Genomic DNA, 53,734 nt, shown 5'->3' with positions numbered 1-53,734 from the left:
GAGCCGGTGTCCTTGGACCAGCCGGCGACCTCGCCGGGGGCGAGCGGGAGCCGGGGGCCGGGGGCCGGCTCCTGACCGGGCTTCTCGGGCTTCTCGGGCTTCTCGGGCTCCGCGGGCACTTCGGGGACGAGCGCGGTCAGCGCCCAGCCCGCGGCACCGGCCACGGCCGCGACAGCCAGGGCAACGGCAAGGTCCATGCCGGGGGAGAAGACCACCGCCTCGACGTCGTCGACGCGGTTGGCGCGGAGGAGCCGGCCGAACAGTCCGCCGGTGAAGCCCGCGGTGGCCCAGGCCGCCCACAGGTGGCGGCGCCGGACGAAGGCGGTCCAGCCGGCGGCGAGGGCGAGGAGCAGGCCCGTACTGACGAGGACGTAGGCCGTCGCGCCGGTCCACCCGTCGGGGTCTCCCCCGACGGAGAAGTGGGTGGCGAGTTCGGCGGGCATTTCGTCCCGCCAGCGGGCGAAGAGCAGCAGGTGGACGGCGAGCGCGAGGGCGAAGGGGAGCGCGGCGAGCGCGCGGAGACGAGGTGTGGCACGGTTCATGAAGACCTCCTTGTTCGCACTCTACTAGAACAATGCGGTTTACGGTCGAAGGATCTTCGAGATGCGAGCGCCCCGGACGGGTTGTTGACTAGGCCAAACGGCCAAACGCTGACAAATGGGGAGAACTTCATGCGCCGCCGGCCCGCCACCGCCACCCTCGCCGCCCTCACCGCCCTGGCCGCGTTCACCGCCGCAGTCGCCACCGGCTGCGGCAGCGACGACGACGACAAGCCCGACCCGCTGCGGAACCAGCAGTGGGGGCTGGACGCGCTGAGGATGCCGGACGCCTGGCCCGTGTCGAGGGGCGACGACACGGTCATCGCCGTCGTCGACACCGGCGTCGACCTCGACCACCCGGACCTCAAGGGGCGGCTCGTCGACGGCTACGACTTCGTCGACGACGACACGGAGCCCAAGGACCTCAACGGCCACGGCACCCATGTCTCCGGAATCGCCGCCGCCCACACCGACGACGGCATCGGGGTCTCGGGCGGCGCGCCCGGCGCCAAGATCATGCCGGTGCGGGTGCTCGGCGTCGACGGCAGCGGCACCGACGCCGACATCACCAAGGGGATCGTCTGGGCGGCCGACCACGGCGCCGACGTCATCAACCTCTCCCTGGGCGAGTCCGGGCTGGCGGCCCGCCTCCTCAAGGGCGGCGTCCTCAACCAGGCCATCACCCACGCGAACGGCAAGGGCGCGGTCGTCGTCGCCGCCGCGGGCAACGACTCCACCGCGCTCCAGCCGTACAAGCTCGACACCCCGGTCCTCGTCGTCAACGCCGCCGACCGGACCGGACTCCCCGCCTCCTTCACCAACTTCGGCGCGCAGAACGCCGTGACGGCCCCCGGCGTCGACATCCTCTCCACGCTCCCGACGTACTCGACGAAGGAGACCCTGAAGAACCTCACGGGGTACGGGAAGCTCTCCGGTACGTCGATGGCCTCGCCGTACGTCTCCGCCGTGGCCGCGCTCCTGCACCAGCAGGGCCTGGCCCCGGACGCGATCATGCAGACCATCCGCGACACGGCGGCCAATCCGCAGAAAATCGCGAAGCTGGGCCTCGGGAACGTCGACGCGGCGGCGGCGGTGAAGGCCGCCGAGAGCGACTAGGCACCCGGACGCGGGGGCCGGGGTTCGTGACGGCGGCCCGTCCCTGTGGGACGGTAGGAGACATGCCCGTACCCGTGATCCTCGACTGCGATCCCGGTCACGACGACGCCTTCAACATCCTGCTGGCCGCCGCCCACCCCTCCGTGGACCTGCTCGCGATCACCACCGTCGCGGGCAACCAGTCGCTGGAGAAGACCACCCTCAACGCGCGCCGGGTGTGCGAGGCCGCCGCGATCCGGGACGTGCCGATCGCGGCGGGCGCGGCGGGCCCGCTGCACGCCCGGCCACAGGGCGGGCCGCTCGTCGCCGAGAACATCCACGGCGGCTCGGGGCTCGACGGCCCGAACTGGGAACCCACCTTCGGCCACGGCGAACCGACCGTGCCGCAGGACCCGCGCGACGCGCTGACGCTCCTCCGGGACACCCTCACCGCGCACCCGGCCCCCGTCACGCTCGTCCCGACGGGCCCCCTGACGAACATCGCGACGCTGCTCCTCGCGTACCCGCGACTGACGGCCTGCATCGAGCGGATCGTCCTCATGGGCGGCTCGGTGGAGCGCGGAAACAGCACGCCCGCCGCCGAGTTCAACATCCTGTGCGACCCGGAGGCGGCGGACATCGTGTTCGGCTGCGGAGTGCCGGTGACGATGTTCGGCCTCAACGCCACCCACCAGGTGCGGGCCACCCCCGAGGTCGTCGCACGGCTCGCGGCGCTCGGCACCCCGCTGAGCCGGCTCTGCGTCGAACTGCTCACCTACTTCACGCAGACCTACCGCGAGGTGTACGGCTTCGACGCGCCCCCGCTGCACGACCCGCTGACGGTGGCCCACCTCATCGACCCGTCACTGGTCAGCCTGGTCCGGGCGGCGGTACGGGTGGAGCTGGCGGGGACGTGGACGCGCGGCGCGACGGTCGTCGACCTGGACGGGGTGACGGGCCTGCCGCCCAACGCGGACGTGGGCATGGAAGTCGACGCGGCCGGCTTCTGGGACCTGATCGTCGAAGCGGTACGCGTCCTGGGCAGCACCCGGCCCACTCCCTAGCTAACCGCTAGCCGCTAGCCGCAGTCATGGTCGGCCGGGTCGACGACGACCCGGTCCAACAATCCCCGCAACACGGCCTGTTCGGCCTCGGTCAGATCTCCGAACAGCTCGCGCTCCGCCGCACTCACGGCCGAGTCGACCCGTTCGAGCGCTTCCGAGCCCGCCGCCGTGATCTCCACGATGTGGCGCCGCCGGTCGGCCGGATCGCGCCGCCGCTCGGCAAGCCCTTCGCTCTCCAACTCATTGAGAATCGCGACGAGTTGACTGGGATCGATCTCCATCACGGCGGCCAGCTCCCGCTGACTCATGGCGCCCGGGGCGAGCTGCATCAACGTCATCGCGTTCCGCGGGTGCAATCCGACGACGCCCAGAGCGGCGCGGAGGCGCGCACCGGTGAGCTCCCCCCGGAAGGAGAGGAGGAAGCCGAGGCGATCGGTCGGGAGAGCTGCCATGCCGTCCACGGTAACAGCGACCCTATTGTGGAGCGAGAGAAATCGTTGCTACGGTTCAACGATTGATTCCCTCGCATCATCGGAGCCCTCCCATGTTCATCGGCTACGCCGTGGTCGCCGCGCTGCTCGCCTTCGCGCTCTCCGCCTCCGCCTTCCTGACCTTCACCCGCAACCCGCAGATCACGGGCAACATGACCAAGCTGGGTGTGCCGGATTCCTGGCTGCCCTGGCTCGCGACGGCGAAGGCGGCAGGCGCGATCGGCCTGCTCGCGGGGCTCGCCGTGGCCCCGCTGGGCGTGGCGGCGGCGGCCGGCGTGACGCTCTACTTCGCGGGCGCGATCGTCACCCACGTACGCGCGAAGGACTACGACATGGCCCCGGCGGTGGTCCTCACCCTGATCGCGGCGGCGACCCTGGTCCTGCGCATAGCCTCCGCCTGAGCGTGCCGTCGGGCGGGCTCGCGGTCAGGGTGCCGCGTCCGTGACATCGAGCAGCACACACTGGTCGAACTTCATGCAGCCGCACTCCAGGCAGTCCGCGACGGCCTGCCGCAGGGCCCGTGCCTGCGCGATGTGCCGATCGAGTTCCGGCAGCTTGCGCGTGGCCATGTCCCGCCACTGACGGGCGGCGGACGGTGTGGTGTCGTCGGCCAGCAGCTTCGTGATCTCGGCGAGGGTGAACCCGGCCCGCTGCGCCATCTTGATCAGGGCGACCCGGCGGACGGTGGTCGCGGGCCACACCCGGCGCCCCTTCTCGCGACGAGCACCGGGCAGCAGACCGCGCTCCTCCCAGTAGCGCAGGGCCGAAGCGCGCACATGGGTCTTGTCCGCGAGCTCACCGATCGGCAGATACCGCACGCTCCCCCACCTCCCCCGGTCCGGCCTTGACTTCAAGTCCGCTTGAAGGGCGACTGTGGCCTGCATGCTCTCAGTGCTACCGGGACGCCTACTGCCCGGCCCCTACCGCGCGTTGTTCGCCGACAAGACGTTTCGGCGGCTGATGCCGGTCTTCGCGTTGTCCGACCTCGGCGACGGCATGACCTTCGTCGCCGTCGTGTGGCTCGCGTTCGCCTTGGGGCCGGACGGCGGCCAAGGCACACTGGCCGGCATCGCCGTCGCCGCCTACGTCCTGCCCGGCGCCCTGGGCGCGCTGCTCCTGGGCCGGTGGATGCGACGGCTTCCCGCGCGACGGCTCCTGGTCATCGACTCCACCCTCCGGGCCGTCCTCCTCGGCGCGATCCCGCTCGTGCACGTGGCGGGGCTGCTCACCCCGGCCGTGTACGTCGGGCTCCTGGGCACCTCCTCGCTGCTCCACGCCTGGGGCAAGGCGGGCAAGTACGCCCTCTTCGCTCCCGTGCTCTCCGACGAACAGCGCCTGACGGCCAACAGCGTGCTCAGCACCAGTCTGTGGACCGCGACCATCGCGGGCCCCGCGCTCGCGGGACTGCTCGTGGGGGTGGTGTCCCCGGCCTGGATCATCGGCGCGGACGCCGCCACGTTCGCGATACTCGCCTACCGCACGAGCAGCACCCCCCTACCCGTGGCCGCGCCCCCGCCCCCGCCCCCGATGCCCGGCGGCACCCAGCAGGGACTGGCCGTTCTGCGCCGCCATCCGGAACTCCTCGGGCTCCTGGCCGTGACCTGGCTGTTCAACCTCGCCTACGGCCCCGTCGAAGTCGCCCTGCCCCTCTTCGTCTCCGACGACCTCCGCGCCGGTGCAGGGCTACTCGGCGCCTACTGGGCCGTGTTCGGCCTCGGAGCCGTCATCGGCGCCCTCGCGCTGGGCGCGACCAGACGGCTTCCCCTGTGGCCGGCCATCCTCGGCATCATCGCGGGCCACGGCATCGGCCTGCTCTCTTTCGCCGTCACAGACACCGCCCTCCCCTCGCTCCTCGGCTTCGCCTTCGCCGGACTCGTCTACGGCCCCTACTCCGCGCTCTCCCTCACCCTGCTCCAGGAGCGCGCACCCGCCGAGTCCCTCACCACGATCCTGGCCGCACGCAGCGCGGTACTCCTGACGGCATCGCCACTGGGAGCGACACTCGGCGGCCTCCTCCTCGACCGAACCAGCGCCCCCACGGTCCTCGTCGGCTGCGGCGCGCTGATGATCGCCGTCGCCCCCGTCGGCGCCGGCGTGCTGAGACTCTCCCAAGCAAGGCGCCCGGCCGAGAAGACCGAGCAGTCCTTGCACAAGAAGCCACGGAGCGAGGCCTGAGCCCGATCCGTCGCGCCCCCGGCCCTCCCTGCCACAGCCCGTACCGGAGGCCTGACCGCCGAGGTCTTCGTACGGTGGCCACCACCACCCAGACGGCACGCCGGTGCTCGCGCACCCGCAGCTCCGCTCCCCGTGCACCTGCGGCAGCAGGCTCCCTCGACAACCGGCAAGCGCGCTGACGCCCCCACATCCGCCCTGTTGCTGCTGTTTCCCGCCTCACCCCATGACGGCATGCCACAGAAGATCCCGGCGCGAGCACCCCTCACCCCTCCCAGACCTCAGCCACAGAAAGCACGCCACGACGGCGGGAGAGCCGGACGGTCGTCCGTCACGTATGCCTCCATCAGCCCCGTCCCGGCATCAGCCACGCTTCCCTGTAAACGTCGAGCGAGCCACGACGACCGTCGGCGGGAAACGGCCCCCACCCACCACGTGCCCGGCGGGCGGGAGGTACGGCGGGGCCCTTTACCTATAAAGACGACGCATCCCCCGCACGGCCCTCACCTGCACGAACCTCAAGATCACCATGTAGCCCTGCGATCTTTCGATGCAAAACTGAATAGAAAGGGCACCGTAGCATTGCTTGACGATTCGTAGCTGCATAGCATGGCGCTGCTGAATGAGAACCACACGTCAGCCCGAGCACCCTATTCACCCCTGGAGGTAGCCTGTGCGTGCGGCCCGGCGAGTCACGCGGCTCGAAACTGTCAACCGCAGCACCGGCGAGGTTCAGGACCTCACTGTGCACTCGTCGGTCCAGGCTGCCGCCGGCCTGTTCTTCCGAGGAGGAGGGTTCACCACCATGGGATACGACGCGCACCAGGCCCTCGCCGACGCCCCCCTCAGCGTCTCGGCGTACAAGCTGTTCCACAAGATGAGCGCCCTGCAGAACCGCAAGGACCACGGCCTCGTCCGCGTCGAGAGCCAGGCCAAGTTCGCCGAGCAGTGCGGCATGTCGCAGCCGTCGGTCTCGCGCGCTCTCAAGCAGCTCGCCGAGAACGGCTTCATCTACCCCGACGGTCGCGACTGGCGCATCCGCGCCGACTTCCTGTTCAACGGCAACGGAAGCGCCCAGGCGCAAGCTGTGCGGAACATCCCCGACGACGCCCCTGACCCGTACTTCGCCAACCGGTCCGCCGATCTCACCGTCATCAAAGGCGGCGACGACCCCGCCTGATTTCCCATGTGACGCCATAGCCGCGAGACGGTCTGCCGACCAGCATCTTTCAGCGGAAGTCCGCCGCGTGGTCCACCGCCCACTCCCGGAAGGACCGGGCCGGGGTGCCCGTGATGCGCTCCACCTCGTCGTTGACCGGTTCGGGATGGTCGAGCATCTTCGCCTGGGCCGGCAGGATGGCCTCCACCAGCTCTGCCGGGTAGCCCGCGGCCTTCATCTGCTCGACGGCCTCGTCCAGCGCGACCTCCTCGAACCGCACCGGTCGCCCGATCGCCTCGCCGATCAGCGCCACCTGCTGTTCCTGGGTGACCAGTTCGGGGCCGGTGATCAGGGGGCGGGCGCCGAGCAGGGCGTCGGTCGTCAGCGCCTGGACGGCGACCGCGGCCATGTCCGCCTCGTGGATCAGCGGGCGGGCCAGCCGTGCCAGCGGCGCCCGTACCGCGCCGGTGGTGCGGACCTCCTCGGCCCAGCCCAGCGTGTTGCTCGCGAACCCGGTGGGCCGCAGCGCCGTCCACTCCAGGCCCGATGCCTCGATCAGCCGCTCCAACTCCGTGTGGAACATGGTGATCGCCTCGCCGGGCTCCTCCTTCCCGCTCCCGACCCCGGCGGACGACAGGTACACCACCCGTCGAGCACGCTTCCCGATCGCGTCGATCACGTCCGACGCGCCCTCGGGGCTCAGGAACGGCCACACCAGGAAGACCGCATCGACGCCCTCCAGGGCCGGGCCCAGCGACGCGGGATCACCGAGATCGCCGCGCACCGCCTGCACACCCTCCGGGAAGTCCGCCTCCCCCCGCACCAGCGCCCGCACGGGCACCCCCGCCGCGTGCAGTCGGGCCACCACAGCGCCGCCGACCCTTCCCGTCGCGCCGGTCACCAGGATCCTGGGCTGTGTCATCGGAGTCTCCTCGTCTCGCCGTTCGATGACACGACACTCGTACATCAACCGAGGTTGAGGTCAAGAACCGGTTGGATTGCCCGTCAGAGCTGGTCGATCACGGACTTTTCGATGGCCTCGAAGATGTCAGCGTCAGTCGCTTGCTGCCACAGCGGCAGCTCCGGCCAGTCCGCTACATAGCCGGGCTTGGGGTCCTCGAAGTGCTTGAACATCTGGGCGGTCCAGCAGGTCGCCACGAATCGGCTCTTCTGTTCGCGGGTCAGCCGAGCCGTGGTGCCGCCGCTGATCTCGATGAACTGGCGGACCTGCTCGAACACGGAGCCCGCAGCTTCGCGCTCCCACTCCGGCGTGTCCACCCATGGAGTCACGTAGCCGGCCTTGGGCTCGCCGGGGAAGTGCTGGTGCACTCCCGTGATCCAGGCTTCCCGGAACAGTCGTGCACCCTCAGTCTGCGACATGGCTTCCCCTCTCGTCACGGCGTGCTCAGAGCGGCGATCTCTTCACCCAGCTCCGCCACGCGGTGGTCGCGGCTCAAAGGACCGAACTCGTCGCACAGGGCTTGGAGTCTACGGGCGACGTACCCGGACCCGGAGGATCGCGCCAGTTCGATGGCTTCCCTGCCAAACTCCACGACCTGTTCGGCGTCCCGCCGCTTCGCACCGATAACGGCCAGGTCTGTAAGGACTGCTCCACGTCGCCGGTACGACTGCCCGAACGCCAGGGTTGTCCGCTCCAGGGCCTCCCGCAAGGCGGTCTCCGCAAGGTCGAGGCGGCCGAGCTGCACATAGCGCGATCCTCGCTCCTCGGCCAGACGCGCGCCGTCGAATCGAAGCCACCCGCCGTTGATGCTGTTCGGGGTGAGGTCGCGGACGGCCTCCGCCTGATCCATCGCCCGCTCGCAGGCATCCAGGTCGCCGAGTCCGGCGTATGCCTCGGCTTGGACGGAAGCGACCCAATGCCGAGTTGAGAGGTTGTTGTCCCCCCGGCCGGCCAGTCGCTCGGCCGCGCCGAGCATCTGTGCCGCCTGGCGGTAGCGTTGTTCGGAGATGTCCAGGTAGGCGTGGCGGACGAGCGCGCATGCCCACAGGTCGTACGCCTCGGCATCCTTGCTGACCGACGCCGCGAGCGAGTAGGAAGCTGCTGCGTCGGAGTACCGGTTGGCGTCGAACGCCACCTCGCCAGCTAACTGAAAGAGATCGGCCGCCGCGCTCAACAGGGGCTGCACTCTTCCCCGATGGATCGTCAGCGCCTCGTTCAGCATGGCCAGTTGGTCCCGAACTACGGGATAGACGGAGCCTTTGGAACGGGCCAGTTGGTACACCTGCCACAGGTGTCTGTTCATGCGCGCGAAGTCGGCAGCCCCTCCCCGGCGGACCCCCTCGGCGAGAGCTTCGGCCTCCTCGACCGGCAGGGCGGTCAAGGCCCCGCTGACAGTCAGTATGCGGAGGAACTCACGGCGGATCATTTCGTCAGGGTCTCCCGCGTTCGGGGTGGCAATGGACTGATGCCGGGCAGTCGTCCGCCCGGCGGCTCGTGGCGACCTCAGGAGGATGTCCAGCTCTTGGAGGCTGACTTCGAGCGCGGCGGCCAGACCCCGTCGCTGGGGCGGCTGAGGAGCGACCCTGCCACTTTCCCAGCGTCCGACCGTTGTGCGGTCCACACCGAGTAACTCGGCCAATTTCTCCTGACTGTAGCCCAGTGCCCTGCGTCGTTCCGCCGGCCCCATGGCTCCCCCTCCCCGCGGCTTCAGCCCCTTCGATTTCCGTGCACGGACCTGCGTCAAGACTGCCGCATTGATGCCGTGGAGAGCGCCGACTCCTCGCGCTTTCCTGGATGTTGCCCCGGACGAGCAGCGGGAGTCGCAGAGGAGTTCGGTCATGAGCACGAAAGTCGAGGCTCTGGCGCATGAGCCAGATGGCCAGGCGCGGACGCAGGGGCTGGGCTCTGAGCAGCGAGTCCTCATGACGCTGAGGGTCTCTCGCGACTCGGGCCGGACTTGGAGCCAGCGGACAGAGGTACGGGAGGTTGAGAATCCGGTGATCCTCAACAACCCCATGGGCTTTCCACCATGCACCTGCCCGCGCTGCTCGGGCCGCTCTCCGATCGCCGAAGCGTCCCCTGGGTTGGTGTCGTGATGCGGTGCACGCGCTGGCGCCGGGTGCCCCTGAACCTGGTGCGGGAACCACGGGAGAGCTTCGCCGCGGAGTGCGTGGACAGGGCCGTGCAGTGCCAGTTGTCCGCACACGGCGATGGTGAGCACTACGGCCTCCTCTACGACCTCGGCGAGTACGGGACCGCGTTGTGGCTCCGCTGGCGGGAGGGGACCGACGTCGGCCTGATCGTGCTGCCGGACTGCCCGGTGGTCGCCCCGGGTCTCGACGGTGAGGGCTGCTGTCTGTTCGCCGACCACCCCGAGCAGCACACCTGGGAAGACACCTTGGAGGAGGTCTCGTGCCCCAGTTGATCGCGAGCTCGCACAACGCCCGACGCCCCTTCCCCCGCCCTCCTCGCAACGAGAGCTGCTGGGACTGCGGTGGCAGCGGCGCCGACTCGTCCGGCAAGACCTGCGGCACCTGCAACGGCCTCGGCGAGATCCACTGCCATGCCGGCCACCAGGGCGCACGTGTGCCGTCGCGTTCCATGATCCGGAAGGAGGGCCACGGATGGCCCACGCTCTGATCGCATCCCCATTCCTCGACGGGCACCTGCTCCTCAAGCCCGGCGCCAGGGCTGGGGCTCGCATCCCCGCCGACCACTACGAGGGCCTGCGGCAGGCCGCTGCCGACGGTGAGGCTTTGCCCGCCTGGGCGGTGCGGACCGCGTCCGACGTGTGGGACATCGACCTGAGCGGATGGCCCGCGCAGGGCACGGTGCTGGTGCGCGAGCCGTCCCCGTACGGCTACTGCCGGGCCTCGTGGGAGATCAACCTCGGCTGTAACTTCGGCTGCAAGCACTGCTACCTCGGCGAGCGGCCCTTCTCCGGCCTCGGCTGGGAGGACAAGGTGCGGCTGCTAGACATCATGCGCGAGGCCGGTGTCCTCTGGCTCCAGATCACCGGCGGCGAGCCCACCATGGACCCGGACTTCCAGGGCGCCTACCGGTACGCCTGGCAGGCCGGGATGATGCTCACCATCTCCACCAACGGCTCGCTGCTCTGGCGGCCGGACCTTCTGAAGCTCTTCCGGGACTCTCCGCCGTATCGCCTGGTGGTCAGCATGTACGGGGCGAGTGAGGAGTCCTTCGACGCGCTCACCCAGCGCCGCGGAGCGTGGAAGGCGTTCCGGCGCGGCATGGACGCGGCACGCGAGGCGGGCCTGCCGCTGCGTATCAACGTCGTGGTGACCGAGGACAACGCCTCCGAGGCCGACGAGATGGCCGCCCTCGCCGAGGAGTGGAACGTCGAGAACCACGCGTACACGAACATGACGCCCACGATCTACGGCGGCGGAGAGCCGCTCCTCGCCCAGTCCGCCGCCCACCTGCGTCAGCGCAAGCCGTTCGCCGGCTGCAACGCGGGACACACCTTCTTCCACGCAGACCCCCACGCCAAGGTCTCGATCTGCAAGGTCGGCCGGGACGACCAGATCGACCTCATGGCCGAAGGCATCGACGGCCTCACCCGGCTCGGCTCCATCGCCGACCGCCTCATGCTTCGCACCGGTGGGTGCGAGGGCTGCGCCCTATCCGGCACGTGCCGGGTCTGCCGCCCCCTGGCCAAGCACTACCAGGAGGCGAAGGCGCCGCTGCACAGCTACTGCCAACACGGAGACAAGGAGAACGCCTCATGACCCCGCCCGTTCTGGTGACCCTTCTGCCCGGCCCGCCGACCTCGGCCCGCCGTGCGGCACCGCCCGTCGCCACCCTCTCGGTGACCGCCGTCCTGGACCTGGACGACGTCGTGGAGAGCGCGGAGTGCTCCTGCGACGCCGGTGACGACAACCCCCACTGACCGACAGATCCGGTCGGTTCCGTTCAGGCCCTGGCGCGTTCGCGTCGGGGCCTGAGCCCTGACCATCTGGCCGTTAGGGTGCCGCTCATGTTCTTCCGCTGGGACTGGCTCCGGCCCGTGCTGACCGCGCCGGTCGTGCCGACTCTCGGTCCTGTGCATCCCGGTGCTCTGACCGTCGGCATCTTCGATGACATCCTGCGCGCGGCCGTGACCGGGGACTTCCTGCCCTACGACAAGGATCAGCGGTGGGGTGGAGAGAAGGACGAGACGGTTCTCAGCGGGGACGTGGTCCACCAGCCTGAACGCACCCTCATCCCCACGCTGACCCTGCGTGGAAGCGGCACCGTCAAGGTCTTCGCCTATGGCCACCGCGACAGCGTCGTGGATGAGGCAGCCGAACTGGCTGCGAAGCTCGCCACCGTGCACGACGTGGTCAATGCCAGGGTCGTGCGCCCCCTCGGCCCGGAGACCGGCTCCCCGCGCGGCACTCGCATCCAGCTGAAGGACTTCACCGCCCGACCCTGCCCCGCCCCCGGTGGCCCCGTGCGCCCCGTCACCGACTGGCCGGCCGCCGTGCAGGAGACCTTCGCCCCGTTCGCCGCCGCCATGGCCGCCGAAGGCCTGAGCTTTCTCCATGCCCGGATGTCGGCCGGCCGGTGCGGACCGGTCCTCGCCGCCGTCGCCGAGGATCGCGTCGTGGGTGCGATCGGTCCCATGGACGTACGACCCGATGCGATCGGATGTCCTCAGCTCCTGCCCCAGTATTTCGCCGTCCTGCCCGAGGTTCGGGGACAGGGCCTCGGCCGCGCCCTGTGGCGGGCCGCGATGCACTGGGGCCAATCCCACGGCGCCGCCTACCAGCTCCTCCAGACCGAGGTCGGCGGTCCCTCGGACAGGCTGTGCCAGTCCGAAGGGCTGGCTTCCCTCGGCTTCAGCCGCACCACGCGGGCGTAGCGGGCGGGTATGCCGAAGGCCCCGTCCACCGACCCCCGTGCGGTGAGCGAGGCCTTCGGAGACCTTGCGGGTGAGAGGGAGGGTCACTCCTCCTCGTCGGTGCCCCCGGCGCCTTCCAGGTCGCCTTCCGTCTCCAGGAAGACCTGGCGCAGGGCGGCCAGGGTCTCCGGGTCCGGCTTCTCCCACATGCCGCGGGACTCGGCTTCGAGCAGGCGTTCCGCGATGCCGTGCAGGGCCCAGGGGTTGGCTTCCTTCAGGAAGGCCTGGTTGTCCGCGTCGAGGACGTATTCCTGGGTGAGCTTGTCGTACATCCAGTCGGCGACCACGCCCGTCGTGGCGTCGTAGCCGAAGAGGTAGTCGACCGTCGCCGCCAGTTCGAACGCGCCCTTGTAGCCGTGGCGGCGCATCGCCTCGATCCAGCGCGGGTTGACCACGCGGGCGCGGAAGACGCGGGAGGTCTCCTCGACCAGCGTGCGCGTGCGGACCGTCTCCGGGCGGGTGGAGTCGCCGATGTACGCCTCGGGGGCCGTGCCCTTCAGCGCGCGGACGGTCGCCACCATGCCGCCGTGGTACTGGAAGTAGTCGTCCGAGTCGGCGATGTCGTGCTCGCGGGTGTCCGTGTTCTTAGCGGCCACCGCGATGCGCTTGTACGCCGTCTCCATCTCGGCGCGCGCCGGGCGGCCTTCGAGGCCTCGGCCGTAGGCGTAGCCGCCCCACACCGTGTAGACCTCCGCGAGGTCGGCGTCCGTGCGCCAGTCGCGGCTGTCGATCAGCTGGAGGATGCCCGCGCCGTACGTTCCCGGCCGGGAGCCGAAGATACGGGTCGTCGCGCGCCGCTCGTCGCCGTGCTCGGCCAGGTCCGCCTGCGCGTGCGCCCGGACGTAGTTGTCCGCGGCCGGTTCGTCGAGGGCTGCCACGAGGCGTACCGCGTCGTCCAGGAGGGCGATGACGTGCGGGAACGCGTCTCGGAAGAAGCCCGAGATGCGGAGGGTGACGTCGACACGCGGGCGGTTCAGTTCGGCGAGGGGGATGGCCTCCAGGCCGTTCACCCGGCGCGAGGCGTCGTCCCAGAGCGGGCGGACGCCCAGCAGGGCCAGCGCCTCGGCCACGTCGTCGCCGGCGGTCCGCATCGCGCTCGTACCCCAGAGGGAAAGACCGACGGAGGTCGGCCACTCGCCGTTGTCCGTGCGGTAGCGCTCCAGGAGCGAGTCGGCGAGGGCCTGGCCCGTCTCCCACGCGAGGCGGGAGGGCACGGCCTTCGGGTCGACCGAGTAGAAGTTGCGGCCCGTCGGCAGGACGTTGACCAGGCCGCGGAGCGGGGAGCCGGACGGACCCGCCGGGACGAAGCCGCCGTTCAGGGCGTGGACCGCGTGGGTCAGTTCGTCCGTCGTGGCCGCCAGGCGGGGGACCACCTGCTCGCAGGCGAAGCGGAGGACCGCCTGCACCTCCGGACCATAGGTGGTGGGGACGGCGTCGACGGACCAGCCCGCCGCCTCCATCGTCTCCACCAGCTCGCGCGCCTTCGCCTCCGCCTCGTCGGCCGTGGTGCGGGTCGCCGCCGACTCGTCCAGGCCCAGCGCCTCGCGCAGGCCCGGCAGCGCCTGCGTACCGCCCCAGATCTGGCGGGCGCGGAGGATCGAGAGGACCAGGTTGACGCGGGCCTCGCCCTCCGGCGCGCCGCCCAGGACGTGCAGGCCGTCGCGGATCTGGGCGTCCTTGACCTCGCACAGCCAGCCGTCGACGTGCAGCAGGAAGTCGTCGAAGCCGTCGTCCTCCGGCCGGTCCTGGAGCCCCAGGTCGTGGTCCAGCTTGGCCGCCTGGATCAGCGTCCAGATCTGGGCGCGGATCGCGGGCAGCTTCGACGGGTCCATCGAGGAGATCTGCGCGTACTCGTCGAGCAGCTGCTCCAGGCGCGCGATGTCGCCGTACGACTCGGCGCGCGCCATCGGCGGCACCAGGTGGTCGACGAGGGTCGCGTGCACGCGCCGCTTGGCCTGCGTGCCCTCGCCCGGGTCGTTGACGAGGAAGGGGTAGATCAGGGGGATGTCGCCCAGTGCCGCGTCGGGGCCGCAGGCGGCGGACAGGCCGGCGTTCTTGCCGGGCAGCCACTCCAGGTTGCCGTGCTTGCCCAGGTGGACCATGGCGTCGGCGCCGAAGCCGCCGTCCTCGGCGCGGGCGGCGATCCAGCGGTAGGCGGCCAGGTAGTGGTGCGACGGCGGGAGATCGGGGTCGTGGTAGATCGCGATCGGGTTCTCGCCGAAGCCGCGCGGCGGCTGGATGAGGATCAGCAGGTTCCCGCGGCGCAGGGCGGCGAGCACGATGTCGCCCTCCGGGTTGCGGGAGCGGTCGAGGAACATCTCGCCGGGCGCCGGGCCCCAGTGCTCCTCGACGTGCGTACGGAGCTCCTCGGGCAGGGTCGCGTACCAGCGCTTGTAGTCGGCGGCCGGGATGCGGACGGGGTTGCGCGCGAGCTGCTCCTCCGTCAGCCAGTCCTGGTCGTGGCCACCGGCGTCGATGAGGGCGTAGATCAGCTCGTCGCCGTCGCCGGAGATCAGGCCGGGGAGGTCCTCGGCCGGGCCGAAGTCGTAGCCCTCCGCGATCAGGCGGCGGAGGAGGGAGACGGCGGAGGCGGGGGTGTCCAGGCCGACCGCGTTGCCGATGCGGGAGTGCTTCGTCGGGTACGCGGAGAGGACGAGCGCCAGCTTCTTCTCGGCGTTCGGGATGTGGCGGAGCCGGGCGTGGCGGACGGCGATCCCGGCGACGCGGGCCGCGCGCTCGGCGTCCGCGACGTACGCAGGAAGCCCGTCCGCGTCGATCTCCTTGAAGGAGAACGGGACGGTGATGAGGCGGCCGTCGAACTCGGGCACGGCGACCTGGCTGGCCGCGTCCAGCGGCGACAGGCCTTCGTCGTTCTCCTCCCAGTTCTCGCGCGAACCGGTCAGGCACAGCGCCTGGAGGATCGGCACGTCGAGCCCGGCGAGCGCGCCCGCGTCCCAGGCCTCCTCGTCGCCGCCGGCCTGCGCCTCGGCGGGCTTGGTGCCGCCCGCCGCGAGGACGGTGGTGACGATCGCGTCGGCGGTACGGAGCCGGTCGAGCAGCTCCGCCTCGGGGGCGCGCAGGGACGCCACGTACAGGGGGAGGGCCTGGGCGCCGGTGTCCTCGATCGCCGCGCAGAGGGTTTCCACGAAGGCGGTGTTCCCGCTCATGTGGTGGGCGCGGTAGTAGAGCACCGCGATCGTCGGGCCGGTCGTGTGACGGGCCGTGCGCTCCAGGGGGCCCCAGGTGGGGGCCGGCGCCGGGGCCTCGAAGCCGTGGCCGGTGAGGAGGACGGTGTCGGAGAGGAAGCGGGCCAGCTGCTCCAGGTTCCCGGGGCCGCCGTGCGCGAGGTAGGCGTGCGCCTCGGTGGCGACGCCGACGGGGACGGTCGAGGTCTCCATCAGCTGGGCGTCGGGGGCCTGTTCGCCGCTGAGCACGACGACCGGCTTCCCGGTGGCGCGGATCGCGTCGATCCCCTCCTCCCAGGAGCGGATGCCGCCCAGAAGGCGGACGACGACGAGTTCGACGCCGTCGAGGAGGGCGGGGAGTTCGGCGAGGGGCAGCCGGGAGGGGTTGGCGAAGCGGTACTCCACCGGGCCGCCGGCCCCCTCGGCCGAGGCGGCGTTCGCCGCGCGGGCACTGAGCAGGTCGGTGTCGGAGTGCGACAGCAGCAGAAGCATGGCGTGCGCAGGCCCTTCCTCGGGGTTGTCCGCGCCCCGGGTGGTCGTGTGGGTTGGGGCCTCCCCTGCTCGAGCGAAGCCGAGAGCTTGGGGAAGGGAGTTCCTGACTCACCCGTGCCATCGCTGGTACGGGCTCACAGTGGCGGGACCGCGCCGGATTCTCACCGGGCTTCCTCCCCGGGGTCCTGGGACCCCATGCCGATCTGCATCCTAGATCGTGGCGTCGGCGGGGCGGGGCGGGGCGGGGAGTCGGCCGGATCACACTCGGTGGTGGCCCGGTTCCCCGTGGGTATGCTCGCCGCCATGCCGCCCACCCCACCCCCGACGCCCGAACGGGACGAAGCTCGCATACGGGACCGTGGCGACGCCTGCCCCGGGGCGCTGCGCCTGCATGCCGCCGACGACGGCCGGCTGGCCCGACTGCGGCTGCCCGCAGGGCGCTTGACGGCACGTCAGGTGGCAGCGCTTGCGGACGCGGCGGAGATCCTCGGCGACGGGCGGATCAGCATCACGTCCCGGGGGAACGCGGAGCTGCGCGGCCTCGCGGACGACTGCGGGGCGGAACTCGCCGCGCTGCTCGCGGAAGCGGGCCTGCTGCCCTCCCCCACCCACGAGCGCGTCCGCAACATCGCGGCCTCCCCGGCCGCCGGCCTCGACGGACTCGGCGGCCCCGAGGTCCAGTTGTGGGCCCGTGAGCTGGACACCCTGCTGTGCGCCGAGCCCTGGGCGGCGGCGCTTTCCGGCCGTTTCCTGTTCGTCCTCGACGACGGGCGCGGAGACGTGGCGGGCCTCGGCGGCGATGTGACCTTGGTCGCAGTGGAGCCGGGGCCGGCTGACCCTTCCGGATCCGCGCTGCTGTACGTGGGCGGGAGGGCCTTCCGGGTCGGCGGGGCCGACGCGCCCCGGGCCGCCCTCGCCGCCGCCGGGGCTTTCCTGGACGCCGCCCGCGAGGCCGGGAACGGGGCCTGGCGGGTGCGGGAGCTGCCGGAGGGGTGCGCCCCGGACACGGCGGGCGCGCTGGACCGCGCGGGGATCGCGGCGGAGCCCGTACCCACGCCACACCTCCTTCCCCACCTCCCCGATGGCGCGCCCCTCGCCCCCGGGCCCCTCGGCGCCACCGCCCTGTACGTCCTGGCGCCCCTCGGCCGCCTCACCGCCGCCCAACTGCGCGCCCTGCTTCCCGCCGAGGAGGTACGGCTGACGCCGTGGCGCGGTGCGGTCGTCGTCGGGGCGGCGGCGGGCCGCCAGGACCACGACCGGCTCGCGGCCCTCGCCGCCGCCGGGCTGATCACCCGGCCCGACTCACCCTGGGCGGGCGTCAGCGCCTGCACCGGGCGCCCCGGGTGCGCCAAGTCCCTCGCGGACGTCCGCGAGGACGCGGCCCCGGGGTCCGCCCTCGGCCTCCCCCGCGGCCTCCACCTCCCCGTCCACTTCTCCGGGTGCGAGCGCCGCTGCGGGCACCCGCACGGCACCTGGGTCGACGTCGTCGCCACCGCCGACGGCGCCTACCTGGTGGACGGCGTCCCCACCCCCCGTACCGCCCTGCCCGACGCAGTGACCACGGCCCGCACGACCACAGCCACCACGACGACGAGATGAGCGAGAGCACCAGGATGTTCGACTACGAGAAGGACGGGGCGGAGATCTACCGCAGGTCCTTTGCCACGATCCGCGCCGAGGCGGAGCTCGCGGGCCTGCCCGCCGACGTCGCCCAGGTGGCGGTCCGGATGATCCACGCCTGCGGCATGACCGACCTCGTCCAGGACATCGCGTACTCCCCCCAGGTCGCCGCGAACGCCCGCGAGGCCCTGCGCGCCGGCGCCCCGATCCTCTGCGACGCGCAGATGGTCGCCAGCGGCGTCACCCGCAAGCGGCTGCCCGCCGACAACGAGGTGATCTGCACGCTCTCCGACCCGGCCGTGCCGGGCCTCGCCGCCGACCTCGGCACCACCCGCTCCGCCGCCGCGCTCGAACTGTGGCGGGACCGCCTCGAAGGCTCCGTCGTCGCCATCGGCAACGCCCCCACCGCCCTCTTCCACCTCCTGGAGATGATCGCGAAGGGCGCCGGCAGGCCGGCCGCCGTCCTCGGCATCCCGGTCGGCTTCATCGGCGCCGCCGAGTCCAAGGACGCGCTCGCCGCGAACACCCTGGACCTCGACTACCTCGTCGTACGGGGCCGGCGCGGCGGCAGCGCGATGACCGCCGCCGCGATCAACGCCCTCGCCCACGAAGCGGAGATCCAGGCATGAGCACCGCGCACACGAAGGGCAAGCTGTACGGGGTCGGGCTCGGGCCCGGCGACCCGAACCTGATGACGGTCGCCGCGGTGAAGGCCATCGCCGCCGCCGACGTCGTCGCGTACCACTCGGCCCGCCACGGCCGCTCGATAGCCCGCTCCATCGCCGCCGAGCACATCCGCGAGGACCACGTCGAGGAGCGGCTCATGTACCCGCTCACGGTGGAGACCACGGACCACCCCGGCGGCTACCGGGGCGCCCTGAACGACTTCTACGAGGAGGCCGCGGCCCGCCTCGCCGTCCACCTCGACGCCGGCCGCACGGTCGCCGTCCTCGCCGAGGGCGACCCGCTCTTCTACGGCTCGTACCAGCACATGCACAAGCGGCTCGCGGACCGCTACGACACGACCGTCATCCCCGGCGTCACCTCGGTGAGCGCCGCCGCCGCCCGGCTCGGCGAGCCGCTGTGCGAGGCGGAGGAGGTCCTCACGATCATCCCCGGCACCCTGCCGGAGGACGAGCTGACGGCCCGCCTCGCGGGCACCGACTCGGCGGTCGTGATGAAGCTCGGCCGCACCTTCCCCACCGTGAAGCGCGCCCTGGAGCGGGCGGGCCGGCTCGACGACGCGCGGTACGTGGAGCGGGCGTTCATGGCGGGCGAGCGGACCGGCGACCTCGCCGACATCGACCCGGACTCCGTCCCGTACTTCTCCGTCGCGGTCCTCCCCTCCCGTATCGACCAGGAGCTTCCGGTACGGGAGCGGGGCGAGGTCGTCGTCGTCGGCACGGGCCCGGCCGGCGCGCCCTGGCTGACGCCCGAGTCGCGCGGCGCGCTCGTCAACGCCGACGTCCTCGTCGGCTACACCACCTACCTGGACCGGGTGCCGGAGCTGCGCCCCGGGCAGATCCGGCACGGCTCCGACAACAAGGTCGAGTCGGAGCGGGCCGAGTTCGCGCTCGACCTGGCCAAGCGCGGGCGGAAGGTCGCGGTCGTCTCCGGCGGCGACCCGGGCGTCTTCGCGATGGCCACCGCCGTCCTGGAGGTCGCCTGCGAGCCGGCGTACGCGGACGTTCCCGTACGGGTCCTGCCGGGCGTGACCGCCGCCAACGCGGCCGCCGCGGCGGCGGGCGCCCCGCTCGGCCACGACTACGCCACGATCTCGCTCTCCGACCGGCTCAAGCCGTGGGACGTCATCGAGGCCAGGCTGCGCGCCGCCGCCGGCGCCGACCTGGTCATCGCCCTCTACAACCCGGGCTCCAAGTCCCGTACGCACCAGGTGGCCGCCGCCCGCGACCTCCTGCTCGAACTCCGCTCGCCCGAGACCCCGGTGGTCGTCGCCCGTGACGTCGGCGGCCCCGAGCAGTCGGTGCGCGTCCTCACCCTGAAGACCCTGGACGCGTCCGAGGTCGACATGCGCACCCTGCTCCTCGTCGGCTCGTCGCAGACGCAGGCGGTCGAGCGGGCCGACGGCCGGACGATCGCCTGGACGCCGCGCCGCTACGGCTGACGCCCAGACGACCGACGGAGGTCAGAACTCCTGCTGCTCGGCGTCGGGCGGCAGGAGGCAGGGGGTGCTCACGACGAGCACGATCAGCTGGTCGTCCAGGTCCTCCGCGGAGACGGCGAAGCGCTGGTCCGGCTGCCTGGCGTCGACCAGGTTCACGGGATCCTTGGCCGGGTCGGACCGGTAGCCCTGGATCTCGAAGCCCTGCTTCTCCAGCTCGTCCTTGATCGCGCGGATGCCCGCCGTCTGCCGGTCCCTGGGCAGCTTCGCGCGGAGGTTGTACCGCAGGGTGAAGCGGCCGTCGCTCGCCGACTCCCCGCCCTTGCCGAGGCAGTTGGAGAAGTTCGCCTGCCGGGTCGACGCGACGGCCTCGGCCCCGGCCGTGCGCGCCATGGAACTCGTCCAGTGCTCGGCCCACTCCTCCGCCTTCTCCTTGCTCATGCGGGGCAGCGGATCGTTCTTCGCTTCGTCGGACACACAGCCCCCCAGGAGCAGTACGAGAACAGGTACGAGGGCGAGCGAAGCCCTCCGGATCACAGGTCGGGTCACGGGACTCCTCCGGGTCGGGGGCGTCATGAGGCGGGACCGCTCTCCGGCTGCTTCCCGGCGATGATGCGCCCCTGGTTGGCCAGGCTCTGGCTGTCGTCGTTCCAGTAGCCGCTGTGGCCACTGGTGTCGACGTACATCTGCTGGCCGCCGAAGGCGGGGTCGGCCGGGTTCTCACCGAGGGTCTTGTCCGCGGCCCAGTTAATGACGCCGTCGTCCGGCGCCGCGCCGACCCAGAGCCGGGAGGGCGAGACGTGGAGCTGGTCGGCCCGGTCCACGTTGAGGCCCGGGCTGCCGACGACGATCATGTCGTCGGTGTCCAGTCCCCGGCCGCCGGAATCGGCCGTGCCCACCATGGTGGAGCCGTAGCTGTGCCCGACGACGGTCATGTGGGTCCGCTCACCCTCGTGCGAGGCGCGCAGTCCGTGAGTGAAGTCGCGGAGGGTCTCGGCGTCGTCCTCGGCCCGGCCCGGCGTGGTGACGCCGAGGTCCGGCTCGGGGGCGTCGTAGTCGAGCCAGGCGATGACGGCGACGTCCTTGCCCTGGCCCGGGGTGCGCTCACCGGCCGCGTCCTGCAGCTTCTCCGCCCGGTCGATCGAGTCGGTGAAGTTGTCGAGCTGGTTGTCCGTCCCCGGCACCGACACCGCCGTGTGCGCCGCCTTGTCCGGGTTGCCGACCGAGACGATCGCCCTGCCGTCCCCCTCCGTGCTGAAGCCCAACAGGTGGAGCTGCTTGTGCTCCGGGGCCGTGTCCGACTTGTCCATCCGGTCCTTCAGCGCCTGCAGGCCCTGGTAACTGGAGCGGTCGTGGTAGCCGAGGCTCCCCTCGCGCAGCGCGTAGTCGTTGAGGCGCATGTCGAGCACGGTCCGGTTGGCCTGGTCGCGGGTGGTCGCGGGCAGGCCGTCGAGACCGCCGACCTGCTCCGGGTACGCCGCCAGGTACAGGCGCTGCTCCTCCTCGTCCAGACCCTTCCACCAGTCCGCCGAGCGCTGCGGGTCCGTACCGTCGGGGATGTCCTTCTTGTCGATGCCCGCGAAGGCGGCGACCCGGGCCGCGTCCTCCTGGGCATGGGCGCCGCCGTAGCGCTTGTCGAGGTCGAAGGGGTCGATCTGGCGCAGGACTTCGGCGCCCTCGTTGCTCGCCGCCTCCGCCTCCGCCACGGCCGCGTCGATCCGGGCGCGGAAGCCGCCGAGCCCGGAGTTGGCGTCGCGCTGGACGTCCGCGTAATCCGGGTCGTTGTGGTACTTCGGGTCCACGGCCTGCTTGGGCTCGACCCAGCCGTCGTCGCGGACGGTGTGGCCCGCGGCCTCCGCGTCGGTGACGGCGGCGCGCAGCTTGCGCTGCGCCGCCTGCATCTTGGTGTTGAGGGTGTCCAGGGTGGTGGCGATCAGCTGGGCGTTGGTGCGGCCCGTCCCCAGCTTGCTCTCCGTGGCCTCCATCGCTTCGAGGCCGTACGTGGCGCTGACGCCGGTCCAGCCCGCCTTGTGCAGCGGTCCGGTCACCCGCCTGCCGCTGCCCGTCTGCGTCTGCGACAGGGCGTCGGCGAGCTTCTTCCAGGAGCCCACGGCGCTGTCCAGGTCCGCGAAGTCCTGCTTCATCAACTGGGCGAAGTGCTCCGTCACGGCGCCGTCACCAGCCCTGGAAGCAGGAGATGACGTCCTGCTCCATGACGTCGCGCCCGTCGGCGAGATGGCGGAGCCCGTTCGCGTGCTCGGTGAGCCGGCCCCGTAGGGTCTCCAGGCCCGAGCCCCAGCCCTCGCCGGTCTGCGACATCCGCGGGCCCACGGTCCACGGTCCGAAGGCCGCGGCGGCCGACGCCAGATCGGCGCCCGCCTTGCGCAGCGGCTCCTGCAAGTCCGCCGCCAGAGCGTCGGCGGCGCCGGCCGAAGCCCGCAGTTCCCCCGCCGAGACGTTGAGATCCCAACCCACGTGTGTCCCCCGATACGCACGCCATGCTTCCGATACCCGGGCGAGACTAGCCGACCCCACCCAGTCGTGATCAAGAGCAAAGCCGAAACTGTGATCTCCCCGCTCACCGCACGGGTCGGCGCGGTGGCGCCGTTCGCAACTGCACCCGAGCCGCCGCGTCTTGGCGATCCGCGGTCAGTCGCGGGTGAAGGTGCCCAGACCCTCCTGGTCCAGGTACTCGACGCGGACGGTCTTCCCGTCCGGGGAGAAGGTGACTCCGGTCGGGCCGACGGCGTTCTCGCCGCGCGTCGGGAAGCTGAACGTGTTTCCGTCGTAGTGGGTGAGCCGGTACGACTGGGGTTCCGGCCCCAGCTTCAGCACCAGGCCGCCGTCCTCCTCTGCCACCGTCAGTTTGCCGTAGTAGTCGTTGGCGTACGTCCCGGTGTAGGCGTCTGCGGCCTTCGCGGCGGTGGCGTCGGCGGGCGGCTTCGCGAAGTCCGTCTCCGAACGGCCCGCCTCCTCCTGCTGCTGGTAGATGCCGTCGACCAGCGGCAGCCAGTCCCGGCTCGGCTCGCCGTCCTGCGCCGTGTCGAAGAAGTCGAGCGCGACGGTGTCCGCGACGCCGGCCGGGGCGCCGTTGGTGAGGACGACGATCCCGAGCTGCTCGCCCGGCAGCATCGTGACGTTGGTGTGCGCGCCGAGCGCGAACGCCCCGGTGTGCGAGAGGCGCAGCCGGCCCTCGTCGTCGTACGACACGTTCCAGCCGAGGCCGTAGAAACCGGTCCGGCCGGCCGGTGCGTGCGGCGGCGAGGACACGGCCTGGGGGTGGTGGGTGACGAGCAGGGCGTCCTCGTCGACGATCCGGCGCCCGTCGAGCTCGCCGTTCGCGAGCTGGAGCCGCATCCAGGTCGCCATGTCGCTGGCCGAGGAACTGACGCCGCCGGCCGGTGACTGGGCGTCCGGGTCGCGGACGTACCGCGCCTTCCAGCTGCCGTCGGGTTCCTGTACGTGGCCGACGGCCCGGTCGGCGTTGTCGGCGAAGTCCTCGAAGCGGGAGCTGGTGTCGTTCATGCCGGCGGGCTTGTAGAGCGTGTCCTCGGCGAGCTTCTCCCACGGCACGCCCTCCCGCTCGGCCACGGCCTCGGCGGCCGCCGTCAGACCGAAGTTGGTGTACGCGTAGCTCGCGCGGAACGGCGCGAGGGGCTCGTACCGCAGGTGGGAGACGATGTACTCCTGGTCGTAGCCGAGGTCCTCCAGGAGGTCGCCCGCGTGGTCGGGCAGGCCGCTGCGGTGCGAGAACAGGTCGGCGACCGTCGCGTGGGAGCTCACCCACGGGTCCTTCAGCCGGAATTCCGGCAGGTCGGAGGCGACGGGACGCTGCCAGCCGTCGACTCCGACGGCCCTGGCGACGACGGTGGACGCGATCGGCTTCGACACCGAGGCCAGCTGGAAGACGGTGTCGGCGTCGACCCGGGCCTCCTTGCCGACCTCACGGACCCCGTACCCCTTCACGGCGACGACCCGGTCCTCGTACACGACGGCGACGGAGACGCCGGGGACGCCGGTGCGCTTCATCAGGTCCGTGACGGTCGCGTCGAGCCGGCCGACCGCCCGGTCCACGTCCGCCCGGTCGAGCACGGGCGGCGGCTGCGGAGGCGGCGGATCGGGGGTGGGCGAGGGGCTCGGCGCGGCGCCCAACAGCGCCACGAGCCCCGCCGTGACCAGCCAGCGGACGGTACCCACCCCTCCATTGAACGCCGAGCGGAATCCCCTGTCGCGCGGAAGGAACGGGCCGGTAAAGTCCCCCTCCGGCGGAACACCGGCCCCACCCGCACCGCCCCTTCCCCCCACGCGTCGTCTGTTCCCCGCAGGTCATCCCGCAGGTCCGGAAAGGGCCCCACTCTTCGTGATCACTCGTACCCGGCTGAGCGCGCTGGCCACCACGGCCGCCCTCGTCGCATCCGGCGGTCTGCTGACCGCCACCCCGGCCGCAGCGGCCGTCACCTGTGCCTCCCCGCTGTGGAAGGCGGACTACTACGCCAACACCACGCTCACGGGCACGCCCAAGCTGGTCACCTGCGACAGCGTCATCGCCGAGAACTACGGCCTCGGCGACCCGGCCGTCACCACGCTGCCGAAGGACAACTTCGGCGTTCGCTGGACCCTCACCCGCGACTTCGGCTCCGGCGGCCCCTTCACGTTCACCGCGGAGGCGCAGGACGGCATCCGCGTCAGCCTCGACGGCGTCCGCAAGATCGACCTCTGGAAGAACGTCTCCACGACCCAGAAGAAGACGGTCAACGTCACGATCCCGGCGGGCCGCCACACCCTCACGGTCCACTACGCGACCTGGACGGGCGCCGCGAACGTCAAGTTCGGCTACGCGCCGATCACTTCGGCGACGACGGACAAGGTCCGCCCGCTCGCGCCGGCCGGCTTCACGATCGCCTACGACAAGACCCTCAACAAGGTCACCACGCGCTGGACGGCGAACAAGGAGATGGACCTCGCCGGTTACCGCGTCTACCGGCGCCTCACCGGCACCACCGCCTGGTCCCGCGTCGGCGGCACCACCTCACCGCTCACCACCACCTTCACCAACAGCCCCCCGCCCACCGGCCAGTCGTACGCGTACGAGATCCGTGCCGTGGACAGGGCGGGCAACGAGTCGACCGGCACCGTCGACCTCCCCATCACCTCCGTGGACCGGACGGCTCCGGGCGCGCCGACGGCCCTGCGGGCGGTGGAGAACGACACCTCGGGCGCCGACCTCAGCTGGACCGCCCCCTCCGGCACGGACGTCGTCGCGTACCGCGTCTATCTCGACGGCGTGCTCAGTGAGACGGTCGACTTCACGGAGTGGCGCCAGGCCGGGGTCGCACCCGGCACGACGTACACGTACACGGTCAGGGCCGTGGACCGGGCCGGCAACGCGTCCGCGGCCGCCACGGCCAGCCTCACGACCAAGGGCGACCTCGTCGCCCCCGCGCCGATCACCGGGCTCAAGGCGACCCCGCGCGAGGACGGTGTGCTCCTGGAGTGGACCCCGAGCCCCGAGCCCGATGTCAAGTACTACAGGATCTTCCGGGCCGAGTGGTACGACAACGGCGAGGGCGAGACGGGGTGGATCGCGTACCGCCTCGGGGAGTACCTCGGACCCGACGCCTCGTCCTACCTCCACGGCAACGTGCCCGACGGCGAGAACGTGCTCTACGGCGTGATCGCGACGGACACGTGGCTCAACGAGATGTACGCGACGGACCCGGACATGAACTGGGTCGAGGTCACCGAACTCGGCACGCCCGACATCCCCTAGCCGGGAATCGCCCAGGCGGCGGCCTCCTCCGGGGTCGCCGCCAGTGCGACGCCCTCCGGGACCGGGGGGCGGCGGACGACCACGACCGGGATGCCCGCCTCGCGGGCCGCGGTCAGTTTCGGGGACGTCGCCGCGCCGCCGCTGTCCTTCGTCACCAGGACGTCGATCCGGTGGCGGGCGAGGAGCTCCCGCTCGCCGTCCAGGGTGAAGGGGCCCCGGTCGAGGAGGATCTCGGTGCGGGCCGGCATCGGCGCGTCCGGGGCGTCGACCGAGCGGACCAGGAACCACTCGGGGCGGTCCGCGAAGGCCGCGAGGCCCATGCGGCCCGTGGTCAGGAAGACCCGGTCGCCGAGACCGTCCAGTGCCCCTGCCGCCTCCTCCAGGGAGGCCGCGGAGTGCCAGTCGTCGCCCGCCACCGGGACCCAGCCGGGACGGCGCAGCGCCAGCAGGGGAACATGGGCGGTGGCGGCCGCCCGGGCCGCGTTGAAGCTGATCCGCTCGGCGAAGGGATGGGTGGCGTCGATGACCGCGTCCACGGCGTGCTCGCGCAGCCAGGCCGCGAGTCCGTCCGCGCCGCCGAACCCGCCGATCCGGACCTCCCCGGCCGGCAGCCGGGGGTTCGCCACCCGGCCGGCGAGGGAGCTGGTGACCCGGACCTCGCCGTGTAGCAGGCCGGCTAGCGCGCGGGCCTCGGTCGTCCCCCCGAGAATGAGTATGTGCAGCACAGGAGCCTCTTCATGACGTCGGGCGGCGGGCGCGAGGCCCAACTCAAGCACACCGGTCTGCGCCCGGGGTGGACGACCGGTGCCTGTGCGACGGCGGCGACGACCTCCGCGTACACCGCGCTCCTGACCGGCGAGTTCCCCGACCCGGTGACGATCACGCTGCCGAAGGGGCAGACGCCGGCGTTCGCGCTCACCGCCGAGTCCCTGGCCGGCGGCACGGCCATGGCGGCCGTCGTGAAGGACGCGGGCGACGACCCGGACGTCACGCACGGCGCGGTGATCCGTTCGACCGTACGGCTCCTGCCGCCCGGCTCCGGCGTCGTCTTCCGGGCGGGCGAGGGCGTCGGCACGGTCACCCTGCCCGGCCTCCCCCTGGAGGTCGGCGAACCCGCGATCAACCCCGTGCCCCGGCAGCTGATGCGCGAGCACGTCGCCGCGGTCGCGGCGCGGCACTGGGCGCCCGGGGACGTCGAGATCACCGTCTCCGTCGACAACGGCGCCGAGATCGCCCGCTCCACCTGGAACCCGCGGATCGGCATCCTCGGCGGCCTGTCGATCCTCGGCACGACCGGCGTCGTCGTCCCCTACTCCTGCTCGGCGTGGATCGACTCCATCCGCCGGGGCGTGGACGTGGCCCGCGCGGGCGGCCTCACGCACGTCGCCGGCTGCACCGGCTCGACCTCCGAGCGCACGGTCGCCGGGCTGTACGAGCTGCCGGAGATCGCGCTCCTCGACATGGGCGACTTCGCGGGCGCGGTCCTCAAGTACATCCGCCGCCACCCCGTGGACCGGCTCACGGTCTGCGGCGGCTTCGCCAAGCTGTCCAAGCTGGCCGCGGGCCATCTCGACCTCCACTCGGCCCGCTCCCAGGTCGACAAGGCTTTCCTCGCCGACCTGGCCCGCACCGGCGGCGCCTCCGAGGCCCTCGCCGCGGAGATCGCCGAGGCCAACACGGGCCTCGCCGCGCTCCGCCTCTGCGAGGCCGCCGGTGTGCCCCTCGGCGACCTCGTCGCCGCCCGCGCCCGCGACGAGTCCCTCGCGGTCCTGCGGGGCGCGCCGGTCGCGGTGGACGTGATCTGCATCGACCGCGCGGGCACGGTCGTGGGCCGCTCGTCGGTACGGGGCCCCGGCGCGTAAATCGCCGCGACAGCACGCCGGGCGGCCGTCGAGAATCCGGGGATGACCGACTTCTCGCACAAGCCCACGCTCACCGGTGACCTGGTGGTCCTCCGTCCCGTCACGGAGGACGACGTGCCCGCGCTGCTGCCGCTCTTCGAGGACGAGGAGATCACGCGCCTCACCGGGTGCCACACGCACTTCGACGAGCCGGCGCTACGGAAGTGGTACGGGTCGCGGGGCGCGCAGGACGACCGGCTCGACCTCGCCGTCGTGGAGCGGGCGACGGGCCGGGTCGTCGGCGAGGTCGTGCTCAACGAATGGGACGAGGACAACGAGAGTTGCTCCTTCCGCGTCGTCTTCGTCCCGGACGCGGTCGGCCGGGGCCTCGGCACGGAGGCGACGCGCCTGATCGTCGACCACGGCTTCGAGGGGCTCGGCCTGTACCGCATCCACCTGGAGGTGTACGCCTTCAACCCCCGCGCCCGCCGCGCCTACGAGAAGGCCGGCTTCACGGCCGAGGGCGTCCTGCGCGGGGCGCTGCTGTGGGAGGGCGAGCGGGTCGACGCGACGGTGATGTCGGTGCTGGCGCCGGAGTGGGCGGCTGCCCGGGCCGATCGCGTACGTCAGACGGCCGGGTAGCCGATCTCCCGTACGTCCTCCGCGAGGCCGGCGAGGTCCGTCTCCGGGTTGAGCGCCGCCACGACCTCCGGGGTCAGGGGGCGCAGGGCGAGGACGTGTCGTACGGCTCCGAGGTCGACGGGGCGCTCGTAGTAGTCCGAGGCCCACTCCGCGTACGCCTCGGCCGAGCGGTCCGTGAGCAGGCGGAGGAAGCGGCCGGAGCCGTCCGGGTCCTCGTGCCCGTCCAGGTCCGGGAAGGCGACCGGCCCGGTCCGCCAGGCCGTGTCCGTGGTCTCGCGCCACAGGCAGGCGGTGGTCACGTGCACCCCGTCCTCGTCCGTGAACGCGGGCTCCGTCAGGTACTCCCCGAAGGCCTCCGGGACGCCGTCGAGCACCCCGGGCCAGGTCTGCCCGTCCGCGAGTGCCCCGAACGGGCTCAGCGGCGACTCGTGGTCGAAGACCCGCGCGAACGCCCCCGCCGGCGAGAGGACGATCGTGTACTCGCCGCCGGAACCGTCCTTCATGGACGCCAGCTGTTCGGTCTCCGACCAGTGCGCGTCGAAGGAGTAGTACCGGCTCTCCCACTCCGGGCTCAGGACGGCGTCCAGCATCGCGAGCCCCCGGGAGTGGTCGCGCAGTTCCTCGATGCCCGGCAGCGCCCGGGCGACGTCGTAAACGGTCACGCGTCCATGAGACAGCACGGCGCCGACAGCCGACGTGCGGCCCCCTCGACCCGAATCTACGCTTACCGGAACATACCCCCACGAATGAGAGGGAGTCCCATGGCGAAGCGAGGCAACAAGCGCCGGGCCCGCAAGAAGAAGAAGGCGAACCACGGCAAGCGGCCCAACGCCTGAGCGGTGGTCGTCAGGATGACGGTGGCCGGGCCCGTGGGCCCGGCCTTCGGTCCGTCCGGGCCCGGCCGGTCCGTCACAGGGCGTTCGGGTCGACCGCCCGCGCCATCGCCGCGTAGCCCGCCGTGTTCGGGTGGAGGCCGTCGCCGAAGTCGTAGTCGGGGTTCAGCAGGTCCTCGTTGCCGGGGGCGGGGTCGGCCAGGGCACGGTCGAAGTCGACGACCGCGTCGTACTCGCCGCTCGTCCGGATCCAGGCGTTGACCTCGTCGCGGACGGCCTCCATCGGGGCGAACGCCTCCGCCGGGTACTGGGGCGCCGCCTTGGAGCCCTTCATCGGGATCATCGTGCCGCCGACCACCCGGATCCCCTTGGCGTGGGCCGCGCGGATCAGTGCGCGGTGGCCCTCGATCAGTTCCGCCGCCGTCGGCCTGGCGTTCGGGAGGCCGCACGGGAAGTACGTCGGGTCCATGTACCCGAACAGCAGGTCGTTCGTGCCCTCCAGGACGATGACCGTGCCCACCCGGGGCTGGTCGAGGACGTCCCGGGCGAAGCGAGTGGTGGCCTTCTCGCCGAAGCAGGCGGAGTCGTTCAGGATCCGGTTCCCGCCAATGCCCGTGTTGAGGACGGGCCGCGGCCGGCCCTCGGCGGCGAGGCGCCGGGACAGCTGGTCCGGGTAGCGTTCGTCGGCGCCTTCCGTCGCCCCGTATCCGTCGGTGATCGAGTCGCCGAAGGTCGCGACGGCCGAGCGCGCGGGGAGACCCGCGACCTCGACGCCCTCCAGGTAGTACCAGGACTTGCTCGTCTCGGTGTACGCGCCCGCGCCGGTGTCCCGCAGGTGGTCCCCGCTCGCGCGGTACGCGAAGGTCCCCTGGGCGAGGTCGTGGTACGTCGCCGGGCCGGTCGCCCCGGCGAAGTACAGGGTCACCGTCAGCCGCTCGCCCGCCCTCACCGGCAGCGGGACCGCGTCGCTGACCGCCTTCGCCCCGGCGGGGACCGCCACCGACGCCGCCCCCGCGAACCGTACGGTCCTGAGCGTCGCCGGCTGCACGGCCGCCCCGTCGCCGGACCGGGCGACGCTCGCCCCGGTCAGCCGGAGCGGGGTCGTGCCGTAGGCGTTGGAGACCCTGATCCGCAGGGCGGAGCCGTCGGCGGACGTCCGGACGACCTGGCGGACGGAGTGGTGGTCGAACCCCTGCTCGGACCAGTTGGGGTAGAAGTTCGTGGAGGGCCGCTGCACGGCCGCCGTCCACGCGCCGTTCCAGCGGCTGCCGCCGCTGCCGCCGTGCGCGGTGGCAGGGAGGACGGCCGTCGCCAGGAGTGCGGCGGTCAGTGCGGCGGCGGTCAGCGTGCGTCGGGGCAGGGTGTGCATGGTTCGTTCCTCTCGTCGGTCAACTCACTGACGCGCCAAGGCGATCGGATGTGACCGACGAGAGAGGAAAAAGATCAGCAGACGTGGTCGCGGTCCCGCGCCGGGTCATACAGGTGGCTGTCGCGGAACTCCTTGGCCGCGAGTGTGCGGCCCACCAGGATGACCGCCGTCTTCGTGATGCCGGCCGCCTTCGTCTGCTCCGCGATGTCGTCGAGGGTGCCGCGCAGGACCAGCTCGTCGGGGCGGCTCGCCATCGCCACGACCGCGGCCGGGCAGTCCGCGCCGTAGTGCGGGACGAGTTCGCCGACGACCCGGTCGACGTAGCGGGCGGCGAGGTGGAGGACGAGCAGGGCGCCGCTGCGGCCGAGCGTCGCGAGGTCCTCGCCCTCGGGCATGGGGGTGGCCTGCTGGGCGATCCGGGTGAGGATCACGGTCTGCCCGACGGTGGGGACGGTGAGCTCCCGCTTGAGCGCCGCCGCGGCCGCGGCGAACGCCGGGACGCCCGGCACGACCTCGTACGGGATGTCCAGCGCGTCCAGGCGGCGCATCTGCTCGGCGACCGCGCTGAAGACGGACGGGTCGCCGGAGTGCAGCCGCGCCACGTCGTGGCCGTCCTCGTGGGCGCGGACGATCTCGGCGATGATCTTGTCCAGGTCGAGCTGGGCCGTGTCGACGAGCCGCGCGTCCGGCGGGCACTCGGCAAGCAGCTCGGTGGGGACGAGGGAGCCGGCGTAGAGGCAGACCCCGCACGTCGCGAGGGTCCGCGCGCCGCGCACGGTGATCAGGTCGGCCGCGCCGGGGCCCGCGCCGATGAAGTAGACGGTCATGCTCGTTCTCCTGACTTGGTGACGGACCACTGCGTGACCGGCATCGCCTGGCGCCAGCCCGTGAACCCGCCCACCGGCACGGCCGCCGCGACGGCGAGCCGGACCAGTTCGCCGCCGTGGCGGCGGTAGCGGTCGGCGAGCAGCGCCTCGGATTCGAGGGTCACGGTGTTGGCGACGAGCCGCCCGCCGTGCGGGAGCGCGTCCCAGCAGGCGTCGAGGAGGCCGGGGACGGTGAGGCCGCCGCCGATGAAGACGGCGTCGGGGGCGGGGAGGCCGGTCAGCGCCGCGGGGGCCGGTCCCGTGACGACGCGGAGGGCGGGGACGCCGAGGGTGTCGGCGTTGCGGGTGATGCGCTCGGCGCGCTCGGGGGACTTCTCGACCGCGATCGCCCGGCAGGAGCGGTGGGTCCGCATCCATTCGATGCCGATGGAGCCGGAGCCGCCGCCGATGTCCCAGAGGAGTTCGCCGGGGGCGGGGGCGAGCGCGGCGAGCGTGGCGGCGCGGACGTACCGCTTGGTGAGCTGCCCGTCGTGCTCGTACGCCTCGTCGGGCAGGCCGGGCGCGGCGCCGAGCCGGAGCGTGCCGGGGTCGCGTACGCAGTCGAGCGCGAGGACGTGCAGGGCGTCGGTCCGCTCGTACGGCCAGTCGGCGGCGGTGGCGTCGAGGAGCCGCTCGGCGGGCCCGCCGAGCTGTTCGAGGACGCGGACGCGGGTGCCGCCCCAGCCGGTGCGGCGCAGCAGCGCGGCGACCTCGGCGGGCGTGCCGGGGCCCTCGCCGAGGACGAGGAGCCGGCGGCCGGGGTGGAGGGCGGCGGAGAGCGCGGCGAGCGGCCGGGCGACGAGGGAGACGGTCTCGACGTCCTCCAGGGGCCAGCCGAGGCGGGCACAGGCGTACGAGACGGAGGAGGGGTGCGGGTGGACGCGGAGGGCCGCGGCGCCGGCGGTCTCGGCGAGGGTGCGGGCGATGCCGTGGAAGGACGGGTCGCCGCTGGCGAGGACGGCGACCGCGCGGCCCTCGTGGGCGGCGAGCAGTCCGGGGACGGCGGGTCGGAGGGGAGAGGGCCAGGCGATCCGCTCGCCGGGGCACTCGCCGGCGGGGAGGAGGTCGAGCTGGCGCGGGGCGCCGATCAGCACCTCGGCGGCGCGCAGGGGGCGGCGGGAGTTCTCGGGGAGTCCGTCCCACCCGTCCGCGCCGATTCCGACGACCGATATCGCAGCGTTCACGTCGGGGACTCTACGTGAGGCCCCGGGGCGGCTACCGCTGGGTCACTTCTGGGCGTTCTGCCCGACGTAGAAGAGGAGCCAGACGAAGCCCGCGAAGGCGTGTGTCGCGAAGACGTACACGAAGACGCGGAGCATGACACCGCGCTCTTTCCAGCGCTCGTCGTCATACGTCTTCTCCGTCATGCGGTCCAGGGTACGGGCCGGGAATACGTCGGGAGGGTGCACCGTTGGACGTGTTAGTTTAAGCTTCAACCACTAATCAGGAACGCGAGAGGTGAGCACGATGCAGTTCGGGATCTTCACCGTCGGCGACGTGACGGCCGACCCCACCACCGGCCGCACCCCCACCGAGCACGAGCGGATCAAGGACACCGTCGCCATCGCGCTCAAGGCCGAGGAGGTCGGGCTCGACGTCTTCGCCACGGGCGAGCACCACAACCCGCCGTTCGTGCCCTCCTCCCCCACCACCCTCCTCGGGCACATCGCCGCCCGCACCGAGAACCTGATCCTGTCCACCTCCACGACCCTCATCACCACCAACGACCCGGTGAAGATCGCCGAGGACTACGCGACCCTCCAGCACCTCGCCGAGGGCCGGGTGGACCTGATGATGGGCCGCGGGAACACCGGGCCGGTCTACCCGTGGTTCGGGCAGGACATCCGCCAGGGCATCCCGCTCGCCATCGAGAACTACGCGCTCCTCCACAAGCTGTGGAGGGAGGACGTCGTCGACTGGGAGGGCAAGTTCCGCACGGCCCTCCAGGGCTTCACGTCCACCCCGCGCCCCCTCGACGGCGTCCCGCCGTTCGTCTGGCACGGCTCCATCCGCTCCCCCGAGATCGCCGAGCAGGCCGCCTACTACGGCGACGGCTTCTTCGCGAACCACATCTTCTGGCCCAAGCAGCACACCGAGAAGATGGTCCGGCTCTACCGGCAGCGGTACGCGCACTACGGCCACGGCACCCCCGAACAGGCCATCGTCGGCCTCGGCGGCCACATCTTCATGCGCAAGAACTCCCAGGACGCGGTACGGGAGTTCCGCCCGTACTTCGACAACGCGCCCGTCTACGGCCACGGCCCGTCCCTGGAGGAGTTCTCCCGGGAGACCCCGCTGACCGTCGGCTCGCCGCAGGAGGTCATCGAGCGCACCCTGTCCTTCCGCGACTACGTGGGCGACTACCAGCGCCAGCTGTTCCTCGTCGACCACGCGGGACTGCCCCTCAAGACGGTCCTGGAGCAGCTCGACATCCTCGGCGAGGAGGTCGTCCCGGTACTGCGCAAGGAGTTCGCGAACCTGCGCCCGGCCGGCGTCCCGGAGACCGCCCCGCTGCACCCCGCTGTCCAGACGAAGAAGGAGGTCTGACCACCATGCAGACCCTGAAGCTGGTCGCGGTCTCCGCCGGACTCAGCGCACCCTCCTCCACCCGGCTGCTCGCCGACCGGCTGCTCCAGGCGACGCGGTACCGGCTGGCCGAGCAGGAGTACGCCGTCGACGTCCAGGTCGTCGAACTGCGCGACCTGGCCCTCGACATCGCGAAGAACCTCGTCACCGGCTTCCCCTCGGAGAAGCTCCAGGAGGCGATCGACGCGGTGACCGGCGCGGACGGGGTCGTCGCGGTGACCCCGGTCTTCACCGCCTCGTACAGCGGTCTCTTCAAGTCGTTCTTCGACCTGATCGACCCGGCGGCGCTGACCGGCACCCCCGTCCTCATCGGGGCGACCGGCGGCACCGCCCGTCACTCGCTCGTCCTGGACCACGCCCTGCGGCCGCTCTTCGCCTACCTGCGGGCCCTCGTCGTCCCCACCGCCGTCTACGCGGCGTCGGAGGACTGGGGCTCGGGCGGCGACGAGTGGACGGACGGACTGCCGTCCCGGATCACCCGGGCGGGCCACGAACTGGCGGACGCGGTCGCCGCCCGGCCGTCCCGGCGGGCCGACGAGGACGAGATCGTCCCCTTCGAGAAGCAGCTGGCCGACCTGCGCCTGGATTGACCCCTTTGTTACGTTGTGGGGGAACGTCCCTGAGTTTCCCTGGGGTTCCCGACAACGAACGGAGGTCGGCGATGGCCGGCGGCAGGATCGTGGTGGGTGTGGACGGATCGGCGCCCGCCCTGAAGGCGCTGCAGTGGGCGGCCGCGCAGGCCGCCCTCACCGGGGACTCCCTCCAGGCGGTGATCAGCTGGGAGTACCCCGCGTCGTGGGCGACGCTGATGCCGGGCGTGCCGCCCGAGTTCGACCCCGAGCGGCTCGCCAAGCAGATCCTGGACGAGTCCCTGGACAAGGCCCTCGACCCGAAGACCGCCGCCGGGACCACCCGCACGGTGGTCGGCGGCAACGCCCCGCAGGCCCTGCTCGACGCGGCGAAGGGCGCGACGCTCCTCGTCGTCGGCGACCGCGGCTACAGCGGCTTCAAGGCGGCGGTCCTCGGCTCGGTCTCGTCCCACGTCACGCAGCACTCCCCCTGCCCCGTCGTCGTCGTCCGCGGAGAGTGACCACCATGGACATCAAGCTGGAACTGATCGGCGTGCCCGTCACCGACATCGACCGGGCCAAGGCCTTCTACGAGAAGGTCGGCTTCCACGCCGACCACGACATCCCGGTCAACGACGACATCCGGTTCGTCCAGATGACCCCGCCGGGCTCGGCGTGCTCGATCGCCTTCGGCAAGGGCATCACGGAGATGGCCCCGGGCTCCCTCGACAACATGCAGGTGGTCGTCACCGACATCGAGGAGGCCCACGCCGACCTCACCGCACGCGGGATCGAGGTCACCGGGATCGACGACCAGCCCTGGGGCTCCTTCGTCTACTTCGCCGACCCCGACGGCAACCGCTGGTCGGTGCAGCAGACCACCCCGCGCACGGCGGGATAGGTCACCGGCGGGCCGGGTCACCGGCGGGCCGGGTCACTTCCGGTTGTACAGCCTCATCGTGAACCAGCCGAAGACCAGCACGAACAGCGCCGACCAGCCCAGCGTCCAGGCGATGTCGGCGCCCGGCCAGCGGCCCGCCATCAACTCGCGGACCGCGGTCGCGAGATGGGTCACCGGGTTGTTGTTCACGAAGGCCTGGAGCCAGCCCGGCATCGTCTTCGGGTCGACGAAGACGTTCGACAGGAAGGTGAGCGGGAAGATCACCATCATCGAGACGCCCATGACGGACTTCTCGCTGCGCAGCAGCAGGCCGAACATCGTCCAGATCCACGAGAACGCGAACGAGAAGACCAGCAGCAGCGCGACGCCGAGCAGGACTCCGGCGATGCCGCCGTCCGGCCGGTAGCCGATGATCACGCCGACCGTGAGCATGACCGCCGAGGCGATCAGATAGCGGACGACGTCGCCGAGGAGGTAGCCGACCATCGGCGCGGGCCGCCAGATCGGCAGGGTCCGGAAGCGGTCGAAGACGCCCTTCTCGATGTCGGTGTTGACCGAGACACCCGTGTACATCGTGATCATCACGACGCTCATCACGAGGATGCCAGGCAGCAGGAACTGGATGTACTCGTCGACCGAGCCGGCCAGCGCACCCCCGAAGAGGTACGTGTACATCAGCACCATCATGATCGGGAAGGCCGTCACGTCGAACAGCTGCTCCGGCACGTGCTTGATCTTGAGCATGGCCCGCCAGCCGAACGTCAGCGACGCGGAGAGCGCGCTGGGACGCGGCGGCCGGGACCGTCCCGTGAACAGCGCCGCGAGTTCGTCCGCCTTCGGGGCGACGAAGTCGAGGGTGTCGGTCGTCTGCGGGTCCTTGCCGGTGGTGACGGTGGTCATGCCGTCGTTCCCTTCCGGTCGGTGAGGGCGAGGAAGACCTCGTCGAGGCTGGGCTGCCCGAGGGCGAAGTTGTCGACCGTGATCCCGGCCCTGGACAGCTCGGCCAGGGCGCGGGCGGCCTGCTCGGCGGCGCCCAGGTCCGTCCCGTGGCCGTTGACGGTGGCGGTGAGCGCGACCGGGTCCTGGTCGAGCTGGACGGTGGCGTTCAGGGCGCTCCGCAGGACCTGCTCCGCCTCCGGGCGCTGCTCGGGCTCCCGGAGCCGTACGTGCACCGATCCCGAGCCGACGGAGGCCTTCAGCTCGCCCTTCGTGCCCTCGGCGATCACCTTGCCGTGGTCGATGACGGCGATCCGGGACGCCAGCTGGTCGGCCTCGTCCAGGTACTGGGTGGTCAGCATGACCGTGGTGCCCTGGGCGACGACCGCGCGGATGATGTCCCAGACCTGGTTGCGGCTGCGCGGGTCGAGGCCGGTCGTCGGTTCGTCGAGGAACAGCAGGTCGGGGGTGTTGAGGATGGACGCGGCGATGTCGATACGGCGCCGCATGCCGCCCGAGTAGTTCTTGATCTGCTTGTCCGCCGCCTCCGCCAGCCCGAACGCCTCAAGGAGCTGCCCGGAGCGCTCGCGGGCGTCGGGCCGCGTGTGGCCGAGGAGTCTGCCGAGCAGGACCAGGTTCTCGGTGCCGGTCAGGTCCTCGTCGACGGAGGCGTACTGGCCGGTGAGGCTGACCCGGCCGCGTACCGTGTCGGCGTCCTTGACGACGTCCTTGCCGAAGACGCTGGCCCGGCCGCCGTCGGGGCGCAGGAGCGTGGCGAGCATCTTGACGACGGTGGTCTTGCCGGCGCCGTTGGGTCCGAGGACGCCGTAGACGGTGCCGGCGGGGACGCGCAGGTCGATGCCGTCGACTGCGCGGTTCTTGCCGAAGACCTTGACCAGGCCCTCGGTCTCGATGGCGAGGTCGGTCATGCCGTTCCTCCGCGATGACGGGGACTTTCCGGACTATCGGAAAGAGAGCGCTTCTCCCAGTCTCCGTCGGCCCGCCGCTGATCGCCACGTCGGAAGGCGTCCCGTCGGACGAGGGCCGCTCCCCCGCGCGGCGGAGGCGGACCCGTCCCCGGGCCGACGACCGGGCCCGGGGCCCGGCGGGACGCTGGACGCATGATGAAGATCAAGGCCCTGCCCGACGTGCCCCGCTGGGCCGTCCTCGCCGCCCACGCCGTCCCGCTCGTCACGCTCCCGTCCGGGCTGTGGCGCCTCGCGCTCGTCGCGGGCTTCCCGGTCATGCAGGACGCCGAGCTCGGCACGATGGGCTTCGGCGAATCCGTGTACGTCGTCAGCCTCAGCGTCGTCTCCGAGCTGCTCGCCTTCCTCACGCTGGGCCTCGTCCGCTCCTGGGGCGAGGTCTTCCCCCGGTGGATGCCCTTCCTCGGCGGGCGCCGGGTGAACCCGGCCGCCGCGACGGGCGTGGCCTTCGCCGGGGTGGCGGGGCTGTGCGCGCTCATCGGGTGGGGCGTGTACGCCTCGGTCGCGGACCTCGGACCCGGCATCCCCGCCTCCCCGGCGCAGGACGCCCTGCTGATCGCCTGCTACACGCCCCTGCTGGCCTGGCCGGTGCTCGTCGCCGCCGTGGCGACCTCGTACTACTGGCGCAGGACCCGGACCGGGGACGCGGGGCGTCAGTACGGCGCCGGGCGGCCCGCGGCGTCCTCGTGGGTGTAGTAGAGGTAGAAGGCACCGGCGGCGACGCCCCCGCCGACGATCAGGCCGAGGACGGTCGCCGACAGGATGCTCACGTCCGACAGGCTGTAGAGGAAGCCGACCGCGATGCCCGCGAGGCCGCCCCAGGCGGCCGCGTGGACCTCGCGCGGCAGGGCGCGGCGGATGCGGTGGAGCCCGTACACGGCCCCGGCGAGCACGACCGCCGAGATCAGTCCGAGCCAGAAGAGTCCCCAGGTGACCGGGGCGCCGGACTTCTGGATGAAGGCCGCGTACCAGCCGTAGATCACGCCGAGCGTGGCCGGGAGTGCCCAGCCGCGGGTACGGCTCCGGGTGCTGGTCGTCGCCCGGCCTCGGGCGGGTAGCGCTGCGTGTGCGGCCATGGCTGGAGCTCCTTCGTCTCGCCCCCGCAGGTTCTGGCCCCCTGGTTCCCGCACCCTCCAGGGCACACCCGCGCCCGGCGCCCCGCAAGTGGATCAGGCCCCGTGGGACCCCGTGGGCCGTACGGCGACGGCGTCGATCTCGAAGAGCATGCCCGGCAGGGCGAGCGCCGCGACCCCGCTGAGGGTCTGCGCGGGCAGCCGCTCGCCGAAGTGCGCGTGCAGGGCCTTGCCGAGGACCTCCAGCTTGGCGAGGTCGTGATCGACGATGTACGAGCCGAGGCGGACGACGTGGGCGAGGCCGAGGCCGACGCCCTCCAGGGCGAGCCGCAGGTTGGTGAGGGAGAGCTCGACCTGGGCGGCGAAGTCCCCGGGGACGGGGGCGCCGGTGGCGTCGGAGGCGTACTGGCCGCCGATGAAGACGAGTTCGCCGGGCGCGGAGACGGCGTGGCTGTAGCCGAAGGGGGTGGGGTCGTGGAGCGTGCCGGGGTTGGTGATGGTGCGCTGGTCGGCGGCGTCGTCGAAGTCGTTCATGAGGGATCGTTCCTTCCGGAGAGGGCGGCCACCGGGACGGCGGCCAGGGTGAGCGCGGCGCCCGCGAGGAGCACCGCGGTGAGGTCGTACGCGTCGGTCAGCAGCCCGCCGAGGAGGGCGCCGAGGGCGATCGCGAGGCAGAAGACGCTGACGTTGAGGCCGGTGGCGGCCTCGACGTCGTCGGGGGCGGCGGCCATGAACCAGGACTGGAGCGCGACCGAGACCCCGCCGTAGGCGAGCCCCCAGAGGAGCAGCAGCCCGGCAGCCCAGGCGGGGGCCGCCCAGGCCGCCAGGAGGACGGTGCCGAGCGCGGCAGCGATGACCGCGAGCGTACGGCGGGGGGCGCGGGACGCCCGGGAGCCGGCGAGGAAGTTCCCGGCGACGCCCGCGAGGCCGTAGCCGAGGAGCAGTGCGCCGAGGAGCCCCTCGGGGACGCGGGCGTGGTCGGTGAGCAGGGGCCGGACGAAGGAGTACGCGAGGAAGTGGCCGGTCACGAGCGCGAGGGTGAGCAGCAGCCCGGCCCACACGCGGCGGTTGCGGCGGGGAAGGGCGACAAGCGCGGCGAGCGCGCGGAGCCCGGTGCCTTGTGGCGCGGGTGATCCGGTACCCCGCCCCGGGAGGCGGGGCAGCAGGGCGCGGAGGGCCGCCGCCGCGAGCAGCGAGAGGAGGCCGGTGGCGGCGAACGCCCAGCGCCAGCCCACCTGTTCGGCGATGACGGTGGCGGCGGGGACGCCGAGGACCGAGGCGGCCGAGACCCCGCCGAAGACCACGGCGGTGGCCCGGCCGACGGCGGCGGGCGGGACGAGCCGGGGCGCGAGGCCGCCGGCGAGGGCCCAGAAGCCGCCGATCGCGAGGCCGAGGAGCAGTCGGGCGGCGAGGACGACCGCGAGGTGTCCCGCGAGCGCCGAGACGAGGTTGGCGGCGGCGGCGAGGAGCATGAGCGCGACGAGGAGCGTCCGGCGGTCGGCGCCGGCCGCACGGGCCGTGACCAGGGGCGCGGCGACGGCGGCGACGAGGCCGGGCACGGTCACCATGAGGGCGGCGGTGCCCTCGGTGACGGACAGGTCGGCGGCGGCCGGGGTGAGGAGACCGACGGGCAGGAGTTCGGCGGTCATGACGGCGAAGATGCCGAGCGTGACGGCGGCGACGGCGGCGGCGTGCCGTCCGGACCGGTGGCGCGTGCCGTCGGCACCAGGTTCTCTAACCTGGATATCTAACATCCAGAATCACCCCCTTGAGAAGCCCTCCCGGGCGGGAGGGCGGTCGGTCGGTCGTGTCAGTCAGGTCAGACGTTGGCGAACCAGCGGCGGATCCGGTCGGGCGCGGCCGGCGCCTGGAGCTCCGCCCGCTCCCGGACGTCGTCCAGGGTCTGGGCCATGAGCTCGCGCCGCCAGGCCAGTTCGGCCCGCCCCATGGCACCGGCGATGGCGCACTCGGCGGCGTACGACCCGGACGGCCCCGCCCCCGGCCCCTGCTGCCGGATCTCGGTGCAGCGGAAGGCCTCCTCGGGGCCTTCGACGGCGGCGACGACATCCATGAGCGTGATCCGGTCCAGGCCGCGAGCCAGCCGGAAGCCGCCCTTCGGCCCGGAGACCGAGGTGACGATCCCGGCCCTGGCGAGCGCCTGGAGCTGCTTGGTGAGGTAGGCGGCGGGCAGCTCGTGATAGGCAGCGAGGCGCGCGGAGGCGACCGCCCGCTCCGGCCCGATCCAGGCCAGGTTCAGGCAGCTGTGCAGTGCCCATTCCACGCCTTCACTCATCCTCATGATTCAGGACTCTACATGTCGCGAATAGGTGGGGCAAGGGCAGGGCACGGTGGCACGACGCCTCACGGCCCGTCGGCGGCCAGTGCCGCGAGACGGGCCAGCGCCGCGTCCAGTACCGCGCGGGGCGGCGACGCGAGGCCCACCCGGATCGCGTCCGGGGCCGTGCCCGGGCCGACCGCGAAGGCGCTCCCCGGGGTGACCGCCACGCCCGCGCGCTCGGCCGCCGCCGCCGCGAAGGTCTCCGCCCGCCAGGGCGCGGGCAGCTCCCACCAGCAGGAGTAGGCGTGCGGGGAGGTCCGTACGGCGTGACCTCCGAGATGGCGCCGGACCAGGGCGTGCCGGGCCGCCGCGTCCGCGCGCTTGGCGGCGACGACCTCGGCGACCGTGCCGTCCCCGGCCCAGCGGGTGGCGGCCGCGAGCGCGAGCCCGCCCGCCGTCCAGGCGCCGGACCGCAGCGCCTCCGCCACCGCCGTCCGCAGCCGCCCGGGCACGGCGAGGTAGCCGACGGTCAGACCGGGGGCGAGCCGCTTGGAGAGGCTGTCCACGAGGAGGACCCGCTCGGGGGCGAAGGCGGCGAGCGGCGGGGGTGGGGGCGCGCCCGCGATCCCGTCCGCGATCCCGTCCGGTACGAGGAAGGCCCAGGTCGTGTCCTCGACCGCCGTCAGGTCCAAGGTGCGCAGCAGCCCGGCAAGTTCGGCCCGCCGGGTCGCGCCCATGGTGGCGGAGAGCGGGTTGTGCAGGGTCGGCTGGAGGTAGAGCGCGGCCAGCGGGGTCGCCCGGTGGACCGCCGCGAGCGCCTCCGGCCGTATCCCGTCCTCGTCGAGGGCGAGCGGCACCAGCCGGATGCCGAGCCGTTCGGCGACCGCCTTGACCAGCGGATACGTGAGCGCCTCGACGCCGAGCCGGCCGCCGGGCGGGACGAGCGCGGAGAGCGCGGCGGCGATGGCCTGGCGGCCGTTCCCCGCGAAGAGGACGTTCTCGGGGTCCGGCGCCCAGCCGGGCCGGGCGAGGACGGACACCGCCGCCTCCCGGGCTTGCGGGGTGCCGGTCGCGGCGGCCGGGCCCGAGACGGCCTCGGCCAGGACGTCGGGCCGGGCGAGCGCCGCGAGCGCGCGGGCCATCAGCTCCGACTGCCCTTCCGCCACGGGGTAGTTGAGCTGGAGGTCGACGGGCGCCGTCCCGGTGGCCTCGGCGAGCGCGGACCCCGGCAGCGGCGGCGCGGCCCGGACGAAGGTGCCGCGCCCGACCTCCCCGACGACCAGGCCGCGCCGGGCCAGCTCCCCGTAGACGCGGATGGCCGTCGAGTTCGCGATGCGGTGCCGGCGGGCGAACACCCGCTGCGGCGGCAGCCGGTCGCCAGGACTCAGCCGCCCGTCCCGTACGGCCGCCTCGACCCGGTCCGCGATCCTCCGGTACTCCTCCACGACACCCCTCCCCTGCGCGGTGCGCCTATTGCACCGAGAGCAAAGATCTCATTGCACCGAGTGATCGCCGCTGCCTAGCCTGCCGTCATGCGCTTCACCGACACCGACGCCACCCGCCTCTACTTCGAGGACCGGGGCAGCGGCCCCGCGCTCCTCCTCGTCCACGGCCACCCCTTCGACCACACCATGTGGCAGCCCCAGATCGACCGTTTCTCCCTCACGCACCGGGTGATCGCCCCCGACCTGCGCGGCTACGGCATCACCCCGCCCGGCGCGACGGCCGACATCGCCGGACTCACCGACCTCGGTGACTTCGCCGAGGACCTCGTCGAGCTCCTCGACCTCCTGGAGATCGAGGAGGCCGTCGTCGCCGGCCTCTCCATGGGCGGCCAGATCGCCATGGAGCTCCACCGCCGCCTCCCGGAGCGCGTCAGGGGCCTCGTCCTCGCCGACACCTTCCCGGCCGCCGAGACGGACGAGGGCAAGGCCGCGCGGAACGCCATGGCCGACCGGCTGCTCAAGGAGGGCATGCGGGGGTACGCCGACGAGGTCCTGGACCGGATGGTCGCCCCGTACAACACCCATGCCGCGCCGCACGTCCACCGCATGATGTGCGCGACCGACCCCGTCGGCGCCGCCGCCGCGCTGCGCGGCCGGGCCGAGCGGCCCGACTACCGCGAGTCGCTCACCACCGTCGCCGTGCCCGCGCTCGTCGTGGTCGGCCGGGACGACACGTACACACCGGTCGCGGACGCGGAGGAGATGCACGCGCTGCTGCCCCACTCCACGCTCGCCGTGATCGAACGGGCCGCGCACCTGCCCAACCTGGAACAGCCCGAGGAGTTCGACTCCGTACTCGACTCCTACCTTCGCTCACTCGTTCGGCCCAGCTGAAAGTTCGGAATCGTACGAACGCTCCGACGATGGGGTCATGAGCCAGAACACCGCACCCCGTAAGCCGAGCACCTCAAGTGCCTGGGCCGCCGGCGGCACCCTCTTCGCCGGCGTCCTCATGCTGGTCACCGGATTCATGGACGTCTTCCAGGGCATCGCAGGGATCGCCGAGGACGACATCTACACCCGGGTCGGCGACTACGTCTTCAAGTTCAACCTCACCACCTGGGGCTGGATCCACCTGATCCTCGGCATCATCATCGCGATCGCCGGCTTCGGGATCCTCAAGGGCGCCGAGTGGGGCCGGGTCGCCGGCATCGCGCTCGCCTCCCTCAACGTCCTCTTCCAGTTCCTCTTCCTGCCGTACCAGCCGTGGTGGGCCCTCTTCTCGATGGCCATCTCGATCTTCGTGATCTGGGCGCTGGCCACGGACGAGGTCTACGGCACGGACGAGAAGTTCTGAGGCGGCCACCGATGAGAGCACGCGTCACGGGAGTCGTCCTCGCCGCCTCCGCCCTCCTCGCCCTCACCGGCTGTGACGCCGTCTCGGAGAAGGCGGGCGAGGTCGTCTCCTCCGCCACGGCCGCCGTCGCCTCGGCGGCCGAGGAGAAGATGAACGAGGTCAAGGACGGGGTCAACGCCACCGGCGACGTGAAGGCCGGGACGACGAGCACCGACGGGGACCGCACGATCGCCGAGATCACCGCGACCAATCCCCAGGACAAGACCGCCGACTACACGGTCATGGTCAACTTCCGTGACGACAGCGGAAATCTCCTCGACTCGGTCGTCCTGAACATCAACGGCGTCGAGCCCGGAGCCTCCAAGTCGGGTACGGCCCGCAGCAATCGGACGCTCACGGGCGCCACGACCGCGGAGATCGCACAGGCCCTGCGACACTGAAAGGCGTGGACCGAGCCCCTGCCGCCTTGACCGTATCCGTGACGAGCGCCGCACCGACGGCCCCCGAACCCCAGCCCCTCCGGCCCAGGCACCGCCTCACCGCCTGGGCCGCCGGGCTGCTCCTGGTCGTCCCGGCCCTGATCAGCGCCTGCCGCTTCCTCGACACGGACAGCATCACCCCCGTACCGCAGCTGCTCTCCATGCTGCCCTGGCTGGCCGTGCCCGCCGGGCTCGGGGTGCTCCTCGCCTCCGTCGCCCGGCGCCGCGTGCTCACCCTCCTCGCCGTCGTCGTCCTCGGCGCGGTCGGCTGGAGTTCCCTGCCCTACCAGCCGCAGCTCGTCACCTCGTACGGGCTGCCGCTGGCCCGGGTCAAGGTGCTCGCCGCCAACGTCGAGTACGGCCAGGCCACCGGAGCGCTGATCGACACGATCCGGCGCGAGCGCCCCCAGCTCGTGTTCGTCTCCGAGTGCGACCCCGCCTGCGGACGCGCCCTGACCACGGCCGTCGCCGCCGAACTCCCCCACCACACCGCGGTCGACGCCGGCGGCGCCTCCGGCTCCGTCCTGCTGAGCGCCTACCCGCTCACCGACGAGCGGATCATCCCGGCGGCGATGGGCATGCCGGGTGCCACCGCCCGGATCGCCGGCCTGCCCGTACGCCTCCAACTCGCCCACCCGCTGCCGCCGGTGCCGCGCCAGGTCGACGCGTGGAAGCGGGAGCTCGGCCGGATCGCGGACGAGGCCGCCGCCCTGCGCGGCACCGGGCCGCGGCTGTTCGCCGGGGACTTCAACGCCTCCCAGGACCACGCGGCCTTCCGCTCGATCCTCGGCGCCGGCCGCCTCCAGGACGCCGCCCGGCTCGCGGACTCGAGCCGCACCCCGACCTGGCCCATGGAAGGCCCCCTGCCGCCCTTCGTCCAGATCGACCACGTCCTGGTGAGCGACGACTTCACCGCCCGGAGCATCCGATTCCTCGACCTCGCGCACTCCGACCACCGGGCCGTCCTCGCCGATCTCGACCTGCGCGGAGAGCCGCGCTGAGAGCCGCGCCGGGCTCTCGACCTGCGCGGAGAGCCGCGCCGAGGTCCGCGCCGAGAGCCGCGCCGAGCTCTCGACCTGCGCGCGAGACGCTGATCGGCCACGCTGAAAGCATGGAAAACGAGGAGATCCTGGGCGACATCGGCGCCCTCGTCGAGGAGGAACGCGCGCTGCGGCAGCGCACGGGCGGCCTCCTCCCGGAGGAACGCGCCCGCCTCGCCCAGCTGGAGGTCAGGCTCGACCAGTGCTGGGACCTGCTGCGCCAGCGCCGCGCGAAGAGCGAATTCGGCGAGGACCCGGACACGGCCGCCCTCCGCCCGGCCTCGGAGGTCGAGTCCTACCGCAACTGACCACCGCAACCGACCCTCACCGCGCGCGGGGCCGTCGAGGACGCCCCATGCGCCGCTCCAGTCACCGCCCCCAGGATGAGGCACCTCCGCACGCCCCCTTGGCACCCCATGGCACCCCATGGCACTCCTTGGTGCCACTGATGGCGCCACCGGCGCCACTAACACCTCCACATGGCGCCACACGTGTGCCATGATGGTGCCACAAGGGATGCGCGCCGCCCACGGCCCCACAGGCCGAGGGGTGCCCATCGGGCGGCGGAGCGAGCCAGCGGAGGGGTCGGATCATGGAGACAGCAGGGCAGAGCCGGCAACAGACGGCACCCGGCGCCTTCAACGCCTTCGCCCGCTTCGTGCTCTGCGGCGGCGGGGTCGGGATCGCCTCCAGCTTCGCCGTGACGGGCCTCGCCTCCTGGATCCCCTGGCTCCTGGCCAACGCCCTGACAGCCGTGGCCTCCACGCTCCTCTCCACCGAGCTGCACGCCCGCTTCACCTTCGGCGCGGGCGGACGCGCCACCTGGCGCCAGCACACGCAGTCGGCCGGCTCCGCCGCGGCCGCGTACGCGGTGACCTGCGGCGCGATGCTGCTCCTCCAGCAACTGGTGGCGGCACCCGGGCCGATGCTCGAACAGATCGTCTACCTCTCTGCCTCAGCCCTCGCCGGCACCGCCCGCTTCGCGGTACTGCGCCTCGTCGTCTTCGCCCGGACCCGCTCGCGGGCCACGAACGCCACGCGACCGGTCCACAGGACCGTCACCCCCACCTCGACCCCGGCGACCCCGGCCGACCACCCCCACCGCGCCGAGCTCTGCCGCGCCGCCTGACCGCGCCGCCTGACACGTAAGTTGGGGGGCATGGCACGCCCCGCTCGGCCCGTACGGCTCTCCCCGCCCACCTGGCTCACGGCCGGGCTCAAGCCCGCCCCGACACCCATCCCCTGGGCCGCCGTCGTCCGCGCGTCCGTCGCGCTCTCCGCGCCGATCGCCGTCGGACTCGCCGTCGGGCAGCCCGCCTACGGCGCCCTCGTCTCCATGGGCGCCCTCTCCGGCGTCATCGGAGACACCGCCGACGCCTACCGGATGCGGATCTTCAACATCGCGGTGCCGCAGCTCTTCGGCGCCCTCGGCGTCACCCTCGGCACCCTCGTCTTCGGCCACGGCTGGATCGCCGTCGGCGCCCTCACCCTCGTCGCGCTCGTCTCCGGGATGATCTCGTCGATCGGCGCCGTCGCGTCCGTATCGGGACTCCTGCTGCTCCTGAACTGCGTGGTCGGCGCCGGCCTCCCCATGCCGGGGCCGTGGTGGAAGGCGCCCCTGCTCCTCACCCTCGGCGGGCTCTTCGTCCTCCTCCTCACCCTCCTCGGCTGGCCCCTGCGCCGCACCGCCCCCGAACGCGCCGCCGTCGCCGCCACCTACCGGTCCGTCGCCGACCTCTACGAGGCCACCGGCACCAGCGCCGCCGCCTACGACGAACAGCGGCACGCCGTCACCGCCTCCCTCAACCAGTCCTACGACCTGGTCCTCGCCCGCCGCGCCCGACAACACGGCCGCGCGCCCCACCTGGTCCGGCTCCTCTCCCAGCTCAACGCCCTCGTCCCGCTCCTCGAAGCCGCCCCCGCCGCCCGCCTCCGCGTCCGGCTCCTCGGCCCGCTGCCCGCCGCGATCCCCGCGGCCGTACGGGACCTCGCCGACGCCGTCGAGGAAGGCCGCACCGGCACCCCCGTCCTCGACCTGCCCGCGCCCGAGCGGCCCGCCGAGAAGGCCGTCGACCACGCCCTGCGCTACGCGGCGACCGTCGTCCACCAGGACGAGCCCGACCCCTACAACATCGACGACCGGCTCGGCCGCCCCGCCGCCCTCCGCGTCCGGGTCCGGCGCACCACCCGCGCCGTCCTGCTCTCCGAGGCGTCCTGGCGGTACGGGCTGCGGCTCGCGCTCTGCATCGGCCTCGCCCAGTCCTTCGTCTCGCTGATCCCCGTGCCCCGCTCGTACTGGGTCGCGCTCACCGTCACCTTCGTCATGAAGCCCGACTTCGGCTCGGTCTTCTCCCGGGCCGTGCTCCGCGCCCTCGGCACCGCCGCCGGCCTCGTCCTCGCCGCCCTCGTCCTCGCCGAAGTCCCCAGAGGCTGGTGGGACGTCCCCGTGATGGTGGCGCTCGCCGCCCTGATCCCGGCCTTCTCGGCGAAGGGGTACGCCTTCCAGACCGCGGCCATCACCCCGGTCATCCTGCTGCTCTCCGACATGCTCAACCACCAGGGCTTCGACCTCGTCATGCCCCGCCTCTACGACTCGCTCATCGGCTGCGCGATCACCCTGATCGCCGGCTACCTCCTCTGGCCCGAGTCCTGGCACACCCGCATCGGGGACCGGCTCGCGGACGCCGTCGCCGACACCGCCGCGTACGTCGGCGGGGCGTTCACGGCGGACGACCGGACCGCCCGTCACCGGGCCAGGCGCAAGCTCTACCGGGACCTGTCGACCGTCCGCTCCGAATTCCAGCGCGCCCTGACCGAACCGCCGCCCACCGGCACCCGCGCCGCCGCCTGGTGGCCGCTCGTCGTCGCCGTCGAGCGGATCGTCGACGCGACGACCGCCGCCCGGATCCGCGTCGCCCACGGCGCCCCCGCCCCCGACGCGGCCGAGGTCGCCGCCGTGGAGCGGGAGTTGCGCGAGCTCTCCGAAGGACTGCGCTCCAGCGTCACGCTCGTGGAGGTCCGCGCGGAGCTCCCCGGCGACGAGAACGGAGTCCTCGCACCCCTCCGCCAGGAGGTCCGCGCGGCCCGCGCCATCGCCGGTCCCGACCTGCGGTAAACCTCCCCCGAGGGGCGTACGGGAGGACTTACCGGCGGTCACGGAACGGAACCCTCCCCACCGCCGTTACCGAACGCCATCCGGGCGACTACGATGCGCTCGATTCACCGAGATTCCCCGAGATCCACAGCGATTCACCGTGCTCCGCGCCCGCCGCCGTCGCGCAACCGACCCGGCGGACGGGCCACTTCACCCGCCTCACCACCCCCCGCGCCCCGAGGACTCCGCCATGCGCACCACCCACAGCAGAGGGCTCCAGCCCAATGTCCTCGGCACGTTCGACACGATCGTGATGGCCGTGGCGGGCAGCGCACCCGCCTACTCGCTCGCCGCGACCACCGCCGTCCTCTTCGGCGCGGTCGGCTTCGCCGGACCCGCCGCGCTGCTGTACTGCGCGATACCGATGCTCGGCATCGTCCTCGCCTACGCCCGCCTCGGCCGGATCGACGTCAACGCCGGCGCCGGCTACTCCTGGGTGGGCCGCACGCTCCACCCCTTCCTCGGCTTCCTCTCCGGCTGGGCGCTCGTCTTCGCCGCCACCGTCTTCATGGTGGCGGGCTCGCTGCCCGCCGGCGCCCTCACGCTCTCCCTGATCGACCCGGCCCTCGCGGACCACACCCCGCTCGCGGCGGCCGTCGGCGCCGGCTGGTTCCTGATGATGCTGCTCGTCGTCCTGGGCGGCGCCCGGCTGACCGTACGAGCGCAACTCGTGATGTCGGGCGTCGAGATGCTGATCCTCATCGGCTTCGTCGTCGCCGCCGTCCTGCACCGGGGACGGGCCGCCGCCTTCGACTGGTCGTGGTTCGGCCTCGGCCAGTTCGACGGCACCCAGGGCTTCGCCGCCGGCGCCCTCATCGCCGCCTTCTACTACTGGGGCTGGGACGTCACCAGCAACCTCAGCGAGGAGACCCGGAACAGCCGCCGTACGGCGGGACTCGCCGCGCTCGTCGGCGTCGGCTTCGTCTTCGTCCTCTTCGAGGCCTTCACCGTCGCCGTGAACGTCCTGCTGACCGCCGAGGAGATCCGCACCGCGGGACCGAACGTCCTCGCCGTCCTCGGCCAGGAGGTCTGGCCGGGCGTCGGCGGCAAACTCCTCGTCGTGGCCGTCGTCCTGTCGACCGTCGCCACCCTGGAGACGACCCTCCTCCAGGTCACCCGCTCGCTCTTCGCGATGGGCCGCGACCGGACCCTGCCCGCCGCGCTCGGCACTGTGCACCGCCGCTGGAACACCCCCTGGGTCGCGATCGCCGCCGTCGGCGGAGCCGCGCTCCTCATGTTCGTCGCCGCCGCGGCCGCCGAGTCCGTCCAGCGGATCCTCAGCGACGCCGTCGCCGCGATCGGCCTCCAGATCGCCTTCTACTACGGCCTCGCGGGCATCGCCGCCGTCGTCGCGTACAAGTCGCTCCTCCTGCGCTCCGTACGGAACTTCGTCCTCGGCGGCCTGTGGCCGCTGCTCGGCTCCGGCTTCATGCTCTGGTGCTTCGTCGAGTCCCTCGGCGAGCTCTCCACGACCGCCCTCACCATCGGCCTCGGCGGACTCCTCGTCGGCGTCGTCCCGCTCCTCGTGTACTGGCGCAAGGGCAGCGACTACTACCGCCCCGCCCGCCTGGACGCCGTCCGCGCGCTCGCCGCCACCGAGGACTCCGGCCCGGCCACCCCGCACGCCCGCACGGGCGCCCACGACAAGAGCTACGCCACCGACTTCTGAGTACACACGAGCCGCAGCGAAACCCCCCACCCGTCGGACCTGTCCGGCCTGTCGGAAGCCGAACCGAAGGAGGCCCCATGGCCGTACGCCGCCGCTCCGCGCGCCCGGCGCGAGCGGAGCGCTTCGCGCCCGACTTCGACCCGGACTTCGGCGACCGCGCGCTCACCGAGGCGCGCCACGACATCGTCATCGGCCGCTGGCAGGGCGTCCGCGACCTGCTCGCCGCCACCGGCGACGACTGGGCGCGCCGCACGCACCGGCTGAGGCTCCTCTCGCACGCCGCCGCCGGCAGCTCCACCGTCGAGACCTGGCGGGCCGCCGAGCCCGGCAACCCCGACGCCGCCGTGCTGCGGGCGGCGACGGAGGTCGTCCGGGTCTTCGACGCGGCCATCGCGGCCGGCCGGGGCGCCGCCGTGGAGCGGGGCCGGATCGACTCCGCCGTGGACGCCTGCCGGGGCGCGGCCGAGGCCGCACCGGCCGACCCCATGCCGTGGGTGTCACTGCTGTCGGTGGCGAGGCTGTACGAGGGCGGGGTGGCGCGCCGCGAACTGCGCCACTGGTTCGACGAATTGCGGCGCCGCGACCCGTACAACACCGAGGGTCACATCCAGGTGCTGCGCTACTGGTCGGCGCGGTGGCACGGCACGCACGGCAGCATGTACGACTTCGCCCGCGACGCGGCGGGCGTGGCACCGCCCGGCTCCGCGCTGCCGGTACTCGTGCAGGTCGCCCGGGTCGAGGAGTACCGCTACATCGCGGACGGGGCGCTCGGCCGGGGCCCGGTGCGGGGCTTCGACCAGCACTGGAAGCACGAGCTGGCGGTGACGGAGCTGCGGCGCACGTACGCGCGCTGGATCGAGGGCAGGGACCCGGGGCGCCCGGTGGCGCCGGAGGAGGTGGGGGACCTCAACTTCCTGACGCACGCGGCGTGTTACGCGGGCCAGGTGGAGATCGCCCGGAAGCTGCTCGGGATGCTGGGGGCGCGGGCGGCATGGGTGCCGTGGGCGTACACGGGGGACCCGGAGGAACAGTTCACGAGATTCAGGGAGGGCCTGGGCGTGGAGTAGAAGCACACTCCACGCCCAGCCCCTCCCCGGAATCCATCTATCGTCCTCAGACGCCGATGTCGCCGCCGTCCTTGCGCCAGACGGAGACGACCGACGGGCGGACGATCTTGCCGGGTCCGTCGGGCCAGTCCGACTTCGGGTTCTCGACGGAGGCGCCGTCGAGCTCGCCCGGGTGCTGCACGGCGACGACGACGCGGCGGTCCTGGATGATCGGCCCGCAGGTCTCGGCACCCTTGGGGACGGTCAGGAACTGCTTGAGCTCACCGCGGCGCTCGCCGCGCGTGGCGACACCGAACAGGCCGTCGTGCGAGCCGAGCTGGTTGCCGTCCGTGGAGATCCACAGGTTGCCGTGCGGGTCGAAGGCCACGTTGTCCGGGCAGGAGATCGGGGAGACCTTCTCCTTGGGGAAGCCGGCGAAGTAGGTGGCCGGGTCGTTCGGGTCGCCCGCGACGAGGAAGAGACGCCAGGCGAAGCCGTCGGCGGCCGGGTCGTCCCAGTGCTCGGCGAGCTCCAGGATCTGCCCGTGCTTGTTGAGGTTGCGCGGGTTGGCCTCGTCGGCGCCCGGGTTCGTGCCCTTGCCGCGGTTGGTGTTGTTGGTGAGCGCGACGTAGACGCGGCCGCTGCGCGGGGACGGCTCGACGTCCTCGGGCCGGTCCATCTTGGTCGCCCCGACCTTGTCACCGGCGAGGCGGGTGAAGACGAAGACCTCGTCGGCGGTCATGCCGGGCACGTGCGAGACGGCTCCGTCGGGACCGGCCGTGGCGAGCGGGATCCACTGGCCGGAGCCGTCGAACTCGCCGTCGTTCGGAAGCTTGCCGGTGCCGTCGATCTCGGCGGCCGGGGAGTCGCCGGTCAGCTTGGCGACGTACAGCGTGCCCTCGTCGAGGAGCGTGAGGTTGTGCTCGCGGGCGGCCCGCGACCCCCCCTTCTTCATCCTCTTCGACGACACGAACTTGTAGAAGTAATCAAAACGCTCGTCGTCGCCCATGTAGACGACCGGGCGGCCGTCCTCGGTGAGACGGGGCTGCGCGGCCTCGTGCTTGAAGCGGCCGAGGGCGGTGCGCTTGCGGGGCGTGGACTCCGGGTCGTACGGGTCGAGCTCGACGACCCAGCCCTGGCGGTGCACCTCGTTGGGCTCCTGGCGGAGGTCGAAGCGCGTGTCGAACCGCTCCCACTTGCGCTCGGAGGCGCCGGTCCCGACCCCGTACCGCTTGTCGGTGGCGGAGCTTCCGTAGGCGAAGTACTGGTTGAAGTTCTCCTCGCCGTGGAGGGTGGTGCCCCACGGGGTGGTGCCGCCGGCGCAGTTGTTGAGCGTGCCGAGGACGATACGGCCCTCGGGGTCGGCGCTCGTCCTCAGCAGGGCGCTGCCGGCGGCGGGGCCGGTCAGCTCGAACTCGCTGGTGGTGTGCAGCCGCCGGTTGAGGTGGTGGCGGGACACGGGCGTCAGCTTGCCGGAGCGGTGCTCCTCCTGGACGACGACGACCGACAGGCCGTGCGCGGCCCAGGCGATCTCGACCTGCTCGCGGGTCGGGTTCTCGGAGTCGTACCCACGGAACATGAGCACCTCGTCGGTGTACTCGTGGTTGGCGACGAGGACCTGACGGTGGTGCTCCCCGCGCAGCGGCAGCAGGGAGAGGAAGTCGTTGTTGTAGCCGAACTGGCCGGCCTGGGCCTTCGCCGTCTGCTTCTCGGAGTCGAAGGCGGGGGCGCCGCGGAGGATCGGCTCGCCCCAGCGGATGACGACGTTCTGGGCGTAGCCGGCGGGCACGGTGACCTGGTCGGCGGTGTTGGGCGCGACGGCGGCGAAGCGGAGCCCGCGGGCACCGTCGGGGCGTGCGGGCTTCTGCGGACGGGCGACGGCCTCGGGGGCGCCACCGAGGACGACGGCACCGCCGGCGGCGGAGGCGACGGTCACGACGGCGGCGGCGCGCAGCGCCGAACGACGGGAGAGGACACCGGCTATGACGTCGCCGACGTACTCGTTGTCGCTGGTGTTCGGCACCTCGTGGAAGCAGGCGTCACCACACCGGAACCGGCAGGTGAGAGCGGAACGGCCGCCTCCGTGGGGGTTCGTGCTCAGGAGCGGCAGCAGTTTGCGCACTTCGTCCTCCTCCGGCGCACACTGCGCCGACATGGTGTCGGGAATCCTTCGGCGGCGACGCTATGTGCGCACATCTGCACAGGGGCGGCGCCGGAGTGAACGCCGAATGAATGCACGGCATCCGGAGGCGACCGGGTCACAGAGGAGGGAGGGGGTGGCCGCTAACCTTACGTGTCCGCCCTGGCCAGGGATGAACGTCCCGAAACGCCCAGTACGGACATTCACACTGCACCCACTCATGCGAAAGGGTTCGCCCATGGGTATTCGGAGCATGCTGCGCAAGGTATTCGGCCGGGACCACGAGGACACCCCGGCGACCTCCGTCCCGCCCCAGACGCGTGAGGCCTCGTCGGCATCTACGGCCACGTCCAGGGACACGGACACGGACACGTCGACGCCGACGGACACCGAGGAAGCCGCGGCCCGCCGCGCGGCGGACGACCTGGTGGCCGCGTCGTTCGACAACCCGCAGGTGCCGAAGGCACGGAGCGGGGAGACGTCGGAGACGTCGGTCGAGGCGACGGCGGAGACGGCGAGCACGTCGGATCCGGCGACGGCCGAGGCGGCGGCGGAGGTCGAGACGCCGGAGGCGACGGCGGTCGAGGCGACAGAGCCGGCGACAGTCGAGGCGCCGGAGGCGTCGGCGGAGGCGTCGGCCGCCGTGACGGCCGAGGTGCCGGAGGCGGAGGCGTCCCCCGCGACGGCCGAGGCCGAGGAGCGGACGGAGCCGGAGGCAGTGACCGCCGAGGCGCCTGCCGCCACGGCGGAGAACGAGACTGCTGAACCGGCCGAGCCCGAGGCGGAGGCCTCGGTGGCCACCGCCGAGGCAACTGCCACCGAGAACGCCGAGCCGGAAGCGGCCCAGGCCACCCCGGGTGAGCCGGAGGCGACCGCAGACGCGGAGGACGCCGACGCGTCCGAAACCGCCCCGCAGGAGCTGGAGGGCGCGGCGAAGCCTGCGGCCTCCGA

General features: G+C 72.4%; 57 protein-coding genes and 1 riboswitch (2 of these 58 running past the window's edge). Of the genes, 32 read left to right on the top strand and 25 right to left on the bottom strand.

All coding sequences use genetic code 11. The annotated features are described in order from the left end of the window. A protein-coding gene (locus ACIBG6_RS19075) for a hypothetical protein (RefSeq protein WP_399223741.1) crosses the window boundary here: on the bottom strand, positions 1-542 show its 5' portion. 439 nt of this gene lie to the left of the window's left edge; only the first 542 of its 981 coding nucleotides appear in the window; the start codon lies at positions 540-542; the stop codon falls past the left edge of the window. A 129-nt stretch (positions 543-671) separates the two neighbouring features. On the opposite strand from ACIBG6_RS19075, the gene ACIBG6_RS19070 reads away from it, so the two are divergent. Continuing rightward, positions 672-1,655, top strand: coding sequence for a S8 family peptidase (locus tag ACIBG6_RS19070; protein WP_399223740.1), 984 nt, complete (start codon positions 672-674; stop codon positions 1,653-1,655). Positions 1,656-1,717: 62 nt separating this feature from the next. Further along, the gene (locus tag ACIBG6_RS19065; protein WP_399223738.1) at positions 1,718-2,698 is read left to right on the top strand and encodes a nucleoside hydrolase; all 981 of its coding nucleotides are present in this window, start codon (positions 1,718-1,720) and stop codon (positions 2,696-2,698) included. A 14-nt stretch (positions 2,699-2,712) separates the two neighbouring features. On the opposite strand, the gene ACIBG6_RS19060 is transcribed toward ACIBG6_RS19065, so the two are convergent. Next, positions 2,713-3,150, bottom strand: coding sequence for a MarR family winged helix-turn-helix transcriptional regulator (locus ACIBG6_RS19060; RefSeq protein ID WP_399223737.1), 438 nt, complete (start codon positions 3,148-3,150; stop codon positions 2,713-2,715). A gap of 92 nt (positions 3,151-3,242) precedes the next feature. Between ACIBG6_RS19060 and ACIBG6_RS19055 the strand changes: the two genes are divergently transcribed. Continuing rightward, on the top strand, positions 3,243-3,590 hold the full coding sequence (locus ACIBG6_RS19055) for a DoxX family protein (protein WP_399223736.1): 348 nt from the start codon (positions 3,243-3,245) through the stop codon (positions 3,588-3,590). Between the two features lie 24 nt (positions 3,591-3,614). Here the strand turns inward: ACIBG6_RS19055 and ACIBG6_RS19050 are convergent, their stop codons facing one another. Next, the gene (locus tag ACIBG6_RS19050) at positions 3,615-4,007 is read right to left on the bottom strand and encodes a MerR family transcriptional regulator (protein WP_399223734.1); all 393 of its coding nucleotides are present in this window, start codon (positions 4,005-4,007) and stop codon (positions 3,615-3,617) included. A 64-nt stretch (positions 4,008-4,071) separates the two neighbouring features. Here ACIBG6_RS19050 and ACIBG6_RS19045 point away from each other — a divergent pair, with 64 nt between their 5' ends. Together ACIBG6_RS19045 and ACIBG6_RS19040 are read left to right on the top strand one after the other, a co-directional pair. Then, entirely contained in the window at positions 4,072-5,364 is a 1,293-nt protein-coding gene (locus ACIBG6_RS19045; RefSeq protein ID WP_399223733.1) for an MFS transporter, read from the top strand. An 802-nt stretch (positions 5,365-6,166) separates the two neighbouring features. Then, entirely contained in the window at positions 6,167-6,541 is a 375-nt protein-coding gene (locus ACIBG6_RS19040; protein ID WP_399223732.1) for a hypothetical protein, read from the top strand. A gap of 49 nt (positions 6,542-6,590) precedes the next feature. On the opposite strand, the gene ACIBG6_RS19035 is transcribed toward ACIBG6_RS19040, so the two are convergent. From ACIBG6_RS19035 to ACIBG6_RS19025, 3 genes are all read right to left on the bottom strand, one after another. Continuing rightward, a complete protein-coding gene (locus ACIBG6_RS19035; RefSeq protein ID WP_399223731.1) occupies positions 6,591-7,442 on the bottom strand; it encodes an NAD(P)H-binding protein in 852 nt (283 codons plus the stop codon). A gap of 83 nt (positions 7,443-7,525) precedes the next feature. Continuing rightward, positions 7,526-7,900 (bottom strand): hypothetical protein, encoded by a 375-nt coding sequence (locus ACIBG6_RS19030; protein WP_399223730.1) that lies wholly within the window; start codon positions 7,898-7,900, stop codon positions 7,526-7,528. 14 nt (positions 7,901-7,914) lie between these two features. After that, entirely contained in the window at positions 7,915-9,168 is a 1,254-nt protein-coding gene (locus ACIBG6_RS19025; protein ID WP_399223729.1) for a helix-turn-helix transcriptional regulator, read from the bottom strand. A 408-nt stretch (positions 9,169-9,576) separates the two neighbouring features. Between ACIBG6_RS19025 and ACIBG6_RS19020 the strand changes: the two genes are divergently transcribed. From ACIBG6_RS19020 to ACIBG6_RS19000, 5 genes are all read left to right on the top strand, one after another. Continuing rightward, the gene (locus ACIBG6_RS19020; protein ID WP_399223728.1) at positions 9,577-9,906 is read left to right on the top strand and encodes a hypothetical protein; all 330 of its coding nucleotides are present in this window, start codon (positions 9,577-9,579) and stop codon (positions 9,904-9,906) included. Beyond that, a complete protein-coding gene (locus tag ACIBG6_RS19015) occupies positions 9,894-10,121 on the top strand; it encodes a hypothetical protein (protein ID WP_399223727.1) in 228 nt (75 codons plus the stop codon). Before ACIBG6_RS19020 ends, ACIBG6_RS19015 begins: the two co-directional genes overlap by 13 nt. After that, positions 10,106-11,230, top strand: a complete 1,125-nt coding sequence (locus ACIBG6_RS19010; protein ID WP_399223726.1) for a radical SAM protein — start codon at positions 10,106-10,108, stop codon at positions 11,228-11,230. Before ACIBG6_RS19015 ends, ACIBG6_RS19010 begins: the two co-directional genes overlap by 16 nt. Continuing rightward, positions 11,227-11,391: a hypothetical protein gene (locus ACIBG6_RS19005; protein ID WP_399223725.1), complete on the top strand. Its 165-nt coding sequence runs from the start codon at positions 11,227-11,229 to the stop codon at positions 11,389-11,391. The genes ACIBG6_RS19010 and ACIBG6_RS19005 overlap by 4 nt, the downstream gene beginning before the upstream one ends. Before the next feature lie 87 nt (positions 11,392-11,478). After that, positions 11,479-12,345, top strand: coding sequence for a GNAT family N-acetyltransferase (locus ACIBG6_RS19000; RefSeq protein ID WP_399223724.1), 867 nt, complete (start codon positions 11,479-11,481; stop codon positions 12,343-12,345). Between the two features lie 83 nt (positions 12,346-12,428). On the opposite strand, the gene cobN is transcribed toward ACIBG6_RS19000, so the two are convergent. After that, a complete protein-coding gene (gene cobN, locus ACIBG6_RS18995) occupies positions 12,429-16,061 on the bottom strand; it encodes a cobaltochelatase subunit CobN (RefSeq protein ID WP_399223723.1) in 3,633 nt (1,210 codons plus the stop codon). A 78-nt stretch (positions 16,062-16,139) separates the two neighbouring features. Next, positions 16,140-16,273: riboswitch (cobalamin riboswitch) on the bottom strand. A 79-nt stretch (positions 16,274-16,352) separates the two neighbouring features. Between cobN and ACIBG6_RS18990 the strand changes: the two genes are divergently transcribed. The 3 genes from ACIBG6_RS18990 to cobJ are packed head-to-tail and all read left to right on the top strand — an operon-like array spanning position 16,353 to position 19,806. Beyond that, entirely contained in the window at positions 16,353-17,660 is a 1,308-nt protein-coding gene (locus ACIBG6_RS18990; RefSeq protein WP_399224018.1) for a cobalamin biosynthesis protein CobG, read from the top strand. Beyond that, positions 17,657-18,310, top strand: coding sequence for a precorrin-8X methylmutase (locus ACIBG6_RS18985; RefSeq protein WP_329622476.1), 654 nt, complete (start codon positions 17,657-17,659; stop codon positions 18,308-18,310). Before ACIBG6_RS18990 ends, ACIBG6_RS18985 begins: the two co-directional genes overlap by 4 nt. After that, the gene (cobJ, locus tag ACIBG6_RS18980) at positions 18,307-19,806 is read left to right on the top strand and encodes a precorrin-3B C(17)-methyltransferase (RefSeq protein ID WP_399223722.1); all 1,500 of its coding nucleotides are present in this window, start codon (positions 18,307-18,309) and stop codon (positions 19,804-19,806) included. Before ACIBG6_RS18985 ends, cobJ begins: the two co-directional genes overlap by 4 nt. Before the next feature lie 21 nt (positions 19,807-19,827). Here cobJ and ACIBG6_RS18975 read toward each other — a convergent pair whose 3' ends face one another. The 4 genes from ACIBG6_RS18975 to ACIBG6_RS18960 all read right to left on the bottom strand — a co-directional run bounded on the left by ACIBG6_RS18975 (position 19,828) and on the right by ACIBG6_RS18960 (position 24,000). Then, positions 19,828-20,352 (bottom strand): hypothetical protein, encoded by a 525-nt coding sequence (locus ACIBG6_RS18975; RefSeq protein WP_399223721.1) that lies wholly within the window; start codon positions 20,350-20,352, stop codon positions 19,828-19,830. A 23-nt stretch (positions 20,353-20,375) separates the two neighbouring features. Beyond that, entirely contained in the window at positions 20,376-21,971 is a 1,596-nt protein-coding gene (locus ACIBG6_RS18970) for an alpha/beta hydrolase (RefSeq protein WP_399223720.1), read from the bottom strand. A 7-nt stretch (positions 21,972-21,978) separates the two neighbouring features. Beyond that, positions 21,979-22,278: a hypothetical protein gene (locus ACIBG6_RS18965; protein WP_384137743.1), complete on the bottom strand. Its 300-nt coding sequence runs from the start codon at positions 22,276-22,278 to the stop codon at positions 21,979-21,981. A 174-nt stretch (positions 22,279-22,452) separates the two neighbouring features. Further along, positions 22,453-24,000, bottom strand: coding sequence for a serine hydrolase (locus ACIBG6_RS18960; RefSeq protein ID WP_399223719.1), 1,548 nt, complete (start codon positions 23,998-24,000; stop codon positions 22,453-22,455). A 163-nt stretch (positions 24,001-24,163) separates the two neighbouring features. Between ACIBG6_RS18960 and ACIBG6_RS18955 the strand changes: the two genes are divergently transcribed. Beyond that, a complete protein-coding gene (locus tag ACIBG6_RS18955) occupies positions 24,164-25,573 on the top strand; it encodes a fibronectin type III domain-containing protein (RefSeq protein WP_399223718.1) in 1,410 nt (469 codons plus the stop codon). Here ACIBG6_RS18955 and ACIBG6_RS18950 read toward each other — a convergent pair. Continuing rightward, positions 25,570-26,295 carry a cobalt-precorrin-6A reductase gene (locus ACIBG6_RS18950; protein WP_399224017.1) on the bottom strand — a complete coding sequence of 242 codons (726 nt, stop codon included), beginning with the start codon at positions 26,293-26,295 and terminating at the stop codon, positions 25,570-25,572. The two genes, ACIBG6_RS18955 and ACIBG6_RS18950, sit on opposite strands and share 4 nt — an antisense overlap. Positions 26,296-26,310: 15 nt before the next feature. Between ACIBG6_RS18950 and ACIBG6_RS18945 the strand changes: the two genes are divergently transcribed. Next, a complete protein-coding gene (locus ACIBG6_RS18945) occupies positions 26,311-27,435 on the top strand; it encodes a cobalt-precorrin-5B (C(1))-methyltransferase (protein ID WP_399224016.1) in 1,125 nt (374 codons plus the stop codon). Positions 27,436-27,477: 42 nt separating this feature from the next. Then, a complete protein-coding gene (locus tag ACIBG6_RS18940; RefSeq protein WP_399223717.1) occupies positions 27,478-28,056 on the top strand; it encodes a GNAT family N-acetyltransferase in 579 nt (192 codons plus the stop codon). On the opposite strand, the gene ACIBG6_RS18935 is transcribed toward ACIBG6_RS18940, so the two are convergent. Then, positions 28,041-28,718 (bottom strand): hypothetical protein, encoded by a 678-nt coding sequence (locus ACIBG6_RS18935; protein WP_399223716.1) that lies wholly within the window; start codon positions 28,716-28,718, stop codon positions 28,041-28,043. The genes ACIBG6_RS18940 and ACIBG6_RS18935 overlap by 16 nt on opposite strands. 99 nt (positions 28,719-28,817) lie before the next feature. On the opposite strand from ACIBG6_RS18935, the gene ACIBG6_RS18930 reads away from it, so the two are divergent. Further along, positions 28,818-28,892: a 50S ribosomal protein bL37 gene (locus ACIBG6_RS18930; protein ID WP_100661309.1), complete on the top strand. Its 75-nt coding sequence runs from the start codon at positions 28,818-28,820 to the stop codon at positions 28,890-28,892. 73 nt (positions 28,893-28,965) lie between these two features. Here the strand turns inward: ACIBG6_RS18930 and ACIBG6_RS18925 are convergent, their stop codons facing one another. From ACIBG6_RS18925 to ACIBG6_RS18910, 4 genes are all read right to left on the bottom strand, one after another. Beyond that, a complete protein-coding gene (locus ACIBG6_RS18925) occupies positions 28,966-30,258 on the bottom strand; it encodes an SGNH/GDSL hydrolase family protein (RefSeq protein WP_399223715.1) in 1,293 nt (430 codons plus the stop codon). 74 nt (positions 30,259-30,332) lie between these two features. Beyond that, complete coding sequence (gene cobM, locus ACIBG6_RS18920) at positions 30,333-31,085, bottom strand: precorrin-4 C(11)-methyltransferase (RefSeq protein WP_399223714.1); 753 nt, start codon at positions 31,083-31,085, stop codon at positions 30,333-30,335. After that, positions 31,082-32,308, bottom strand: a complete 1,227-nt coding sequence (gene cbiE, locus ACIBG6_RS18915) for a precorrin-6y C5,15-methyltransferase (decarboxylating) subunit CbiE (protein WP_399223713.1) — start codon at positions 32,306-32,308, stop codon at positions 31,082-31,084. The genes cobM and cbiE overlap by 4 nt, the downstream gene beginning before the upstream one ends. Positions 32,309-32,350: 42 nt before the next feature. After that, positions 32,351-32,491, bottom strand: a complete 141-nt coding sequence (locus ACIBG6_RS18910; RefSeq protein WP_383382506.1) for a DUF6126 family protein — start codon at positions 32,489-32,491, stop codon at positions 32,351-32,353. 100 nt (positions 32,492-32,591) lie between these two features. Between ACIBG6_RS18910 and ACIBG6_RS18905 the strand changes: the two genes are divergently transcribed. The 4 genes from ACIBG6_RS18905 to ACIBG6_RS18890 all read left to right on the top strand — a co-directional run bounded on the left by ACIBG6_RS18905 (position 32,592) and on the right by ACIBG6_RS18890 (position 35,180). Further along, on the top strand, positions 32,592-33,671 hold the full coding sequence (locus tag ACIBG6_RS18905) for an LLM class flavin-dependent oxidoreductase (RefSeq protein ID WP_399224015.1): 1,080 nt from the start codon (positions 32,592-32,594) through the stop codon (positions 33,669-33,671). Between the two features lie 5 nt (positions 33,672-33,676). Next, entirely contained in the window at positions 33,677-34,300 is a 624-nt protein-coding gene (locus ACIBG6_RS18900) for an FMN reductase (RefSeq protein ID WP_399223711.1), read from the top strand. A gap of 71 nt (positions 34,301-34,371) precedes the next feature. Further along, positions 34,372-34,800 carry a universal stress protein gene (locus ACIBG6_RS18895; protein ID WP_399223710.1) on the top strand — a complete coding sequence of 143 codons (429 nt, stop codon included), beginning with the start codon at positions 34,372-34,374 and terminating at the stop codon, positions 34,798-34,800. 5 nt (positions 34,801-34,805) lie between these two features. Then, a complete protein-coding gene (locus tag ACIBG6_RS18890) occupies positions 34,806-35,180 on the top strand; it encodes a VOC family protein (RefSeq protein WP_399223709.1) in 375 nt (124 codons plus the stop codon). A gap of 33 nt (positions 35,181-35,213) precedes the next feature. Here ACIBG6_RS18890 and ACIBG6_RS18885 read toward each other — a convergent pair whose 3' ends face one another. Together ACIBG6_RS18885 and ACIBG6_RS18880 are read right to left on the bottom strand one after the other, a co-directional pair. After that, a complete protein-coding gene (locus ACIBG6_RS18885; protein WP_399223708.1) occupies positions 35,214-36,080 on the bottom strand; it encodes an ABC transporter permease in 867 nt (288 codons plus the stop codon). Beyond that, on the bottom strand, positions 36,077-37,045 hold the full coding sequence (locus tag ACIBG6_RS18880) for an ATP-binding cassette domain-containing protein (protein WP_399223707.1): 969 nt from the start codon (positions 37,043-37,045) through the stop codon (positions 36,077-36,079). The genes ACIBG6_RS18885 and ACIBG6_RS18880 overlap by 4 nt, the downstream gene beginning before the upstream one ends. Before the next feature lie 192 nt (positions 37,046-37,237). Between ACIBG6_RS18880 and ACIBG6_RS18875 the strand changes: the two genes are divergently transcribed. Further along, the gene (locus ACIBG6_RS18875) at positions 37,238-37,798 is read left to right on the top strand and encodes a hypothetical protein (protein ID WP_399223706.1); all 561 of its coding nucleotides are present in this window, start codon (positions 37,238-37,240) and stop codon (positions 37,796-37,798) included. Here the strand turns inward: ACIBG6_RS18875 and ACIBG6_RS18870 are convergent. The 5 genes from ACIBG6_RS18870 to ACIBG6_RS18850 form a co-directional block, all read right to left on the bottom strand. Then, positions 37,756-38,178 (bottom strand): hypothetical protein, encoded by a 423-nt coding sequence (locus ACIBG6_RS18870; protein ID WP_399223705.1) that lies wholly within the window; start codon positions 38,176-38,178, stop codon positions 37,756-37,758. The genes ACIBG6_RS18875 and ACIBG6_RS18870 overlap by 43 nt on opposite strands. A gap of 93 nt (positions 38,179-38,271) precedes the next feature. After that, the gene (locus tag ACIBG6_RS18865) at positions 38,272-38,709 is read right to left on the bottom strand and encodes a RidA family protein (protein ID WP_399223704.1); all 438 of its coding nucleotides are present in this window, start codon (positions 38,707-38,709) and stop codon (positions 38,272-38,274) included. Then, complete coding sequence (locus ACIBG6_RS18860) at positions 38,706-39,929, bottom strand: MFS transporter (RefSeq protein ID WP_399223703.1); 1,224 nt, start codon at positions 39,927-39,929, stop codon at positions 38,706-38,708. The genes ACIBG6_RS18865 and ACIBG6_RS18860 overlap by 4 nt, the downstream gene beginning before the upstream one ends. Positions 39,930-39,994: 65 nt before the next feature. Beyond that, on the bottom strand, positions 39,995-40,468 hold the full coding sequence (locus ACIBG6_RS18855; RefSeq protein ID WP_399224014.1) for an RrF2 family transcriptional regulator: 474 nt from the start codon (positions 40,466-40,468) through the stop codon (positions 39,995-39,997). A 68-nt stretch (positions 40,469-40,536) separates the two neighbouring features. Continuing rightward, positions 40,537-41,898, bottom strand: a complete 1,362-nt coding sequence (locus tag ACIBG6_RS18850; RefSeq protein ID WP_399223702.1) for a PLP-dependent aminotransferase family protein — start codon at positions 41,896-41,898, stop codon at positions 40,537-40,539. Positions 41,899-41,985: 87 nt separating this feature from the next. On the opposite strand from ACIBG6_RS18850, the gene ACIBG6_RS18845 reads away from it, so the two are divergent. The 9 genes from ACIBG6_RS18845 to ACIBG6_RS18805 all read left to right on the top strand — a co-directional run bounded on the left by ACIBG6_RS18845 (position 41,986) and on the right by ACIBG6_RS18805 (position 50,664). Beyond that, the gene (locus tag ACIBG6_RS18845; protein ID WP_399223701.1) at positions 41,986-42,792 is read left to right on the top strand and encodes an alpha/beta fold hydrolase; all 807 of its coding nucleotides are present in this window, start codon (positions 41,986-41,988) and stop codon (positions 42,790-42,792) included. A gap of 37 nt (positions 42,793-42,829) precedes the next feature. Then, positions 42,830-43,255: a hypothetical protein gene (locus tag ACIBG6_RS18840; protein ID WP_399223700.1), complete on the top strand. Its 426-nt coding sequence runs from the start codon at positions 42,830-42,832 to the stop codon at positions 43,253-43,255. Between the two features lie 11 nt (positions 43,256-43,266). Continuing rightward, positions 43,267-43,695 (top strand): hypothetical protein, encoded by a 429-nt coding sequence (locus tag ACIBG6_RS18835; protein WP_399223699.1) that lies wholly within the window; start codon positions 43,267-43,269, stop codon positions 43,693-43,695. Positions 43,696-43,700: 5 nt separating this feature from the next. Further along, complete coding sequence (locus ACIBG6_RS18830; protein ID WP_399223697.1) at positions 43,701-44,735, top strand: endonuclease/exonuclease/phosphatase family protein; 1,035 nt, start codon at positions 43,701-43,703, stop codon at positions 44,733-44,735. Positions 44,736-44,845: 110 nt separating this feature from the next. Next, positions 44,846-45,082 carry a DUF2630 family protein gene (locus ACIBG6_RS18825; protein ID WP_399223696.1) on the top strand — a complete coding sequence of 79 codons (237 nt, stop codon included), beginning with the start codon at positions 44,846-44,848 and terminating at the stop codon, positions 45,080-45,082. 284 nt (positions 45,083-45,366) lie between these two features. After that, positions 45,367-45,903: a GtrA family protein gene (locus ACIBG6_RS18820; protein ID WP_399223695.1), complete on the top strand. Its 537-nt coding sequence runs from the start codon at positions 45,367-45,369 to the stop codon at positions 45,901-45,903. Positions 45,904-45,933: 30 nt separating this feature from the next. Next, positions 45,934-47,889, top strand: a complete 1,956-nt coding sequence (locus ACIBG6_RS18815; RefSeq protein WP_399223694.1) for an FUSC family protein — start codon at positions 45,934-45,936, stop codon at positions 47,887-47,889. Between the two features lie 229 nt (positions 47,890-48,118). Next, the gene (locus ACIBG6_RS18810; RefSeq protein WP_399223693.1) at positions 48,119-49,597 is read left to right on the top strand and encodes an APC family permease; all 1,479 of its coding nucleotides are present in this window, start codon (positions 48,119-48,121) and stop codon (positions 49,595-49,597) included. 77 nt (positions 49,598-49,674) lie between these two features. Continuing rightward, positions 49,675-50,664 (top strand): hypothetical protein, encoded by a 990-nt coding sequence (locus tag ACIBG6_RS18805; protein ID WP_399223692.1) that lies wholly within the window; start codon positions 49,675-49,677, stop codon positions 50,662-50,664. A gap of 46 nt (positions 50,665-50,710) precedes the next feature. Here ACIBG6_RS18805 and ACIBG6_RS18800 read toward each other — a convergent pair whose 3' ends face one another. After that, positions 50,711-52,765, bottom strand: a complete 2,055-nt coding sequence (locus ACIBG6_RS18800) for a PhoX family protein (RefSeq protein WP_399224013.1) — start codon at positions 52,763-52,765, stop codon at positions 50,711-50,713. Between the two features lie 256 nt (positions 52,766-53,021). On the opposite strand from ACIBG6_RS18800, the gene ACIBG6_RS18795 reads away from it, so the two are divergent. Then, positions 53,022-53,734, top strand: partial view of a VWA domain-containing protein gene (locus ACIBG6_RS18795; RefSeq protein ID WP_399223691.1) — the start only. It continues 1,315 nt past the right edge of the window; the window shows 713 of its 2,028 coding nt (coding positions 1-713); the start codon lies at positions 53,022-53,024; the stop codon falls past the right edge of the window.

The organism is Streptomyces sp. NPDC050842 (assembly GCF_044456565.1).
Taxonomy (GTDB): Bacteria; Actinomycetota; Actinomycetes; order Streptomycetales; family Streptomycetaceae; genus Streptomyces.
Note: the sequence above shows the minus strand (reverse complement) of the source record. Positions and strands in the feature narration are given on the sequence as shown.

Excerpts from the sequence above, each read along its gene's own strand:
- ACIBG6_RS19055 (WP_399223736.1), top strand. The coding sequence starts at position 3,243 with ATGTTCATCGGCTACGCCGTGGTCGCCGCGCTGCTCGCCTTCGCGCTC.
- ACIBG6_RS18855 (WP_399224014.1), bottom strand. The coding sequence starts at position 40,468 with ATGAGTGAAGGCGTGGAATGGGCACTGCACAGCTGCCTGAACCTGGCC.
- ACIBG6_RS18825 (WP_399223696.1), top strand. The coding sequence starts at position 44,846 with ATGGAAAACGAGGAGATCCTGGGCGACATCGGCGCCCTCGTCGAGGAG.
- ACIBG6_RS18840 (WP_399223700.1), top strand. The coding sequence starts at position 42,830 with ATGAGCCAGAACACCGCACCCCGTAAGCCGAGCACCTCAAGTGCCTGG.
- ACIBG6_RS18860 (WP_399223703.1), bottom strand. The coding sequence starts at position 39,929 with ATGTTAGATATCCAGGTTAGAGAACCTGGTGCCGACGGCACGCGCCAC.
- ACIBG6_RS18985 (WP_329622476.1), top strand. The coding sequence starts at position 17,657 with ATGAGCGAGAGCACCAGGATGTTCGACTACGAGAAGGACGGGGCGGAG.
- ACIBG6_RS18835 (WP_399223699.1), top strand. The coding sequence starts at position 43,267 with ATGAGAGCACGCGTCACGGGAGTCGTCCTCGCCGCCTCCGCCCTCCTC.
- ACIBG6_RS18890 (WP_399223709.1), top strand. The coding sequence starts at position 34,806 with ATGGACATCAAGCTGGAACTGATCGGCGTGCCCGTCACCGACATCGAC.
- ACIBG6_RS19035 (WP_399223731.1), bottom strand. The coding sequence starts at position 7,442 with ATGACACAGCCCAGGATCCTGGTGACCGGCGCGACGGGAAGGGTCGGC.
- ACIBG6_RS19025 (WP_399223729.1), bottom strand. The coding sequence starts at position 9,168 with ATGGGGCCGGCGGAACGACGCAGGGCACTGGGCTACAGTCAGGAGAAA.
- ACIBG6_RS19030 (WP_399223730.1), bottom strand. The coding sequence starts at position 7,900 with ATGTCGCAGACTGAGGGTGCACGACTGTTCCGGGAAGCCTGGATCACG.
- ACIBG6_RS19000 (WP_399223724.1), top strand. The coding sequence starts at position 11,479 with ATGTTCTTCCGCTGGGACTGGCTCCGGCCCGTGCTGACCGCGCCGGTC.
- ACIBG6_RS18910 (WP_383382506.1), bottom strand. The coding sequence starts at position 32,491 with ATGACGGAGAAGACGTATGACGACGAGCGCTGGAAAGAGCGCGGTGTC.
- ACIBG6_RS18820 (WP_399223695.1), top strand. The coding sequence starts at position 45,367 with ATGGAGACAGCAGGGCAGAGCCGGCAACAGACGGCACCCGGCGCCTTC.
- ACIBG6_RS19065 (WP_399223738.1), top strand. The coding sequence starts at position 1,718 with ATGCCCGTACCCGTGATCCTCGACTGCGATCCCGGTCACGACGACGCC.
- ACIBG6_RS18810 (WP_399223693.1), top strand. The coding sequence starts at position 48,119 with ATGCGCACCACCCACAGCAGAGGGCTCCAGCCCAATGTCCTCGGCACG.
- ACIBG6_RS18885 (WP_399223708.1), bottom strand. The coding sequence starts at position 36,080 with ATGACCACCGTCACCACCGGCAAGGACCCGCAGACGACCGACACCCTC.
- ACIBG6_RS18865 (WP_399223704.1), bottom strand. The coding sequence starts at position 38,709 with ATGAACGACTTCGACGACGCCGCCGACCAGCGCACCATCACCAACCCC.
- ACIBG6_RS19010 (WP_399223726.1), top strand. The coding sequence starts at position 10,106 with ATGGCCCACGCTCTGATCGCATCCCCATTCCTCGACGGGCACCTGCTC.
- cobM (WP_399223714.1), bottom strand. The coding sequence starts at position 31,085 with ATGACCGTCTACTTCATCGGCGCGGGCCCCGGCGCGGCCGACCTGATC.
- ACIBG6_RS18940 (WP_399223717.1), top strand. The coding sequence starts at position 27,478 with ATGACCGACTTCTCGCACAAGCCCACGCTCACCGGTGACCTGGTGGTC.
- ACIBG6_RS18945 (WP_399224016.1), top strand. The coding sequence starts at position 26,311 with ATGACGTCGGGCGGCGGGCGCGAGGCCCAACTCAAGCACACCGGTCTG.
- ACIBG6_RS18805 (WP_399223692.1), top strand. The coding sequence starts at position 49,675 with ATGGCCGTACGCCGCCGCTCCGCGCGCCCGGCGCGAGCGGAGCGCTTC.
- cobJ (WP_399223722.1), top strand. The coding sequence starts at position 18,307 with ATGAGCACCGCGCACACGAAGGGCAAGCTGTACGGGGTCGGGCTCGGG.
- ACIBG6_RS18925 (WP_399223715.1), bottom strand. The coding sequence starts at position 30,258 with ATGCACACCCTGCCCCGACGCACGCTGACCGCCGCCGCACTGACCGCC.
- ACIBG6_RS19020 (WP_399223728.1), top strand. The coding sequence starts at position 9,577 with ATGCGGTGCACGCGCTGGCGCCGGGTGCCCCTGAACCTGGTGCGGGAA.
- cobN (WP_399223723.1), bottom strand. The coding sequence starts at position 16,061 with ATGCTTCTGCTGCTGTCGCACTCCGACACCGACCTGCTCAGTGCCCGC.
- ACIBG6_RS18880 (WP_399223707.1), bottom strand. The coding sequence starts at position 37,045 with ATGACCGACCTCGCCATCGAGACCGAGGGCCTGGTCAAGGTCTTCGGC.
- ACIBG6_RS18845 (WP_399223701.1), top strand. The coding sequence starts at position 41,986 with ATGCGCTTCACCGACACCGACGCCACCCGCCTCTACTTCGAGGACCGG.
- ACIBG6_RS18905 (WP_399224015.1), top strand. The coding sequence starts at position 32,592 with ATGCAGTTCGGGATCTTCACCGTCGGCGACGTGACGGCCGACCCCACC.
- ACIBG6_RS18895 (WP_399223710.1), top strand. The coding sequence starts at position 34,372 with ATGGCCGGCGGCAGGATCGTGGTGGGTGTGGACGGATCGGCGCCCGCC.
- ACIBG6_RS18815 (WP_399223694.1), top strand. The coding sequence starts at position 45,934 with ATGGCACGCCCCGCTCGGCCCGTACGGCTCTCCCCGCCCACCTGGCTC.
- ACIBG6_RS18900 (WP_399223711.1), top strand. The coding sequence starts at position 33,677 with ATGCAGACCCTGAAGCTGGTCGCGGTCTCCGCCGGACTCAGCGCACCC.
- ACIBG6_RS19005 (WP_399223725.1), top strand. The coding sequence starts at position 11,227 with ATGACCCCGCCCGTTCTGGTGACCCTTCTGCCCGGCCCGCCGACCTCG.
- ACIBG6_RS19060 (WP_399223737.1), bottom strand. The coding sequence starts at position 3,150 with ATGGCAGCTCTCCCGACCGATCGCCTCGGCTTCCTCCTCTCCTTCCGG.
- ACIBG6_RS19045 (WP_399223733.1), top strand. The coding sequence starts at position 4,072 with ATGCTCTCAGTGCTACCGGGACGCCTACTGCCCGGCCCCTACCGCGCG.
- ACIBG6_RS18990 (WP_399224018.1), top strand. The coding sequence starts at position 16,353 with ATGCTCGCCGCCATGCCGCCCACCCCACCCCCGACGCCCGAACGGGAC.
- ACIBG6_RS19070 (WP_399223740.1), top strand. The coding sequence starts at position 672 with ATGCGCCGCCGGCCCGCCACCGCCACCCTCGCCGCCCTCACCGCCCTG.
- ACIBG6_RS18870 (WP_399223705.1), bottom strand. The coding sequence starts at position 38,178 with ATGGCCGCACACGCAGCGCTACCCGCCCGAGGCCGGGCGACGACCAGC.
- ACIBG6_RS18875 (WP_399223706.1), top strand. The coding sequence starts at position 37,238 with ATGATGAAGATCAAGGCCCTGCCCGACGTGCCCCGCTGGGCCGTCCTC.
- ACIBG6_RS19040 (WP_399223732.1), top strand. The coding sequence starts at position 6,167 with ATGGGATACGACGCGCACCAGGCCCTCGCCGACGCCCCCCTCAGCGTC.